Consider the following 57301-nt stretch of genomic DNA (forward strand, 5'->3'; position numbering starts at 1 on the left):
AGCGTGCCTTCATGTACCTGGCCACCATCGACGTCGCAACCATCAAAATCTGGCTCCGCGACCTCACCACCCGAGATCCAAGAGACACGGCCTAGGAGACCGGCACACCCGCACGGACCCGTTGAACAGGACCGCACCGCCCCGGCCGGAGGACCGGGGCGGTCACGGGCAGCAGGTCAACAGCGCAGCGGGTCCACAGCGCTGCCGCGCGGCAGGTCCGCAGCGCGGCAGGTCAGCGGCGGTCGGCGGGTTCGGTGGTCTGGTCGGAGGCGTCGCCGCCCGCGGCCGGCTCGTCCTCGTCGAGGTCCTCGTCCAGCTCGACGAACGCGTGCTCGTCGAGGCGGTCGACGACGCGGTCCTCGGCGCCGACGGCGAACGGTCCGGTGCCGTCGTTGTCCTCGTACGCCTCGGGGTCGAGCGGGGTGGCCACCTCGGCGACGACGACCACGCCGTCGAGGGACTCCAGCTCGGGGATGTCGAGGGCGCCGAGCGAGCCGTCGCCGGCCTGCATCAGCTCGAGGACGGCCTCGCCGACCGTCTCGACGGACGCGGTGTCGCCCTCGCCGGGGTTGGTGCGGCGGGCCGCGTCGGCGAGGCGGAGCAGGGCCGCGACGCTGGGGACGCGGTAGTCGCGGCGCTGGCGGACGGAGATGATCTGCGGGTGCGGGTCTTCGGCCTCGGTGCCGTCGACGCCGCCGATGCCGACGCCGAACTGGCGGTCCGCCTCGTCGGGGTCGATGGCCTCGACGTCCCACGGGGTGACCTCGCCGAAGGCGTCGAGCAGGAGCTCGTCGTAGCCGTTGGAGGCGTTGTTGAGCTCGACGTAGGCGCGCCACACCTCGTCGTCGTCGGCCCGCCCGTCGGCGGCCTTGACCGCGGCAAGGTGGTCGCGGGCCGCCGTGATCACGCGCTCGAGCGCGGCGTCAAGCTCCGCGTGCCGGTCGGTCATGATGGGACTCCCCCTGATATCGGTGGTGGGACGGTCGGGTAGATCAGGATTGCTGCAGGAACCTGTCGAGGACTCGCACGCCGAACTGTAGTCCCTCCACGGGAATGCGCTCGTCAATGCCGTGGAACAACGCGCCGAAGTTCAGGTCGGCGGGCAGCCGCACGGGTGAGAAGCCGAAGCAGCGGATGCCGAGCTTGTCGAACTGCTTGGCGTCCGTGCCGCCGCTGAGCATGTACGGCACGGGCAACGCGCCGGGGTCCTCCGCCTTGAGCGCAGCCGTCATCGCGTCGACGAGGGCGCCGTCGAATGTGGTCTCCAGCGCGGCCTGGCGGTGGATGTACTCCAGCTCGATGTCGGGGCCGACGAGCTCGCGCAGCTGCTGCTCGAACAGCTCCGACTGCCCGGGCAGGGTGCGGCAGTCGATGGTGGCGGACGCGCGGCCGGGGATCACGTTGTCCTTGTACCCGGCGGCGAGGCGGGTCGGGTTGGCCGTGTTGCGCAGCGTGGCACCGATGATCATCGCGATCGGCCCGATCTTCTCCACGGCCCGCTCGGGGTCGTCGAGGTCGAGCTCGATGCCGAGGATCTCCGACACCTGCTCCAGGAACGCGCGCACGGTCGGCGTCATGACCACCGGGAAGCGGTGCCGGCCGACCCGGGCGACGGCCTCGGCGACCGCGGTCACCGCGTTGTCGTCGTTGATCATCGAGCCGTGCCCGGGCCGCCCCTTGGCGTGCAACCGCAGCCAGTCGATGCCCTTCTGCGCGGTCTCGATCAGGTAGAGGCGCTGGTCGCCGCCGACGCTGACGGAGAACCCGCCGACCTCGCCGATCGCCTCGGTCACGCCGTCGAAGTAGTGGGCGTGCTTCTCGACGAGGTACTGCGCGCCATAGGTGCTGCCGGCCTCCTCGTCGGCGACGAAGGCGAGCACCACGTCCCGCGGTGGCTTGCGGCCCTCGCGGCGCATCTGCCGTACAAGAGCCAGGACCATCGCGTCGAAGTCCTTCATGTCGACGGCGCCGCGCCCCCACAGGTAGCCGTCCTTGATCTCACCGCCGAACGGGTCGACGGACCACTCGGAGGCGTCGGCGGGCACGACGTCGAGGTGGCCGTGGATCAGCAGCGCGTCACGCGTCGGGTCGCTGCCCTCGAAGCGGGCGACGACGCTGGCCCGGCCGGGCGCGCTCTCGTGGATCTGCGGATCGAGGCCGACCTCGGCGAGCTTCTCGGCGACATACTCCGCGGCGAGCCGCTCACCAACGCTCGTCTCCAGGTCGCCGGTGTTGGTGGTGTCGATACGCAGCAAGTCGCGGCAGAGCTCGATGACCTCGTCGGTGGCGTCCATGATGAAGTCATACCAGGCGGCTGTGACAATTTCGGCGGGTGGTCCGGTGGGCTACCACGAAGCGTCACCGGACCACTCGCACCTCACCAGCCGAAACCGGCTGCGTAGCTGACCGAGGCGAGCACTGCCTGGCCCGACGCGTTGGGGTGGAAATAGTCCCAAGTCGAGATCTGCGACAGCTGGAACGGGTAGCCGAAGACGGCGCCGCCGTCGTACTTGCAGTTGGTGCCGTACGCCGCGCAGGCCGACGCCAGCTGACCGTTGAAGTCGACGACCCGCTGCCGGACCCGGTCGCGCCGCGCGGTGTCGGCGGCCGCGGTCGACGTCGGGTTGGCGAGCATCGACTGGCAGATGCCGAACAGCCCCCAGGCCGTGCGCGCGCCGGAGCTGTCCTTGCCGACCTGCCAGAGCCGCTTCAGGTCGGGCACGCTGATGAGCAGCACTTTCGCGTCGGGCAGGCCGGTCTTCAGCGTGCCGAGGGCCGTGTCCAGCGACGCCCGGAACGCAGCCACGCTGGTCATCGCCGACTCCGACGAGGTGCAGGCGTCGTTGGCGCCGATGAGGATCGTGACGTAGGCGACGCGCTGGGAGACCGCGGTCTGGGCCTGACCTGGCATGTCAGCCGCTTTCGCCCCGCTTTTGCCGTCATTGTACGAGTGGCCGTCGATCGCCGGGTCCACCGCGCGGATCCGCAGGTAGTGGCTGTTGACGGAGGAGGTGCTGCCCGTACTGAACGAACGGGACGGGCAGTCGGCGAACCATCCGCACGCGTTGAACCCGCGGGTGATGGAGTCGCCCATGCTGGCGATCGATCCGGGTGGCGGCCCGGCTGCGGCATGCGCCGGGGCGGTGGCTCCCAGCAGCGCGACCAGGGTGGCGGCGAGGACGGTCGGTCCCCGCCTGGTGAGGGACATGGCGGCCCCTTTCCGTAGCAGGTGGCGGCCCGCTTCCATCGAAGTCGGTACATGGGAGCGTACTGGCGGGTAACCACCCGTTTCAAGAACTTGCGCCCCGGGTACCGACGCGGCAACGACAACAAGCGATCGAGGAGGGTGCACGTGAGCGCCGCACCGTTGCCGCCGCTACCGCCGGTGCCGGGCATCGAGGACGACGAGGTCGTCTTCGGCGGCCCGAGCATGCTCGACCTCCTCGACGAGGACCACCAGCAGCTCACCCAGCTCTGCGACCGGCTCGCGGCCCCCGACGAGCAGGAGAAGGCCAGGCCGCAGGACATCGAGGACGTACTGGTGGCGACGCTCGCGCGGCACCTGTCCGCCGAGGAGCAGTACCTCTACCCGACGGTCAAGGCCGTCCTGCCCGACGGCGACCCGATCGCCTCGCAGGAGGTCGCCGCGGACGCGGAGCTGATCCTCGCCCTCCAGCGACTGCACGCGACCCCCGCCGCGGACGCCGCGTACCACGCAGCGCTGGAAGCCGTCGCCGTCCATGTCCGCTCGCACGCGGACCGCACCGCCAAGGAGGTGTTCCCCCGTCTCCGCGAACAGTGCAGCGACGCCGAGCTCGTCCGGCTCGGCAACCGCGTCCTGATCGCCCGCGGCGCCGCACCCACCCGCCCCCACCCCAACACCCCGGCCAAGCCGCCGCTCAACAAGCTCGTCGACCCGGCCGTCGCCGTCGTCGACAAGGTCCGCGACGTCCTCACCCGCCGCACCACCTGGCCTGAGGACCTTGCCGGCTGACCAGCTGGCTGATTGCGTTTATCGATCTCTCCCCGGAGGTACAAGACCATCATGGCTACTCTTCTGTGGATCATCGCGGTGCTCATCGGCATCGCCGGCGTCGTCGCACTCCTCCGCCGGCAGATCCTGTGGGGCATCATCCTCATCGTGGTCGCCCTGCTCGTAGGCCCGGGCGGCGTGAGCATCTTCAACGTTTGACGTCGGGTGGCCGGCACCCCCCATCGGCCACCCGGGCAAAGAAGGGCCCCGGCGGTTCCCCCCTCCGCCGGGGCCCTTCTGCGTGTCGCACCCCCCGATTCGCCAAGATCCGCGCGGACCGTGTAATGTCTCCGTCGGCCGTCCGGGCGGTGAGAAAGTGACCGGGTAGGATGGTCGGAGCAGGTCGAAGTGGCGGAATGGCAGACGCGCTAGCTTGAGGTGCTAGTGCCCGCAAGGGCGTGGGGGTTCAAGTCCCCCCTTCGACACTTGTCTTGGTGAATGTTTACCAAGATCCGCGAATTCGTAGCATCCCAGCAGACCCGAGCGGGTGATAACCCGGTCGGGTTTCGCCATGTGCGGACCGCGCCCTGGCGGCGACGATGACCCGCGTGCGGCGCAGCATTCCAGCCCCGGCCGAGCAGATGATCGCGGCGCTCGTCCCCGCGCCGCTCCCCCGCGCCCCCACCGCCACAGCCGCCGCTGCCCTACCTGCCCGCACCACCCAGTGGGCCCAACCAGGTCGAGCCGCACCTGGACGTCGGCAGGCTCGACCCGTCCGGCTCCTCGCCGACCAGTTCGCATCAGGCGATGCCGGCTTACCGCGAGCGGCTCGACGCCGCCTGGACAGCCTTGGCCGAGCTCGGCGTCACCCTCGTCGACCTGCAGCGCGACGCCCGACCGGCGCTGCCGACGTTCGACGAGTACCTCCCGCAGGTGCTCGCCGCGGCCGGGCCCGGCGCGCTGCGCGCCTATCGCAGCTACTGGCAGCGGATGACCACGGCCTGGGGCAACCTCGCCATCGACACCATCACCGCCAGCGACATCCAGGCCCTGCGCCAGCACGTCGTCAACGGTGCCCGCGCCCGCCGCAACAGCCGCGGCGGTGAGCTGCTCATCGCGGCCGCCCGTGCCTTTTACAACCAGGCCATCGCCGACGCCCTCATCCAGGCCGCGGACAGCCCGGCTCACCGGGTCGGCAAACCACGGCGGCTGCCCAGCACCCGCCGGGCACTGACACCAGCCGAACTGACCGAGATCAACCTGGTCGCCCGCACCACCGGCAACGACACCATCCTCGACGCGCTCCTGTTGCGCCTGCACACCGAAACGGCCTGCCGGCGAGGTGGTGCGCTGGGGCTGCGCCTGCAGGACCTCGCCGCCGACCGCGGCCTCCGGCAGCTCCGCGAGAAGGGCGGCACGGTGCGCTGGCAGCCGATCAGCCTCGACCTTGCCGCCAGCCTCGTCCAGCACGCCGCGGTCCGCGGTGCGGTCGTGCCATCGGACGCCTTGCTGCGCTACCGCAACGGCCATGCCTTGACCAGCCGCCGCTACGACCAGCTGTGGCGCCGCATCGGCAACCACCTGCCCTGGGTCGCCGCGCACGGCATCACCGCCCACTGGCTGCGCCACACCACCCTCACCTGGGTCGAACGCCACTTCGGGTACGGCACCGCCCGCGCGTACGCCGGCCACACCGACACCACCGGACCAGCCACCACCACGTACATCCGCGCCGACCTCCAAGCTGTCGCCGCTGCCCTGGCGGCCCCGAGGTCTTCACGCTCGACGAGTTGGGGCCGCGCCGCGCTGGCCGCCAACGGCGACAAGCGCACGGTCGTCGTCGACCCGGCCGCCGGCATGTTCGGCGCGGTGCCCGGCGATGTCCTGATTGCCCCGGTGGGCGCAGTCCTCGCGGCGACCACCTACCGCGACTGGCTGGCCCGCTGGTCGCCGAGACCGGCGGCCGGTGCCTCGTCGAGGTGCTGGCCGCCGATCACTTTCAGGAGCTCCAGCTTCTCGTGGCTCTCGCTGCCGGGCTGGGCGGTGTAGACGACCAGTTGCTGCGACTGGTCCGGGTCGATCAGGCGCTGGCAGTGCAGGTCGATCGGTCCGACCTGCGGGTGTACGAGCTGGACCGGGCCGCAGTAGCGGCTCGCCACCGGATGCTCGCGCCAGAGCGCGGCGAAGTCTGGGCTTTCCTCGAGCAGCGCGCCGACCAGCGCACCCGCCCGGGAATCCTTGCCGTCGCGGATGTACGACTCGTGCAGGTCCGCGACGATGAGCGGCCCCTCCGCGGGCCGCAGAAGCCGGGTCGCCGGGTCGGTGAACCAGCGATAGTGCAGGCTGCGCGCGAGACCCTTGTGGACGCTCTCGTCGCCGATCAGGGCGACAGACAGCGGGGTCTGCAGCAATGTCTCGCCGAGCGGGCTCACCACCTGCGCCGCGGCATCTCGCAGACCGTCGAAGATGCGCACCATCCCGGGGTTGACGTGGTCGTCGGTGGAGCGGCGCGGGGTGGCGTACCCGGCGAGCCGGAAGAGATGGTCACGCTCTTCCATGGACAGGCGCAGCCCGCGGGCGAGCGCGCCGAGGATCTGCTCGGAGGGATGGGGACCGCGCGGCTGCTCGAGGCGGCTGTAGTAGTCGATCGACATGTCGGAGAGCACCGCGACCTCCTCGCGGCGCAGGCCGTGCGTGCGCCTCCGCCGCCCGCGGGGCAGGCCGACGTCCTCCGGTTGCAGGGCCTCGCGACGGGTGCGCAGGTACTCGGCCAGCCGGGTGCGGTCCACGCTCACACCGCGCTCACACGGCCGCGAACTGGAGGCCGGCGAGACGCAGCGAGACCTCCCACAGCCTGGCGGCGGCGGCCTCGTCGCGGGCCGGGCGGTAGAGGTCCAGCTCGGCCGGACCGCCGGTGAACTGGCCGAACCCGTCCGGGCCGTAGAAGCGGCCGCCCCCCGCCTCGGGGCTGGTGGCCGCGTACAGGGCCGGGAGCAGGCCCCGGTCGACGCCCTGCACCAGCACGCCCCACCTCGCCAGGCGCTTCATGACGGCCTCGATCGGCGAAGGCTTCGCCCGGCCCAGGTTGGGGCCGGCGGCATACAGACCGGTCAGGGTCGTGCCCGGGTGGGCGGCATTGCCGACGATCCCCCACCCGGCCGCTCGCGAACGCCGGTCGAGCTCGAGCGCGAACAGCAGGTTCGCGAGCTTCGACTGGTTGTACGCGCGGACCGGCGCGTACGCCCGCTCGCTCTGCAGGTCCTCCCAGTTCAACCTTGCGTGCCGCGCCGCGCTGCTGGTCATGGTCGTCACCCGGGCCTCGCCGGCGCTCAGCAGCGGCAGCAGCCGGCCGGTGAGCGCGAAGTGCCCGATGTGGTTGGTCCCGAACTGCAGCTCCAGGCCGTCGGCGGTGGTGTGCCGCGTGGCCGGCGTCATCAGCCCGGCATTGTTGATCAGGATATGGATCGGCCGCCCCTCGGCGTTCAGAGTGTCCCCCAGCGCGCCCACCGACTTCAGCGAGGCCAGGTCAAGCTCACGGAGCGACACGTCGGCACCGGGCACCTCGGCGCGGATGCGGCTCAGCGCGGCCTCGCCCCTGGCCTCGTCACGGACGGGTAGGAGGACCTCGGCACCGGCCGCAGCCAGGCGGGTCGCCAGGCCGAGCCCGATGCCGCTGCTCGCTCCGGTCACCACGGCGAGCCGTCCGGTCAGATCAATCGTGTTCCGCATGGTTACCTTCTTCATGCCTCAACGCTGACGTCGCTGCTCGTTCGCAACCATGTACTGCCAGTACAAGGCTCAGCGGCGGTGCCAGCCCCGCAGCTTCGCGGGATTCAGAACAACCCAGATGGTCGCGGCCCGTCCCTCGTCGCAGCTGACAGCGATCACGGCCACCGCGGCGCCGGCCCGTCGGATCGCCAGGCCCGCGCGCCCGTTCACGCTCTCGATCGTCAGGTCAGCTCCGGGCAGCAGGGCACAGAGCAGCCAGGCGACCTCGGCCGCTCCGTGCACGGGATAGATCGGAGCGGGCACGCGGCCGCCACTGTCGCACACGGCGACGACGTCCGGATCGAGCACGGCCCCGATCGCAACGACCTCGCCGGACTGGCAGGCAGCGGCGAGCCGGCGTACGACGTCGTCATGAACGCGGGGCATCGCCCGCCAACACCCTCGCCTCCACAGCACCCGCCCCTCGAGCGGGTGCGGATACGCGCGGGCCGGCACCGGCCAGGAACGCCGCCCGGGGGTGCTGCACCGACGTGAGGGAGACGACGTCGCGGCCGAACGGCACGGCGGTAGCCCATACCGCGAGCACCCGAAACTTTCGCTCCCCGGTCGGCACCGCCGGCACCTGGGCGTTCAGGTGCACGTGCCCGCCGCGCTTTTCCAGCGAGCGCACCACCCATTCGCCCGGCTTGTCGGTCACCTCGGGCAGGATCCGGCCGCGCACCTCGCCCCGGCGGAGCTTCTTCTCCAGTTTCCAGGCGGTGTAGAAGCCAGCGTACCCGCCGCCGACGATCAGGATCGTCCGCACCCTTCGTCCCCCGTCTCTCGCTGTCAGCAGCTATGACAGGGCAGGCGCCTAGTTTGTGACGGCGGCCACGGCCGCGAGCTTCTCAAGATTCATCATCCACAGCACCTGGTCGATACCGGACTCGGAAGCGTTGATCGTGACCATGCCGAGCAGCTCGGCCCCACGGCGCATGACCGCGCTGGTCTGCCCGTTCGTCGCGACCCACTGCACGTCCACACCCTCCCAGTACCAGGTGGAGAACGCCGCAATGTACTTCGCCACGCGGGCCGCTCCCACGACCGCCGTGCGGGAGACCTGACGCGCGCCGTTGCCATCAGAGACGCTCGCCACATCGGCGGCGAACAGCTTCTCCAGCGTCTCGAGATCGCCGGTGCGGGCGGCATCGAGGAAGGTCGCCAGCAGCTGCCGCTGGGCGGCCTCCGGCACGGGGATCTTCCGCTCGCCGGCGACGTGCTTGCGCGCCCGGCTGACCAGCTGGCGGACGGCCGGCTCGGTGGACTGCAGGATCGCGGCGATCTGCGTGTACGGGTAGTCGAACGCCTCCCGCAGCACGTACGCCGCCCGCTCGTGCGGCGTGAGCTTCTCCATCAGCAGCAGGACCGCGAGCTCCAGCGCCTCCCCGCGTTCGGCGCCCAGGAGCGGGTCCGCGCTGGTATCGACCGGCTCCGGCAGCCAGGGCCCGATGTACGTCTCGCGGCGCGCCCGGGCCGACTGCAGCTCGTTGATGGCCAGCCGGGTCGTGGTCGTCGCCAGAAACGCGCTCGGACTGTTCACCACGCTGCGGTCGGTCGTCTGCCAGCGAAGCCAGACGTCCTGCACCAGATCCTCGGCCTCACTGACGCTGCCGAGCATGCGGTACGCGATCCCGAACAAGCGCGGACGCACGCCCGTGAAGATCGACGCCGCCTCGTCGAGATCCCCCACCACTGTCCCCCCAAGGTCGTTCGCGACTCCCAGGCTAGCCGCCTGTCACAGATTGAGAACCTGCCCGGGATCGCCGATGCCACCAGCAAACCCCATTCCTGTGTGGGATCGGCGTCGAGGCAGCCCGCAACGTGCTCGACGACACGCCGCCGACCATTCTGTACGTCCACAGCGGCCATGGATTCTCGGCAACGCCGACACCATGACCGGCTGGTCTGCGGGGTTCGCAGTCGGCGTGAACGCGGCGGCCGTCTTTCGTCGAGTACGACCGGTGGCCCGAGGCGAGGCACCCGGTCGCCATCAAGCAGGTGTACGCCGCCGCACAGCCGATCACCACGGAGGGCGCGGCCGAGGGGCTCGACGCCTCCTGGCTCAGCCTGGGAGGTCCTCGGGGCGCTTCTCGGCGAGTTTGCCGTGCAGCAGGCCGGTGGACTGGCCGACCTCGATGAGGTAGCCGTCCGGATCCCGCAGGTAGCAGCGGAGCTCGGCACCGCGGTCGATCGGCGGCGTCAGGAACTGCGCGCCCTTCGCGGTCCACTCCTCGTAGCAGGTGTGGATGTCGGCGACCCGCAGGTTCAGGAAGATGGACGTGGTGTCACCGGGCTCGTAGTCGACGACCGAGATCTCCGGCTTGTCGGGGGTGGGTGGGCCGCCCGGGTTCATGATGATCCACGAGTTGGAGAGCCGGACGATGCACGGGTTCTCGTCCAGGACGACGGTGCCGCCCAGGACGCGGGAGTAGAAGTCGCGGGAGCGGGCGACCTGGCGCACGGTGATGAACAGCGTCACCAGGATGCCTTCGGTCGGTGCGGGGAGGTTGGCGGGGTCGGGCAGCGGTTGTGTCATGAGTGCTCAGTCCAAGGTCTCGTGCCGGCGGACGACCCGGTCGATGCGCGGGTCCGGGATGATCCACATGATTGCCGCAACGACGAAGCAGGCCAGGGCGATCATGACGCCGATTCGGCCGCTGCGGTCGATCGCCAGGGCGCTCAAGATTCCGGCGGTGTACAGCACGGGCGACAGCTTCCCCTTGAGGTCCCGGCCAACCGCCTGCCGCAGCGGGGACTCCGGGCCCTCCCGCCGGATGATCACCGTCTGGAGCACGAAATACGCGACGCCGGCGGCGAGCAGGTTGACGCCGTAGATATAGACCGGGGTCGGCTCGAACCGCGACTCGTCCATCCAGGCCGTCGTGAACGGCAGCAGCGATAGGCAGAACAGCAGCGCCAGGTTTGCCCACAGTACCGCGCCGCTGACCCGCCGTACCAGATGGAACAGATGATGGTGGTTGTTCCAGTAAATGCCCACGTAGACGAAGCTGACGAGGTAGGTCAGCAGCCCGACGCCGGTCGTGTGCAGCAGACCGGCGAGGCTGTGATCCTCAGGCACCTTCAGCTCCAGCACCATGATCGTGATGATGATGGCAAGCACCCCATCACTGAACGCCTCGAGTCGACTCGTCCTCACTCGCGCCACCGCCCCTGCCCTCTGATGATCCCTCTACTTCCTCAGACCGGAGAGCTGGGCCGGTTGTGACAGCGGACGCGTCACAGACCCGGAGGCTGCCCGGTCTACCCGTGCATGGAGAAGCACGACGCCTTCCTGGACCGGTTGGAGCTCAACGTCAGGACGGAGCTGACCGAGGCTTCGCGGGATTCAGCACGACCCAGAGGATCGTGACCCGGTCCTCGGCGCAGCTGACGGCGATCACGGCCGTCGCAGTACCGGCCCGGCGGATCGCCAGGCCGGCGCGCCCGTTGACAAACTCGATCGTCAGGTTGGTCCCGGACAGTAGGACACGCAGCAGCCAGGCGACCGTGCGCAGCCGCCGCGGCACCCCGACCGCTACGGCCTGTTCACGATCATCCTGCTCGGCGAAAGTGGGCTGGGCGGGAGCGGCGAGGCATCCGGGGAGGCTTGGAATGCCTGGATCGCGAGCGCGGCGAAGCGCCGGGAGGCCGCGACCTGGGCGGCCGGTGAGGTCGCGTGGATACCGCTGTTGGCCATGAGTACGAGGACCAGGTCGTCCAGGACGAAGTCGGGGCGCAGGCGGCCGGCGTCCTTGGCGCGGCGGGCCAGTTCGGCGATCGACCTGAGCGCGTACTCACGGCGCGCGTCGAAATCCATCGCGTTGGGGAAGGTCGACATGAAGGCTGCGGTGAAGCCCCGGTCGCGTGCGTGCAGTTCACACATTTTCTCGATCACGAGACAGAAGCCGTGCCACGGATCCGGGTCGGCGAGCCCCTCGTCGACGATGACGTGACACGCGTGCATCTGCTCCGTGAATGCCTCGGTGGCCAGCATCTCCTTGGTCGGAAAGCGGCGGTACAGGGTTGCGGGACCGACCCCGGCGCGCCGAGCGATCTCCCGCATCGGCACGTTCAGACCTTCGGTGGCGAACACCGCGCGGGCCGCGTCGAGGATGCGCTCGCGGTTGTCCAGGGCGTCGGAGCGCAGTGTGTGAGGCAAACGGTCGGTCACCGCTCTCAGTTTAGCTAAACGGACGGCAGCGTCCGTTAGCGTCCGCGAGCATGAGAGCGTTGCAATTCTCCGAGTACGGTCCCGCGAGCGTGCTTGAGGTCGCCGAGGTACCGCAACCGCACGCCGGACCGGGACAGATCCGGGTGGCGGTTCGGGCCTCGGGTGTCACGCCGGCCGACACGTACTTCCGCGCCGGCCGATTCCAAGACTGGATCCCGCTGCGCCTGCCGCACGTGCCCGGAGTCGACGCCGCCGGCGTGGTGGATGAGGTCGGTGACGGCGTGACCACGGTTCAGGTGGGCGATGAGGTTTTCGGGACCATCGACTACGCCCAGAATGGCGGGGCGAACGCCGAATACGCCGTCCTCGCCGCGTGGGCGCCGAAGCCGGCCGCCCTGACCTGGGAGCAGGCCGGCGGCGCGGCCGGGAACATCGAGACGGCCACCCGTGTGCTCGACCGGCTGGGCGTCAAGGACGGCACCACGCTGCTGATCGAAGGCGCGGCCGGCGGGGTCGGCACGACGACGATCCAACTCGCGGTCGCCCGCGGCGCGACCGTCATCGGCACGGCTAGCGCCCGCAACCACGAGTTCGTCGCCTCGCTCGGAGCGGTTCCGACCACCTACGGACCCGGGCTGGCCCAGCGGGTCGACACCGTGGTGCCCAGCGGTGTGGATGTCGTGCTGGACTGTGCCGGCTCTGGTTCGCTGCCCGACCTGATCGACCTGGTCGCGAGCCCGGACAGGGTGGTGAGCATCGCCGACATCAACGCCGCAGCGTACGGCGTGCACCTTTCTCGCGGCTCTGGTCCCGGTGCGGACTCGCCGGCGCTCGAAGGAATCGCCGTCGCCGGCGAACTCGCCGAGCAGGGCCGCTTCACGGTGCCGGTCGCTGCCGTGTTCCGCCTGGAGGAGGCCGCCGCCGCCCACGAGTTGAGCGAGTCCCGCCACGCGCGGGGCAAAATCGTGCTGAAACTGTAGCGGGTGGTGACGTCCACGATGGCCCGGCCCTGGTGTGCGCCAGGACCGATCGCGGCGGTGCAGCCGTGGGGCAGCTTGGCATCCGCAGATAGCGCGACGGAGTACTGGGCGATGCGGTCTTCGGCTGGGCTTCGACGTCGAGGGAGTAGCCGTTGCCGGTCTCCCATATGTCCACCGGCCAGGACCTTCACGGTGATGGTGCAGATCCGGCGGATCCGCTGCACCCACTCGGCAGCGATCGCACGCCGTTCCGGCCGGATTGTCCACCGTGCCGCGGTCGCACGTCTGCCACCGCAGCCACAGGTCCTGCACCAGGTCCTCGGCTTCGGTGGCGGAGCTGAGCATGCGGTACGCGATCCCGAACAGCCGTGGCCGCACGCTCGTGAAGACCGCCGCGGCCTCCTCGATGTCCTCGGCGCTCCCCGGCCCGGCGTCCGCCCCGGAATCCGTCACCCTCGCCCCAGTCTGGTCGGTAGCGGCTGGCATCCCTTCCCATCTGGGCCAAGGGTGCCGCGTGTACTTACTCCTGGGGCCGGCGCCGGGCCGCTGCCGGCCCCGGTCCGATGCCGAGGCTACGCCTCAGGTGCGCCGCTCCGGTGGCACGTATTCGAAGGTCAGACCGGCCGTCGTCGCGCCGTCGCCGGTGGGCGTGTTCATGAGCTTGAGCGCCTGTGCCCGTAGCTGGTACATCACGCCGACGGCGTCCTTGAGCTGTCTCGGGTTTCCGGTGAAGGCCTGTTCCAGCACGTAGAGGAGGAGGCAGTAGGTCTGGTCGAACTCCTGCTGGGCCGCCCGGATCGGGCTGCCCTCCGGATGGTCGGCGATCCGGGGATTGCGCCGCATCGGCAGCACCCCGTCGAGGTCCACCGCGATCGCCTCGCCAGTGGGACCCGACTGCGGCGTGTCGCCGGCCTGGTAGCGGCGGCCAAGCCGAAGCTCCTGGAAGCGGTAGAAATGCGCGACCTCGTCGCGCTCGGGGTGGAACACGTCGACGTCGCCGTCCCACACGTCCGTGCGCGCCGCCCCCTCCCCTTGCTCGACGATCTCGGCGAGGGCGGCCAGGGCGGACTTCAGATCGTGGACGGGGTTGACGTGGCCGCCTCCACCCCGCAGATGCATCTCGCCGATCTGCCGTCCGGGATCGCCGCAGAAGACGGTCTGTTCGCCCAGTTCGTCGCACAGAGCACGCAAGCCGGCCTCGATGGCGGCGTAGAACTGCCCGATCGTCCGGTACTGGTCGGACTGGGGCGCGTCCTCCGCCGAGGCCGGCTGCTCGATCCGCAGGAACAGATCGAGGGCTTCGGGGCCGAAGGGGACCAGATGGATGTGGACGGACCGGTCGCCGTGCGGCAGCGGATGCGGGTAGGGCGGCAGCAGCTCGGGGATGTCGAGCCGCGGCGACCCGCCCACGGCGTTGAGCAGGTTCGCCGCCAGCGCCAGATGCAGCATCTCCTCGGCGAGCACCGTCCCGACCACCTGCGCGGCCTCGGGATTGCGCTCGGGGTCCAGCGAGTACAGCGCGCACATGTACGGCGGGATGGTCGCATGCTCCAGCTCGATTGCCCACTGCAGGTGGCGCCGCAGGTCATCCACCGTGTCGATGACGTGCGCGCCCCCGATGTCCCTGTTCTCCATGGTCGTACCTCGCTTCGTCGGGTCGGTTTCCAACAGCCGAGACAAGCCCACGCCGCGATTTGTGACAGTCCTCGCTTGTGACAGCCGTCGCGCCGGGGCCGTGTCACAGGACCGGCCCCTATCCGGTCTGAGCCGGTGACCGACGTCCCGGACCAGCCGGGACCCGGAGGAGAACCAGGGAAGGCAACATCATGAAGATCGTCGTCATCGGCGGCACCGGGCTGATCGGCTCCAAGCTGGTGGCCAAACTGCGGGAGCACGGCCACGAGGCCGTCCCTGCCTCACCCGACACCGGCGTCAACACGCTGACCGGCGAAGGTCTCGCCGAGGTACTGGAGGGCGCCGACGTCGTGGTCGACGTCTCGAACTCGCCGTCGTTCGCGGACGACGCGGTGATGGACTTCTTCCACACCTCCACCACGAACCTCCTGGACGCCGAGGCGGAGGCGGGGGTGGGGCACCACGTGGCGCTGTCGGTCGTCGGCACCGAGCGGCTCGCCGCCAGCGGCTACTTCCGCGCCAAGATCGCGCAGGAGAAGCTCATCAAGGACTCTGGCCGGCCCTACTCGATCGTGCACGCGACGCAGTTCTTCGAGTTCGTGGGGAGCATCGCCCAGGAGGCCACCCACGGCGACACCGTGCGCCTGTCCGGCGCACGCATCCAGCCCATGGCGGCCGACGACGTGGCCGCCGCCGTCGGCCGCGTCACCGTCGGCGCACCGCTGAACGCCACGATCGAGGTGGCCGGACCCGAACAGTTCGGCCTGGACGAACTCATCCGCAAGGGGCTGGCCTTCCGGGGCGACTCCCGCACCGTCGTGACCGACCCGCAGGCGCGGTACTTCGGGGCCCTGCTTGACAAGGACACCCTGCTGCCCGGCGCCGACGCGCTCCTGGCCGCGACCCGATTCGAGGAGTGGCTGCCGCTGAACCCGCCGCCGGTGAAGTAGGCGAGCGGGCAAGGAGAAAGACAGCGGCCTGACGAGGACGGAATCGCAAGGAACGGAAAGGAATGAACCACGACGAACACCAGATCGCGACCTCCGTCCTCGTCATCGGCACCGGGGACGCGGGGCTGCGGGGTGTGTTGCATTGTGCGTTGCCCTGGTCAGGCAGGCTTGAACGGAAGGTGGCCGGCTCCTCGCTCGTGAGCTCGCCCGGTCGTCAGGGCTCGATGGAGCCGGTCTGGGCGACCAGCGCGGCTGGGATGGCGTCGGCGAAGCGGTGGAGGTCTGGCACGTCTTGTCGGTCGGCGTGCAGTCCGATGTGGAGCGCCGCCTCCGGCCTCCGGACAGCCCCCGGTCGAGGCCGGCCGATCAGCGTATTGCTGTCGGCGCGGGTGAGCCGTCCAGCGCCTGCCGGACCGCGGTGTCGCCGGCCGACCAGGCCCGGTACCCGCAGTCGAGGTTTCGCACGCTGACCAGTATGTTCCGCCGCGCAGTACCTCCAGGACCGCCGAATTACGTCGAACGCGGGGAAGAGACACACCGAGTTTGCGTGACGCCTCGCTGTTGGACAGCCCGTCCGCGCACGCCAGCACGATCCGCGCACGCAACGCCAAGGCCTGTGCTGTCTTCGGACGCCTGGCCAGGCCTCGCAACTCCTCCCGCTCCACAGCCGTCAACTCCAGCGTCGCCAGCTTCGGGCCACGACCATCACCCATGCCAAGCAACCCATCGACGAACCAATGACTCAGCACACTAGATCCTGGCGAGGGCTGCCGTGCACGCGTCGATCCAGGCGTCGTCCAGGATGATCGCTTCGTTGTCGTCCGTCTGCCGGCGCTGCGCCGCGATCGCTCGCTGGAGCAGCGGGATCGCGGCTTTGGCGGCGGGTCCGATCTCCCCCAGGCAGCCCACTGCGATCAGACCCCGCGGACCGCACACGGCGTCACGGATGAGCACGGGGACGACCCGGGCCGCGTCACGGGTCAGGCGCCAGTAGGCGACGGTGGCCCACAGGGCATGCCACTCGTCATCCGCGTCGAACATCGGCGGCAGGAACGGCGCCAACTCGCTGCCCGCCGGCCCGGCCTCGGCGAGCACCTCCAAGGCCTGGCGCGTGTCGAGGCCGGCGCGCAGTGCCACCAGCAGGCCGTCGAGGTCGCCGGTGATCCGCCAGATCGCGCGGGCGGCGTTGACCCGGACAACGGCATCCGGATGTTCCCGCAGCGCGGTCAGCTCGGGCAACGCTTCGCGGGCCGCGGGACCGAGGTCGCCGAAGAGCAGGCTGGTCGCGTGCGGGTGCGACGAGGCCTGACGACGAAGCACCGGCAGCAGCTTGCCGACCGGCGCGGCCACCCGCCCGGCCGCGATGATCAGCTCGCTGCGAATGTCGCCCGGCTCGACGCGCTCGATCGCGTCGACGATCACGTCGCGGGTGGCAACCGCCCAGGGTCCGAGAACGCCGATGGCCTCGAGCAGGCCGCCGACGTGCAGCAGCTCGCCGTCGCCCGGCACGGCGGACAGGCGCCGCGCGATGTGGGCGTCGGCGCGTGGGTCGTGGAGGCGGCTGAGCGCGGTCAACGGCCACATCCTGTGTTCGGCGGTTGCCCACAGCTCGTCGGCAACAGCGGCGGCGGCGCGTCCGGCCCCGTGCAGGTACGACCTGGCCCACTCGCGCACTTCGTCGCACGGATCGGACAGCGCGCGGCCCAGTTCCGGCACCAGCCGGGCGGCCGCCGGGCGCCACGTCTGCATCGGTATGACGGCCGCATGAGCGGCGAATCCGCGGACCACGTCGTCGGGGTGCCGCAACCACGCCGTGAGCAGGTCCACCTGCAGCTTCCAGTGGGCGTCCAGGCGGTTGACCACCCAGATCAGCGTTTCCTCCCGGTACCTTCCCATCGGCACCTCGGGGAATGTCTCGATGGATGCGGCGGCGTCGACCTCGATGAGCTTCACCAGGGCCTCGGCCGGCGCCTCCCGGCCGTCCGCCGGTGACGCGGCCGCAGCGACGACGACGGCCGCGACCAGCCTGGGCAAGGCCTCCGTGTCGCTCAGGCATTCCTCGACCGTTTCACCGACGGTACCGAGCGCGAAGATCGCGGTAGCACGAACGACCTCGTCGTCGTCGGATCTGGCGGCGTGCCACAGGGCCTCGGTCGTGCCGCGGTCGAGGCTCGCCGCGCCTGTCTTGTGCGCGTCACGTCCCGCGAGACCGATGATCCGGGCTGCGGCGGCGCGCGCTTTCGCGTCCGGATGGTCGGCCAGCAGCCGTGTGTAGGTGGGCAGTCCTTCGGCGACGGCCGCGTGGGCGGCGGCGACCCACGATCGCTCGGTCTCCCGTCGCGCCCGCGCCTCGGCCGTGTCCCGCTGCGAGCGTGGGACCCCGTGATGCCCGTGGCGGTCCGCGAAGGTTCCTCCGCCGGCGATCAGCGACAACAGGCGCAGAACGCCTGGGGCGTCGGCGTCGGGCGCATCCACGATCCGCACGAGAAACGGCACGGCGAACGCCGCAGCCTCGTACACGACTTCCTGGAAGTCGACGATGGTGCAGAGGAGCTCGAGCAGGGCGGGGTATTCGCCGGCGGCGAGGCCGCGCAGCAGTTCGGGAACATCGTCCGCCGAGCCATCGCGGTGGGTCAGCGCCGACCAGTCCACCGTGTCGAGATCATCGAGCATGCCCGGCACCCTACTGTCGTGTGATCCCGGCGTCGCTGCTTCGAGTTGTTTGTCGACACGTTGCTCCGAGTGAGGTTCGCCGACGCCCGCGCCGCCCGGCAGGTGCTGGAGTCGATGACCGGCCGGCAGGCGCTCCGGCTGCGCGGCGCCACCGGCATCGACCGGGACGCGTTGGCCACGCTGCTGCCCGAGGACGTGCCGGACACACCGTGACGGTCGCGGTGCCAGGCCGTCGAACGACCGTGGCACCGCGACCGGGTGAGGTCAGACAGCGCTGCCAGGAATGCTCTGCTCGGCCGACCACGGACCGCCGGTGCCGAACCAGTACTTCATGGCGGCGTTGGTACCGCGGCCGAACACGTACAGCACGTTGCCGGCGTACGCGGTGCTCACGGCACCGGTGACGTTGGCGGAGATGGGCTGCGGTGCGGACCACGGACCGCCGGTGCCGAACCAGTACGACAAGGAACCGGTGGTGTTGCGGGCGAAGACGTAGAGCGTGCCGTTGGCCGCGATGGCGCTCAGGCCGCCGCTGACCGCGGCGCCGCTGATGCTCTGCGGGCTCGACCAGGCCCCGCCGCCCACGGCGTACCAGTACTTCACCGTGCCGTCGGTGGCGATGGTGAAGACGTAGAGCACGTTGCTGGAGTACGCGGTGGCGATGGCGCCGGTGGTGTTGGTCGCGGCGATGGTCTGCGGTGCGGACCACGCCCCGCCGTTGGCGTACCAGTACCTGATCGAGCCGTCACTGCCCCGCCCGAAGACGTACAGCGTGCCGTTGGCGGCGATGGCGCTCAGCGCGCCGTTGACCCCTCCGCCACTGATGCTCTGCATGCCCGACCAGGCGCCACCGTTGGCGAACCAGTACTTGACCGAGCCGTCGGTGCCGATCCCGAAGACGTACAGGGTTCCGTTGTACACGGTCGCGACGGGTTCACTGGTCAGGTTGGCGGGGATCGTCTGCGGTGCGGACCATCCGCCGCCGGCGGCGTACCAGTACTTGACCGAGCCGTCACTGCCCCGCGCGAACTCGTGCAGCACCCCGTTGTACGCCACGGCACCGGAGGACTGCGCCGGCGCGCCGCAGTTGTTGCTGGTGCGGGTCACGGAGTAGGTGTAGTCGTCGTGCGTGATGCCGGACGGCACGCCGTTGAAATGCGACTCGATCTTGCTGCCGTCGGCCTGCTGCTCGTAGTGCAGGTGCGGCCCGCTCGAGTCGCCGGTGCTGCCGACCTTGCCCAGCTGCTGGCCGATCGTGACCTGCTGACCGACGCTGACCATCGGCGATTCGAGCATGTGCAGGTAGAGCGTCTGCCAGCCGTTGCCGTGGTCGATCTTCACGTAGTAGCCGCCGCCGTTTCCCCGCTGACCGCCCGGGTTGCCCGGCGTGATGCTGCCCAGGTCGTCGCCGGAGATGCCGGCCTTGACGACGGTGCCGCCGTACGAGGCGAGGATCGGCCGGCCCCACGCGCTGCCGGAGTTCGGGATCAGGTCGATGTCGTAGTCGTCGTGGCCGAGGTAGGTGGACAGCGTCCAGGTCTCGCCGCACGCGACGGGCAGCTGGAAGAAGGGGCGGGGGCCGGCGGCGTGGCTGACACTCGGGGCGACTACGACGGTGAGCGCCGCGAGCATGGCGCCCAGCGCGGATCCGGTGCGCCGCAACCAGGTGACTGTCATGATGACGTCCGTTTCGTTGAGGGGAAAGGGAACCCGTCACGCAGCGGGCTGCATGGGGTGCGCCGAGTCTGGCCACGCCGACTTGCCGCGCACTGGTCCGGCGCTGCCCGTACCGCAGCCGCAGTACGGTTCAAGTACGGTTCGAGTACGGGTAGCGTCCGGCAGCCGTGCGGCGAGGCACGGCGGCGACCATCGACAGGCTTCGTGCCGCGTTGCTCCCGTCGCGACGGGAGCCGACACCGCCGGACCGTTGGGGGAGAAGGGAAACCACGTGGCAGGCGCTGTCCAGTCGATCGTCCCGACTGGTGAGGGTGTCTTCGTCGTCCACGACGTGTCCGCCGTCAGCCCGGACGCACACAAGCCGGCCTGGGACCGTCGCCGGTGTCACCCGGCCGGCGCCACGGCCACGGCGCCGTCGCCGGCGAGAGCCGTCAGAGCAACGGCCAGCCTGTCGGTGGCGGCTGCCCGCACACCGAGGCGGAGCAGCACGATGCGGGACGGTCCGACCAGGCGGACGTGAACCTCTGACCTGCCCGGATGCGACCACAGGGTGTCCCGCAGCGCGTTACCAGCGAGGCGGTGCACCGATCGGCCACGAGGGTCAGTGTCACGCGCGGTGCGGTGTGCGGCCGATCTGCGGCAGGTCGTCGCGGACCCGGCGCTCGATCGGCAGACCGTGGTCCATGAGTTCCAGGAAGTCGTTGTCCTTGCCCAGGACGTCGCGGTACCGGGCGGCGGACTTGAGCGCCTCGTCGAACTGGCCAAGCCGAAGCCGGGTCTGCACCGCGCCGGACGGGCAGCCGGTGGTGGCCATGATGCCCTCGGCGTGCTCGGCGATGAGGTCGAAGTCCATCCGCGGGTACTTGCCGGCCCGGCCTTCCAGTGATGCCCGCGAGGTGAGCCGGATGAGGTTGTGCAGGCCGACGGTGTTACGTGCCCACATCGTCATGTGGGTGCAGGTGCCGCGGGCGGCGACGTCGTCGCTCTTCTGGTCGGGCCGGCCCCACCTCAGGCAGCGAATCGGCCTCCGGGACGCCGATTTCGGCGTAGATCGCCAGCGCTTGTTGCCGGTGTGTCTGTGCGCCGGGATGCCCCAGCGCAGTCAGGCACCGACTGATTCCGCTGTGAGCGTGTGCCTTCGCCACGCGGTATTCAACGGTTGCCGTGATCTCAAGCGACTGACGGTAGTGGGCAAGCGAAACCTCGTAGTCATGGATGTCGCTGTGGATCGCGCCCAGAACGTTGTGTGTCTCGGCCAGATCCACCGGATCGGCGATGTCGTGGAGGATGGCGAGTGCCTCACGCGCGTGTTTCAGCGCCTCATGAGGCTGCCCGGATCTTCGAGTCGCCTCTGCGAGCCGGTGCAGATAGTCAGCTTCAAAGCGCCGGTCCTCACCCTGTCGGGCAAGGTCTACGCTCTGGTGAAGTAGCCGGATCGCGCTGTCGTGCTCGCCCAGTCCGCTGTGGGCGGTGCCCCGTCGGCTCAGAACAGCGCTGGCCTGCCGCAGGTTGGCGAATCCGTCGAGGGGGAGCGCCGCCCGATCCGCGGCGTCGATCGCCTCACGGTGGCGTCCCAGCCTGCTCAGGGCATCCATGATCACCGTCAAGGCTGCTGCTTCACGCCACAGGTCGGCCTGGTCATGGTAGATCTCGAAACCGCGGGTGGCGTATGTGACGGCATCGGTGAACGAGCCGATCAGGTAGCTCAGGTCAGCCTTGTGAATCAGTGATCGCGCGATGCCGTCGCGATCGCCCGAATGAGCGGCATTGGCTGTGCCCTGGTTGAGGTAGTCGAGTGCGAGCCGGTATTGGCCCAGCACCTTGTGCATCATGGAGACGTCCAACAGGCAGGCGGACTTCACTACGGGCGGGGTCTCGGGCCCGCATGCGGCCAGCGCGATCCTGAACACCTCGAGGCTCGCCGAGAGCTGACCGTTCTCGTACAGGAGTGACCCCACATTGCGCGGGAGCTGCCAGCCGCCTTCGCCGGCCCGGTGCTGCGCCGCGAGCCGGGCGACGGCAAGGAGATTGGCGTATTCGGCGTTGACCCACGACCGAATCTCTGAAGTCTTCGTGAGTCGAGGGACGGCAGTTGGCCGATATCGAGGGCTTGCGCCGAGGGTGGGCCGCCCGGGTGCGTCCAGTTCGGTGGCGATCTGAGTGACATGCAGGTAGTAGTCCAGGAGTTGGTCGAGTGCGGCCGATCGTTCCGATGCGGGCTCCTCGGCTTCGACGCTGGCCCGGGCGAAGTCGCGCACCAGGTCATGCAGACGGTACCGGCCGGGGAGGTGCGGTATCAGCAGATGCATGTCGCACAGGGCGTCGAGCAGGTTCTCGGCCTCGTCCACGGTCAGGCCGGCCAGCGCCGCCGCGGCGAAGACGTCGACGTCTGAGCCCGGGTGCACACCGAGCAGGCGGAACATGCGCTGCTCAGCATCGACAAGATGTTGATATGACAGGGAAAAGGCAGCGGTGACGCCCCTGTCTTCCGACTGCAGCAACCTCGTCCTGCGATGGTCATCGGCAAGCCGCTCGACCAGATCAAACACTGTCCATTGTGGACGAGTACGCAAGCGGGCCGCGGCGATGGATATCGCGAGCGGCAAGTGGCCGCAAAGCTTGACCACTTCGACGACTGCGGCTGGTTCGGCCTCGCAGCGGTCCGGCCCGACGACCGCTCGGAACAGGGCAACGGCATCATCCGGGGGCAGAGTGTCCAGCGACAACACTTCCGCACTGTTCAGCCCGGTCAATCGGCGTCTGCTGGTGATCATGACGGCGCAGCTGGCCGAACCCGGCAACAGTGGCCCGACCTGGGCGGAATTCAACGCATTGTCGAGGACGAGCAGGACACGCCTTCCGGCGAGCTCCCCCCGCCACACAGCGGCCCTCTCATCCAGGCTCTTCGGGATTCGAGCGTCGGGAACCCCGACGGCGCGCAGCAGCACATCCAGGGCCTCCTCAGCCGTCAACGGATCACGGCCGGCGGTGTGCCCATGCAGGTCTATGAACAGTTGGCCATCAGCGAAGCGCCCCGCGAACCGGTGTGCCGCGTGCACCGCGATGGCCGTCTTGCCTACCCCCGACATCCCGTCGATAGCCTGGATCACTGTCACGCCACCACTGTCCACAATGGACATCAGCCGGTCCAGTTCGGCGAGGCGGCCGGTAAAATGCCCGATGTCTCGGGGCAGATAGTTGCGCTGGAGCGCCTCAGACCGGTGATGCAGCGCCGGATCAGCAGCGAGGATCCGATGATACTGGCTTTGCAGCTCAGGACCTGGGTCCACGCCCAAGTCCTCCGCAATCGTGTGCCGAATCCGCTGGTAGCACACCAGCGACTCCGCGGCCCTCCCAGCACGGTACAGCGCCAGCATCAGCAGGCCGGCCAGAGGCTCACACAACGGATACCGATCGAGCTCCGCGCTCAGCTCGTCGGCGACGACACCATGCGATCCCAGCTCCAGAGAGATCTCGGCCCAGGCGATGACTGCCGACAAGCGCCTTTCCTCGAGCTGTCCCGCGGCAGTCAACGCGGTCCTGCCCCCGACACCCGCGAGCGCGGGCCCGCGCCAGATCGCCAACCCTGCCCGCAACGTCTCGGCCGCGCGCGTCAGATCATGGCGGGCCCGGGCCGCATGCGCCTCGGCCAGGCATCGTTCAAATCTCCCGGCGTCCACCTGTTCGACCGGGACCCGTAACACGTACCCGGGGCCGACCGCCGCCAGCGCTGCGCCCACAGGTGTACGCCGCAACGCGGACACCGCATTCTGGACCTGCTTACGGGCCGTGACCGGAGGCTCGCCATCCCACACGGCGTCCACGAGTTGGCCCAGCGTGACTACCCGGCCGGCGTTGAGCGCCAGGGTCGCAACAACACGCCGCTGCTTCGTCCCGCCAATCGTGACCTGACCGTCGCCGTGCCGGACCTCGAGCGGGCCCAGGATGCCGAACTCCATGCCGCCTCCCACCCTCGTCACGCTCCTGGCGAGTGTACGAGGAGCAGTCCGACTGCGAGGAGACCGATCGAGGACGAAACGGTGACGGCATCGGTCACCATGGCACGTGCGAGCGAACTCCACGCCACACCCGGCATGACGTTGCGACGCGCACCGAAGCCGCAGTTAACGGGGGCTCAGTTCACCGGCGAGATCCGGCGAACTGGGCAGGTTCTCGGGGCGCGAGGCAGGATGCCGTGCGGAGCGAACTCGACGGGAATCGGGGTCGACGCTCATCTCTCCCGATGGATGCCGGCGAGCGGCTGGACGGCTTGTCCAGCCGCGCCGCCGGTCTGCATGTTGTCGAACGCGGAGTGCAACAGAACCCGGCGGCCTCCTGTCGCAAGGTGTGGGCCACGCTGGTCGGCGGCGGGAGGGCGATCAGGGTGAACCTGCCCGCCAGGTCGGGCAGGATCGTTCGCAGCGCGGCGACCGTCTGTGGCCCCACGCCGTCGTGCAGGAGCACGATCCCGCCGGGACGGGTCTTCGTCAGCACGGTGTTGACGATCGACTGGACCCCCGGGCCGCTCCAGTCCCGCGGGTCGACGGTCCACGAGATCGACGTCATGCCCAGGCCTGCCGCGATGCTCACGATGTCGGGCGACCAGTTGCCGCCGGGGGCGCGGAAGTAGCCGATCACCGCGCCGGGTGCGACCGCCCGGATCGCGTCGTTGGTGCGTTGCATGTCGGATCTGATCTGATCGGGCGTACGGGTGCGCAGCATCTCGTCGTGGCTCCACGAATGGTTGCACAGGGTGTGCCCCTCGGCGACCATCCGCCGGACCATCTCGGCGCGCGCAGCGATCTGCCGGCCGACCATGCAGAAGGTCGCCTTGACGTGGTGCTGGGCCAGCAGGTCCAGCACGGCAGGAGTGTCGTCCCACGGGCCGTCGTCGAAGGTCAGCGCGACCGCGTCCGACCCGGTCTTGCGCACCGTTCCGGCCGGGCCGTCGCCGGTCGCGATGACCGGCGACGACGCGGACGGCGAGGCCATGGGGCTCGGCACGCTCGGTTGGACCGTCGGCTCCTGGTGCTCGGCGACCACCGGTACCGGCGCGGCCGCGGGAGGCGCGGGCGGGCCGCTGTTGCCGCGGCTGCCGCCGAGCGTCAGGGCCAGCATGGTCAACCCGAGTGCGGCGATGCGGCGCAACGGCACGGAGGTACTCCAATTCGGTCCGGCCCTGTCAGGTCTCGATGATGCTACGGAACAGACGGATGCCGGAGCTCTTCGGTTGCCGAGGTTTCCGGTCGGCGCGGCCGGAAACCTCGGCCGTCGTCGCGCGCGGCCGGGGCCAGGAGGACCCCGGTGGTGACGCCGGCGCTTCCGCGCCCGCTACGGCGACGCCCGGCCGAGTGGCGCCGCCTGCACGACCCCCAGAGGCCGAGGTGCCGGCGGCTGATGCTCCGCAACAAGCGGCCCAGCTTTCTCCCGGTCGCAAAAAAAGGCCGTTCGCAGGGCGTCAGTGAGCGACCCCGGCGGGTAAGGTGCCCGGCGAGCGTGATCGACGGCAGGCGATGGGGGGGAACGCATGCTGCTGCTGGTGCTTGCTGCCTTGCGCCGCCGTCCGGCGCAGTGGCTGGCGGTTGCGGCGCTGACCGCGTTGCTCTGCGCGGTCGCCGCCGCCGGGCCGCAGTTCGCCGCCGCCGCGACCGCCCGGGCCGCCGCGGCCGACATCGCCGCAGCGCCCGCGGCGCAGCGCATCCTCACTGTGCACCGGGGCACGCCCGTCGGCCGGGACCCGCAGGGGGCGCTCGCCGAGTTCCGGGCGGACGTCGAGCGGCTCCTGGACAGCAGCACCGCGCCGGTGCTCGGATTGACCCGGCCGCTCACCAGCGTCACCGGCGGGTTCGAGCGGGTCGCGCCGGTGGCGTACCGCGACGGCGTCTGCGAGCACGTACGCGTCAGCGGCGCCTGCCCGGCCGCGGCGGGAGAGGCGATGCTGAGCCGGCGGGCGGCGGACACGCTCGGGCTGCGCGCCGGGGACCAGCTGAAACTGCGGACCCAGTCGGCGACGGAGGTGACGCTGCGGGTCACCGGCACGTACGAGCGGACCGACCCGTCCGGCGCGTACTGGGCCGAGCCGCTGTTCGGGCCCGGGCAGATCACCGCCGGCGAGGAGGCGCTCGACCCGGCGTTCGTGTCGCCGGCGACGTTCGGCGACGAGGGGTTCGACGAGCCGACCGCCGTCTACACCACATCGCTGCCGGCCAGAACAGTGAGCGGCGCCGGGCGGGACGAGCTGCGCGACACGCAGGAGGCACTGGAGAAGGCCGGGTTCACCTTCGTCCCGCCGGACCAGAGCCTCCTCGACGCGGTCGACGCGGACCGGGCGGCGGTGCGCAAGGGCATGCTGGTCGCGTGGGTGCAGGCGCTCGTGCTGTGCTGGCTGGCGCTGGCGGTCGCCGGGCGGCACACCGCGCAGGACCGGCGGCCCGACATCGCCCTGCTGAAGCTGCGCGGCAGCACCCGGCTGCGGATGCTGCGGCTCACCGCCGGTCAACATCTGCTCCCGATGCTGCCGGCGCTGCCGGTCGGGCTGCTGCTCGGGGTGTTCGGGGCACGGGAAGCCGCGGGCGCGGACGTGCCGGCGGCGCAGCTGTGGCCGGCCGCCCAGCTGACCGGGGCGGCGGTGGTCGCGGCGTTCGTGGTCGGGCTGACGGTGCTGGTCCTCGGCGAGGTGGCCACGTTCCGCGCGCCGGTCGCGACCCTGCTGCGGCGGGTGCCGTCGCAACGACGCGGCTGGCAGCGGCGCACCCTCGACGTGGTGGTCCTGGTCGCCGCGGCCGCGGCCCTGTACCAGGCGCACGCCGGCGGGACGACAACCGGCCTGGGGGTGGCGGCCCCCGCGTTGACCGCGCTCGCCGGTGCGGTGCTGGTGGCGCGGCTGCTCGCCGCCGGCAGCGACCGGTTGGGGCGCGGGGCGCTGCGCTTCGGCCAGATCAAACTCGCGCTCACCGCGCTGCGGTTCTCCCGGCAGCCGGGCGCCGACCGGATCCTGGTGCTGATGGCGCTCGCGGTGGCGCTGCTCGGGCTGGCCGCGCAGGGCTTCACCATCGGGCGCACCGCCCGCGCTGACCGGGCGAGCGTCGAGCTCGGCGCCGCGCGGGTGCTCACCGTGCAGGCGGCGAACCACACGGCGCTGCTGGCCGCGGTGCGCCGCGCCGACCCGGGCGGCCGCACGGCGATGGCGGTCGTCGCCGACCTCGGCGCGTCCCCACCGGTGCTCGCGGTCGACTCCGCAAGGCTCGCGGCGGTCGCCGACTGGCGGCCCGAGTACGGTCCGCGCAGCGCGCTGGACCCGGCCGCGGCACGGGCCGAGCCGCTGCCCCTCATCAGCGGCACGGGCCTCACCCTTGACGCCCGCAACGACTCCGCCGAGCCGGTCAGGCTGGTGCTGACGCTCCGGCACGGGGTGACCGGCGCGGACGTGTCCGTGCCGATCGGGCCGGTCCCGCCGGGCGAGCACCAGGCGTCGGCGCCGGTGCGCGGATGCGAGAGCGGCTGCCGGATCGTCGGGCTCGTCCTCGCCGGACCGTCCGATGTGGACAAGAGGCCGGTGAGCGCCCCGGCGAACTCGGCGCTGGTCGTGCGGGAGCTGCGCCAGCAGGGGCCGGACGCCGTCATCCTCAGCGGCGCGAGCCTCGGCGACCAGCGCCGGTGGCGCGGCGCCGACACCGGACCGGCGATGAGCGTCGGGGCCCGGCAGGGCGCGCTGACGCTGCGAATCCCGAAACCCGTGGTGGACAACGCGGCCGTCGGCGACAACCACGCATACGTGGTGGATGTCGTCGCGGCGGTACCGGTGATCCTGGCCGGACCGGCGCCGAAGACGTGGCTGGCCGGAGACCCCGCGTTGCCGCTGTTCGGCGGCTCGTCCGTGCCGGTGCGGGTCGCCGCGACCACGTCGGTGCTGCCGGTGCTGGGCCGGGCGGGCACCGTCATCGACCTCGACGCGGCGGTGCACGCCGCGGCCGACGCGGGCACCGCGGGTGTGCCACAGGTGTGGATCGCCGCCGGTACGCCCCAGGCCACCGTCGACGCGCTCACCGCCGAGCTGGCCGCCGCCGGGGTGAGCGTGCTCGCCGCCGACAGCGTCGAGCGCCGCATCGAACGGCTCGACCAGGACGGCTCGGCCCTCGCCACCCGCTTCCAGCTGCTGGGCGCGCTGTGCGCGCTGCTGCTCGCCGCGGTCGCCGCGACCGTGGCGGTGACCGTCCAGCAGGCGGCGCGGACCCGCGAGTGGCGGGCGCTGCGCGCGCAGGGGCTGCCGATGCGCGCCGCGGTCGGCGTCGAGACCGGCGGACAGGCTGCGCTGGTCGCGTTCGGGGTGCTGGGCGGGCTGGTCGTGGCCGGAGTCGCGGCCCGGGTCACCGACGTCCCGGCGGTGTTCCTCGACGACTGGCGGCTACTACCACCACCGGAGACGTCGCAGTTGTCGGTACTCGGCGGGACCGGGCTCCTGACGCTGACGGTGCTCGGGGCGGCATCGGGCGCGGTGATGCTCGCCTGGATCCGGAACCTGCGCGACAGCGATGGAGGCCGCCGGTGATCTCCCTGGTGCTCGCCATGCTGCGCACCCGCCGTGGCCAGGCCACGACCCTGCTCCTGCTGACCCTCGTCGTCGTCGGCGCGACCGTCGCCGTCCCCGCCTACCTGCGCGCCGTCGACCTCGCCGTGGTCCGCAGCGAGGTCGACGGCGCCGCCCCCGGCGAACGCACCGTCGCCCTCAGCGCCACCGTCGACAACAGCGACACGAGCACGATCGACTTCACCGACGTCACCAGCGCGCTGCTCACCGTGCCCGGCTTCACCCAGGTGTACTCGGCGGAGTTCCCGGCCGCCGGCATCGAGCCCGAGCCGCGCGACGCGTCCCGCCTCACCTACCGGCAGGAGGCCTGCGCCCACCTGACCATGCTCGCCGGGCGCTGCTACCTCGGCTCCGGCGAGATCGTGATCGGCGAGCGCACCGCCGAACGGCTCGAGCTCGGCGTCGGCGACCCGGTCGCCCTCGCGTTCGCCGTCAGCAAGGGCTCCCCGACCGGACCGGTCTACGCGGCGTTCACCGAGCCCACCCCGTTGACCGTCGTCGGGGTGTACCGGCCGGCCGCCCCGCAGAAGGAGTACTGGGGCTCCCACGACTACTTCGCCGTCGACGTCACCGGCCGCACCGGCGAGCCCGTGTTCGCCGGCCAGGCCACCCTCGCCCTGATGCGGCGCACCTCGACCCTCGTCGGCGTCGACGCGACCGCCGCCCCGGCGACGTTCGACGCGGCCCGCCTCGGCCGGCTGCGCGGCCAGCTCGACGAGCTGAAGGACCGCACCGCCGAGCTCAGCCAGGCGTTCAGCGTCACCACCGGCATCCCCGACCTGATCGGCCGGGTGGAGCGCAGCCGGGCGCTGGCCCGCCAGACGGTGCCGGTCGGCGCGGTGCCGTTGCTGCTGCTGGCGTACCTGGTGCTGTACCTCGCCGCCGACTACGGCGTGGAGGGCCGCCGCCCGGAGCTGGCGGTCGTCGCGCTGCACGGCGGGGCGTGGTGGCACCGGTGGCTGCTGGCGCTCGGGGAGAACATCGCCGCGATCCTCGCCGGCGCGGTCGCCGGGTGCGTCGCGGGGCAGCTCGTCGTGGGCGCGATCGCCGCCTGGCGGTTCCCGGGCATCGGGGTGCCGCTGTTCACCGCCGGCGCGCTCGGCTACGCGCCGTTCGCCGCGCTCGGCGCCCTCGTCGTCGCGCTGCTCGCGCAGCGCCGGCACCTGCTCAGCCCGGTCGGTGAGCTGCTGCGCCGGGTCCGGTCCCGGCGCACCGGGCGGCGGCTGCCGGTCGGTGAGGTGCTCGTCGGGGTCCTCGCCGCCACCGCGGTGGTGCAGCTGTTCCTCACCGGCGGCGGGCTGGCCGGCGTCGGGATGCTCGCCCCGGCGCTGTCCATGCTGGCCTTCGCCCTCGTGGGCGCCCGGCTGTTCGCGCCCCTCGCCGGGCTGCTCGGCAAGCGGGCGCTGCGCCGGGGCCGGCTCAGCGTCGCCCTGGCCGCGCTGCAGCTGGCCCGCCGGCCGGGGCCGCAGCGGCTGATGCTGCTGCTGGTCGCGTCGGTGGCGGTGCTCGGGTACGCGGTCGCCTCCGCCGACGTCGCCGCGCAGGACCGCGACCTGGCCGCGCGGATCGGCACCGGCGCGCCGCGGGTCGTGTCGGTCGCGCCGGTCACCCGCGACCACCTGCTGCACGCGGTGCGGGCCGTCGACCCGGACGGCGCCTACGCGATGGCCGCCGCGCAACTGTCCGAGGACGCGTCCGCGCTCGCCGTGGACACCACCCGGCTGGCCACGGTCGTCGACTGGCGCCCCGAGTACGGCGACCTCGACGCGGCCCGGGTCGCGTTGCTGCTGCGCCCGCCGGCCCGCGAGCCGGTCACCGTCCGCGGGCCGGACGTCGCGCTGGACGTCGACGTGTCCGACGTGAAGATGTCGGTTCCGGAAGAGCTCACCGTCGTGCTGTCGTCCCTCACCGGCCGCGGTACCGCCACCGTGCCGTTCAAGTTCGTCAACGACGGCACCTACGCGTTCCGGGAACGCACCCCGCTGTGTGTCGACGGCTGTCGACTGGTCGGGCTGCACCTGCGGGCGCAGAGCACGTCGCCGACCAGCACCCGGTTCGTGCTCACCGTGCGGAAGCTCGGCGGCGCCGACCTCACCGACGTGACCCGGTGGCGGCCTGCCGGCGGCCGGCTCGACGCGGTGCGGGACGGGCTGCGGCTCGCCGTCGACGCGCCCGGCGGGCTGCCCGACGGCGCCTGGATCCAGCCGGTCGACGCGCCGTACCCGCTGCCGGTGCTGACCGCCGGCCCGCCGCCGCGCGACGGCACTCTCGCCGGGATGGACAAGCGGCCGGCCGAGGTGCGGGTCACCGGCCGGGCCGGCGCGCTGCCCAGGCTCGGCACCGCGGGCATGCTGGTCGACCTGGAGTACGCCAACCGTGTCGCCACCGACGCCGGCAGCGCCCACCGCTCGGAGGTGTGGCTCACCGGCGCCGCGCCGCCCGACGTGCTGACCCGGCTCGCCCGGCAGGGGCTGATCGTGACCGGTGACGTGACCGCCGAGCAGACCCGCCGCCGCCTCGCCTCGCAGGGCCCGGCCCTGGCCACCTGGTTCCACCTGCTGGCCGGCGCGCTGGCGGTGCTGCTCGCCGCGGGTGGGCTCGGGCTGATCGCCGCCGTCGACCGCACCGGCCGCGCCGCGGACGAGGCGGCGCTGCGCGCGCAGGGGTTGAGCCGGGCCGCGATGCGGCGGGCGAAGCTGTGGACGTACCCGGCGCTGGTCGTCGTCGCGGGGCTGCTCGGGCTGGGCAGCGCGCTGGCGGTGTGGCGGCTCACCGGGTGGGCGCTGCCCGTCTTCGGTGAGGACCTGCCGGCGCTGCCGCTGCCGCACTGGCCCGACCCGGTCGCGGTGCCGGCGACCTGGCTGGCCTGCGTCGCGCTGCTGCTCGCCGTCGCGTTGCGCGACGGCGCCTCGAACCCGCCCGGCGCATCGCGGCGCCGCAGCCGGATCGGAGCGCCATAGCCACAGATCGCCGTCGCTCGGGGCTTCACCAGGCCGCCCAGGCCCGCGTGCAGACCCTGCGCGACCAGCTCGCCATGGCGGACGGCTTCGCCGGGCAGATCCAGGAGCAGGTCGGCCGCTTCGCCCCATGACGCCGCGAGGCGGACTCAGGGGTGGACTCAGGGGTGGGTGGAACGGCACGGCGCATGCAATGAGGCAACGGCATCGCATGCGCCGCACCGGCTCGGGGTCAGGCCGTCGGGCCCATCTTCGTCAGGCGCGAGTACAGCTCGGGCCGCCGATCCCGCAGGAACGGCCGCTTGCGCCGGGTGCGGTCGATCAGGCTCAGGTCCACCTCCGCGACCGCCAGGCCGTCGGCGCCGTCCGCCGCCTCGGCCAGCACGTCGCCGTCCGGGCCGTAGACGGCGCTGAGGCCGAAGTAGTCTTTGACGCCCTCCTTGCCGACCCGGTTCGAGCAGATCACGAACAGGCCGTTGAACACCGCGTGCGCGCGCAGTTCCAGCTGGAAGACCTCGCGCATCGGGGCGCTGGCCGAGGCGACCGGCACGCACAGCACCGAGCCGCCGCGCAGGGCCACGATCCGGCTGAGCTCCGGGAAGTGGCGCTCGTAGCAGATGATGGTGCCGACGCCGGTCTCGCCGGTGTCGACGACCTCGGGCTCCGAGCCGCCGGGCTGGAAGTAGAACTTCTCCGGGAATCCGTTGGAGAAGGGCAGGTGCGACTTGCGGTACACCGACTTGAGCTCGCCGGCCACGTAGGTGCAGGCCGTGTTGTAGTACACGCCCGGCACATCGGCGGCCTCGAAGATCGACGAGACGATGGTCATGCTGTGCTGCCGCGAGCGCTCGGCGGCCATCTGGTTCGAGGGGCCGTCGATGCGCTCGGCCAGCTCGAAGTAGTCGAGGTCCGGCTCCGGCTGGACGAACGGCACGGCGAAGAGCTCCGGCAGCAGCAGGATCCGGGCGCCCTGGCCGGCGGCGTCGTCGATCAGGTCGGCGGCGCGGCCGATCGTCTCCTTGCGGTCGTTGGAGGCCTGCAGTTGCAGCGCGGCGAGTTTCACGCGGGGACCCTCTCGTGGGAGGCCGGGGTCAGGCCGGTGATGGACACCCCGGAACGGGTCTTGTACCGCTTGTTCACCGAGATGAGCACGGCGGTCAGCGGTTCCAGCTGACGGGCCAGCCGCAGCCGGCCCGCGTCGACGCCCCGGCCGCCGGTCACGTCGGCGGCCAGGCCCATGACGAGCTCCTTGGCCTCGCGGTCGTCGCCGCACACCAGGACGTCCTCGTGGCTCAGGTCCGCGTCCGGGTCGAGCAGCAGCGGGGCCGAGAGGTGGTGGAACGCGCCCACCACGGTGGCGCCGCCGGCCAGGGACGCGGCCTCCTCGGCGGCGCTGCCCGCGGGGACGTCGAGGCCGAACGGGCCCTGCTTGTCGAAGCCCAGCGGGTTGACGCAGCTGATGACGATCTTCCCGGCCAGCTTGCCGGCGAGGGCCTCCAGCAGCTCGGTGTGGCCGTCGTAGGGCACGGCGAGCAGCACGACGGGCGCCGAGGCGGCCGCGTCGAGGTTGGATGCGCCGGTGATGTCCCCGGCCTGGTGCCGCAGCTCCACGGACGCGATCTCGAGCTCGCGGCGCAGCTCCACCGCGGCGGCCTCGGCCTTCTCGGGCGAGCGGGAGCCGAGCACGATGGAGTGTCCGGCGCGAGCCAGGCGGTAGGCCAGGCCGCGGCCCTGGGGACCGGTCCCGCCGATGACGGCGATCGTGGTGACGCTCATGCCTTGGCCGCCTGGGCGAGCCGGGTGAGGGTCTGCTCCTTGTCGCCCAGCGTCGAGATGATCGGGCTGCGGACGCCGGCCTCGTGGTACGACATCAGCTTCCCGAACGCGTCGTCCGTCGAGCCACAGGCGGTCACGTTCTGGACCAGGCTGTTGGGGACGAGCTGCATCGCGCGCTTGATGTCCTCGGGGGTCGCGGGCCAGCCGGCGATCTCCTGGAGCCGGTCGACCAGTTCGCGCTCGACGCCGCAGTGCTCGGCGATGTGGGGCTGCTGGCACAGGTACAGCGTCAGGAAGGCCTTGCAGGCGTCGATGGCCTCCTGCGGGTCGTCGTCGTTGATGCTGCACGAGACGATCTGGGTGAGGTCGATCGACGTCTTGCCGTCGGTGCGCTTGGCCAGGCCGCGCTCGATGGCGGCGTTCGCGCCGACGAGGTACGACGGCGGCAGCAGGAAGTCCATGTGCACGCCGTCGCTGATCTCACCGGCCAGCTCGAGCATCTTCGGGCCCACGGCGCCGATGTAGATCGGGATGTCGACGGGCTTGTTCTCGCGGTACATGCTGTCGAACCGCACGCCGCGCATCTGCACGAAGTCGCCCTCGAAGTCGACGAGCTCGTTGCGGAAGAACGACTGCAGGACGGTGATGTACTCGCGCATCGACGCGATCGGCTTGACGAGGGGCTGCCCGACCTTGGTCGCGAGGGGCTCCCACCAGGCGCCGATGCCCAGGATCGCGCGGCCGGGCGCGACCTCGTCGAGGGTCTTGAAGGTGACCGCCATGAGCGCGGCGTTGCGGCTCTTGTTGTTGACGACGCCGGTGCCGATCTTCACGTTGCGGGTCTTGCTCGCGATGATCGCGGCGGGCACGATGCCGTCGCGGGCGAGGCGCCCCTCGGCGACCCAGACCGACTCGAAGCCGTTCTGGTCGGCGAACTCGGCCTGCCAGTAGGTCTGCTCGAGGCTGAGCCGCTCGCCGACGTGGATGCCAAGAGGAATCTTCATAACGCTCCGTTCAGAATCCGTTCAGAAGAGGTGCGGCGCGCCGCGCTCGGCGAAGGATCCGCGGCCCGCGGCGCCGTCGAAGGAGCCGTCGGCGCCGACCAGGTGGTCGCCGCGGGACAGGACGTGGACCGGCTTGCCGGTCACCCGCATCCCGTCGTAGAGGTTGTAGTCGGTGCGCATGTGGGTGTTCTCGGTGGTGATGACGTGGTCGGCCGTCGGGTCCCACACGACCAGGTCGGCGTCGGCCCCGACGGCGACGATCCCCTTGCGGGGGAACAGGCCGAAGAGCTTGGCCGGCCGGGTCGAGACCAGGTCGACGAACCGGCAGGCGTCGAAGCGCCCGCTCGCCACGCCGCCCTCCCAGAGCACCATGAGCCGGTCCTCGATGCCGGGCACGCCGTTGGGCACCTTGGGGAAGTACCCGGGGCTGCGCAGCTTCTGCGGCGGCAGGTCGTCGGGCTGGTGCAGGCAGAAGCCCGCGTGGTCGGTCGCGACCGTCGCCATCGCGCCGGTGACGAGCGCCTTCCACAGGCCTTCCTGGTTGCTGCGCTCGCGGATCGGCGGGGAGCACAGGTAGGCCGCGGCCTTCTCGCCCAGGCCCTCGTAGTCCTCGTAGGCGACCTGCAGGTACTGCGGGCAGGTCTCCGCCCACACCCGGCGGCCGTCGGCCCGGGCCCGGCTGATCTCATCGGCCGCGGCGGCGCTGGAGACGTGCACGACGTACAGCGGCGCCCCGACGGACTCGGCGAGCACGATCGCGCGGTGCACCGCCTCGGCCTCGGAGTCGTGGCCGTGGGCGGTCGCGTGGAAGTGCTCGGCCGTGTCCCCGCGGTCGATGAGCAGCTGGGTCTCGCGGGCCACCATGTGCCCGTTCTCGGCGTGCACCATCGGCAGCACGCCGAGCTCACGGGCGAGGTCGAAGCCCTCGAGCAGCTCGCCGTCGTCGACCATCTGGGTGCCCGGGTAGGCCATGAAGAACTTCCAGCTGGCCGCCCCCTCCCCGACGAGCCGGCGCAGGTCGTCGAGCACGTCGGGCTGCTGGGCGCGGGGCGGGACGATGGCGTGCAGACCGAAGTCGATGACCGAGCGCTCCTGGGCCGCGTCGCGGCGGCGCAGGTACGTGTCGTACAGCGACCGGTCCGGCTCCTTCTTGACGAAGTCCAGGATCGTCGTGGTGCCACCGTGCGCGGCGGCGACGGTCCCGGTGTGGAAGTCGTCGGCCGTCCTGGTGGTGAACCCGTCGATCGGGTACTCCAGGTGCGTGTGCGCGTCGATCCCGCCCGGGATGACGAGCATGCCGGTCGCGTCGATCACCTCGTCGGCGATCCAGTCCGAACCGATACCGAGCGCGACGATCCGCCCGTCGCGCACCAGGACGTCGGCGCGGATCGCCGAGTCGGCGTTGACGACGGTACCGCCGCGAATCAGTGTCGATCCCATGTCACTCCCCTGTCACTGCCCTGTGTCGCGTTCAGCCCTGGTAGTGCTCGTCGGCGAGGGCGAGGACCTCGTCGAGCACGCCGAGGGCCAGGTCGATCTCGGCGGCGTTGATGACCAGCGGCGGGGTGAGGCGCAGGACGTTGAAGTTGGCGGTGAGGTACACGCCCCGCTCCATCGCGGCCTTGAGCAGCTTGCCGACCGGGGCGGCCGCGGGTCCCTTGGCGTTGAACGGGACGAGCGGCTCCTTGGTCGCGCGGTTCTTCACCAGCTCGACGCCGTAGAAGAGGCCGCGGCCGCGGATGTCGCCGATGCTCGGGTGCCGCTCGGCCAGCTGGGCCAGGCCGGCGCCGAGGCGCTCGCCCATCGCCCGCGAGTTGTCGACGACGCCCTCGTCCTGCATGATCCGCAGCGAGGCCACGCCGGACGCGCACGCGAGGGGGTGACCGGCGTAGGTCATGCCGCCCCAGAACATGTTCGTCCGCAGCCACTCGGAGATCCGCTCGTTCACCGTCATCGCGCCCAGCGGGACGTAGCCCGAGTTCAGGCCCTTGGCGGTGATGAGGATGTCGGGCGTGACGTTCCAGTGGTTGCAGGCGAACCACTCACCCGTGCGGCCGAAGCCGGCCATGACCTCGTCGAAGATCAGGATGATGCCGTACCGGTCGCAGACCTCGCGCAGCGACTGCAGGTACCCGTCCGGCGGGTAGAGCAGGCCGTTGGTCCCGGTGACCGGCTCGACGATGACGGCGGCGACGGTCTCGGGGTTCTCGTACTGCAGGATCTCCTCGAGGTGCGGCCCGCCCGAGCAGACCGGGCACGGGTCGGGGTGCCCGGCCGGGCAGCGGTACGTGTACGGGTCGAGCATCCGCACCACGCCGCTGATGCCCGGCTCCGCGGCCCACCGGCGCGGGTCGCCGGTGAGCGACATCGCGCCGGCGGTGGCGCCGTGGTAGGAGCGGTACCGCGCGACGATCTTGTGCCGGCCGGTCACGTGGCGGGCGAGCCGCACCGCGTTCTCGTTGGCCGCCGCGCCGCCGGTGGTGAAGAAGCTCATCTTCAGGTCGCCGGGGGTCAGGTTCGCGATCATCTCGGCGAGCTCGGCCCGCGAGCGCTCCGCGAAGCCGGGGCCGATGTAGCACAGCTCCTCGGCCTGGGCGCGGATCGCCTCGACGAGGCGGGGGTGCTGGTGGCCCAGGTTCAGGTTGACGAGCTGCGACTGGAAGTCCAGGTACTTGCGGCCGTCGTAGTCCCAGAACCACGAGCCCGAGCCGCCGGCGACGGGGATCGGGTCGAGCGAGCCCTGCACCGACCAGGAGTGGATGACGTACTCCTTGTCGACCGCCTTCACCCGCTCCGCGGTCCAGGCGTCGGTGCCGATCTGGTTCTCGGTGATGGTCATGCGCCGGCCTTGACCTCGGCGCCGAACGTGGCGAGGCGGGCGAGCGGGCGGCCGGCGTTGGCCGCGGCGACGATCACGAAGATCTCGCGGGGCCGCGGGACGTCGGCGACCTGCAGCGTCACCGTCTGGTGGTGCGAGCGGGTCTTCGAGTCCAGCTTGTGCTTGAGCGGGATGTCGATCGGGCTGCCGGTGAGCCCGACCTTCTCGGCCGCCGGGAGCAGCTCGGTGCCGCCGGCCGCGTTGCGGAACATGTTGCCGAACCGCAGGTTGTGAATGAGCGCCGAGCCGTGCTCGAGCTCCCCGTCGATGCCGACGAGCGCCGCCTTGCCGAAGGCCTCGACCTCGTCGCCCAGCAGCTCGACGCAGGCCGGGCCGATGAGGCTGCCGATCTCCTCGCCCAGTTCGTCGGCGAGGGTCACCAGATCCTGCACGTACTCGCTGGGGTACGGGTTCTCGATGACGACCCCGACGAACGCGACGCGGTGGCGGGGCTGCACGTCCTGACCGTTCTCGAGCCAGGTCTCCTCGAGGTGGCGAACGATCTTCCGGACCCTGATCACGATCACTCCTCTGTGGTTCATTGAACGAACCGTCGGTTCAAATACTGTAGACACTGCGGGGGGCTGTCAAGAGCCGTGAGGACTCGAAGCTCAGCTCGAGTAGAGGTCGGTCCGCCGGTCAGCCAGCGGCTGGTTGAACGGGTTCTCCCGGCGCTCCCGGCGGGTGCCGATGAGGTCGACCTCGGCCAGCACCAGCTCTTCGCGGTCGCGGCTCGCGGGCTCGGCCAGCGGCCAGCCGTCGGGGCCCACGAGCACGGACCGCCCGACGAACTCCTGCCCGCGCTCGACGCCGATCCGGCTGATGCCGGCGACGAAGAACTGGTTGCTGTGCGCGCCCGTCATGCACATCAGGTGCGCCATCGCCGGCCCGGTGTCGGGCTGCCCGGGCACGGGCACCCAGTTCGACGGCAGCACGAGAAGATCCGCACCTTGTACGGCCGCGCTGCGGAACGTCTCGGGGAACCAGGCGTCGTAACAGATGCCGACGCCGATGCGCCCCAGCGGGGTGTCGAACACCGGGAAGCCGGCCGTGTTCGGGTCGTAGACGCGTTTCTCGTCGTTCCAGAGGTGGGCCTTGCGGTACGTGCCCAGGTGGCCGTCCGGCCCGAGCACCACCGCGGAGTTGTAGACCCGCTCCCCGTCGAGCTCGGTCACGCCGCCGACGATCCAGATCCCCAGCTCCGCCGCGAGCGCGGCCCAGCCGGTGGTCGTGGGGCCGTCGGGTATCGGCTCCGCGTACTTCGCCGCCTCCGCCCGGTCCTCGAACACGTAGCCGGCCGAGGACGCCTCGGGCAGGACGACGAGCCGGGCCCCCTCGGCCGCGGCCCGCCGCATCCAGGCCGACGAGGCCGCGAGGTTGCCCTCGACGTCACCGAGCACCGGTTCCCACTGGACGCCGGCCAGGACGAAGCCGGTCACCAGTTCGCCCGGACGGCCGTGTACTTGATGTTCAGGTACTCGTCGATGCCGACCCGCCCGCCCTCGCGGCCGAGCCCGGACTGCTTCACCCCGCCGAACGGCGCCGCCGGGTTGGAGATGACGCCCTGGTTGAGCCCGACCATGCCGCTCTCCAGGCGTTCGCTGACGCGCAGGCCGCGGCCCAGGTTCTCGGTGAAGACGTAGGAGGCGAGGCCGTACTCGGAGGCGTTGGCCAGGCCGACCGCCTCGTCCTCGGCGTCGAAGACCACGATCGGGGCCACCGGGCCGAAGATCTCCTCGCGGACCGTCCGGGCATCGCCGGGCACGTCGGCCAGGACCGTCGGGGCGAAGAAGTACCCGTCGCCGTCGACGGCCGCTCCCCCGGTCACGACCCGGGCGCCGGCCGCGGTCGCGTCGGAGACCAGCTCACCGACCGACTTCACGGCGTTGCCGTCGATGAGCGGGCCCACCTCGGTCGCCGGGTCGAGCCCGTGGCCGACGCGCAGGCGGCCCAGGCGCTCGGCCAGGCCGCTGACGAACCGCTCCGCGACGGAGCGCTGGACATAGAAGCGGTTGGCGGCGGTACAGGCCTCGCCGACGTTGCGCATCTTGGCCTGGACGGCCCCCTCGATGGCGAGGTCGAGATCGGCGTCGTCGAAGACCAGGAACGGCGCGTTGCCACCGAGCTCCATGGACGTGCGCAGCACCCGCTGGGCGGCCTGGCCCAGCAGGGTCCGGCCCACCTCGGTCGAGCCGGTGAACGACACCTTGCGCAGCCGCGGGTCGTCCAGCAGCGCCGAGCTGGCCTCGCCCGAGCGGGCCGTGGTGAACACGTTGACCACGCCCCGCGGGACGCCGGCCTCCTCGAGGATCGCCACCAGCGCCAGCATCGACAGCGGGGTCTGCTTGGCCGGCTTCACCACGACCGTGCAGCCGGCCGCGAGCGCCGGACCGATCTTGCGGGTGCCCATCGCCATCGGGAAGTTCCACGGGGTGATGAGCAGGCACGGGCCGACCGGCTGGCGCATGAGCAGCACCCGGGAGCCGCCGGCCGGGGCCGGCAGGTAGCCGCCGTCGATACGGACGGCCTCCTCGGCGAACCAGCGGAAGAACTCCGCCGCGTAGGTGACCTCGGCCTGCGACTCGGCGAAGGCCTTGCCCATCTCCAGGGTCATCAGCCCGGCCAGGTCGTCGCGGCGCTCGACCATCAGCTCGAACGCCCGGCGCAGCACCTCGCCGCGCTCGCGCGGCGCCGTGGCCGCCCAGGTGTGCTGGGCCCGGTCGGCGGCGGCCAGGGCGTCGAGCGCGTCGGCGACGGATGCGTCGGCGACCTCCGCGATCACCGAGCCGGTCGCCGGGTCCTCGACCGCCAGGGCCTTGCCGCCCTGGGCCGCCCGCCACTCGCCGTCGATGTACAGGCCCTTCGGCACCCGGCCGGCCGCCGCCGTCGCCGCGGCCAGCGCCTCGTCAAATGAGGCCATTGCTTCCTCCTCCACCGGCCGGTCGTCCCCGGTCCGGTCCATCGCCGGCGTTACAGCCGGCCCAGCCCACTGGGCAGCTCGATGTCGGTATTGCTGAGCAGCTCGCTGAGTTGCCGGGCGGCCTTCATGACCGACTCCGCCACCTCGTCGATCCGGTCTCGGGTGAGCCGGTAGGTGGGGCCGCCGATCCAGACCGCGTACGGCGTGGTGCCCCTGATTCGCACCGGCGCGGCCACCGAGGCCGCGCCGACCTCGAGCTCGTCGTAGGCGAACGCGAACCCGCGGGCGCGGACCGCGGCCAGCGAGCCCATGAACGAGTCCAGGTCGCCGACCTCCGGCGGGGCGGACGTGGCGAACTCCTCGGCGAAGTCGGCCCGGACCTCTGCCGGGTCGAGCGCGGCCAGCAGCACCTTGCCGGTGGACGTGGCCCACACGGGCTGGGTCCGCGGCACGGGCTTGAGGGTCTGGCCGATGAGCGAGGGCCCCGGCACCTGGGCCACGACCATCACCTTCGGGGCGAGCAGGACGTCGAAGCCCGCCGTCTCCCTGCTCTCCCCCGCCAGGCCGCGCAGGACGTCCCGCATGTGGCCATAGGCGCCGCCACCGTCGAGCAGGCCGCCCACGATGGACAGCAGGCCGAGGGACACGCGGTACCGCCGCGTCACCGGGTCGAGGGTCAGCCAGCTCTCCCGCTCGAGCACGGTCAGCACCCGGTAGCAGGTCGCCTTCGGAATGCCCGCCTCGCGCGCGACCTCGCTGAGGCCGACGCCCTCGGGGTGGGCGGCCACCGCGCGCAGCAGCCAGATGGTGCGCCGGACCAGGCCGGCTTCACCAGATGCCATCGAGTTCCTCCCGTTATCCGCTTGCCATCGTCAGCGGCAATTCTTTCGATGCCATCCTGGCAGGCGCGGCGGGCCACCGGGATGCCGGACGAGGCCGTGACCCCGTCCGGCACCCCGCGCGGCTACTTGCCGCCCTCGGTGATCGTCGGCGTCTCGGGCTTGTAGGAGCTGCCCGCGACGTCCACGCCGGCCGCCTTGAGCTCCTCGCGGGCCTTGTCGGACAGGTCGGTGCGGAACGCGCTGCTGTCCGGCTTGTTCTTGAGCACGCCGCCCTTGATCGCGATGTCGATGGTGGAGTCCCACGACTTCTGGTCCATCGCGCCGATGCCGTTCGGCGACGGCCAGATCAGCTTGTTGACCTCGGTGAGCATCCAGGTCTGGTGACCGGTGCCCAGCGCGCTGCCGTGGTTGAGCACGATGTCGACGCAGCCCTTGAGGTCGTCGCGGCAGGCGGCCCAGCCCTGGTACGACGCCTTGAGGAACTTCACCGCGGTGTCCTGGTTGGCCTGGTCCTTGAGCCAGTCCCCGCGGGCGTAGATGCCGTCCTCGAGGCTGGTGTAGCCGGCGTCCTGCAGGCTGATCGCGGTGAAGTCCGACGGCTGGTACAGCTTGCCGGTCTTCGGGTTCTTAGTCTCCAGCAGCTGGGCGTACTCGTTGTACGTCTTCGCCTGCGCGCTGTCGACCTCGCGCTTGAGCAGCAGCGACATGTCGAACGGCTGCTGGATGATCTGGGTGTCCTTGGTCGGCTCGACGCCCGCGCCGCGCATCGCCGCGTACTGCACCAGCTCGTTGCCGTAGCCCCAGCTGCCGGTCTTCTTGCCCTTGAGGTCGGCGAGGGTCTTGATGCCCGAGTCGGCCCAGGCGACCTGCAGGTACGCGCCGCGCTGGAAGACCTGGCCGATGTTGACGAGGTCGGCGCCCTGCTCGCGGGTCGCCATCGTCTTGGTGACGTGGCTGACCGCGAACTCGGCGTTGCCGGAGGAGAGGACCTGCTGGGGGACGATGTTGACGCCGCCCTCCTGGATGGTCACGTCCAGGCACGCCGCGTCGTAGAAGCCCTTGTCCTTCGCCGCGTAGTAGCCGGCGAACTGGGCCTGGGCGACCCACTGGAGCACGACGCGGACCTTGGTCTTCGACTTGCAGTCCTTGCCGGCGTCGGACGCGGCCTGCGTGCCGCTGTCGGACATGCCGCCACAGCCGGTCGCGAGCAGCGCGGTGGCGGTGAGGGCGCTCAGACCGGCTGCCAACCGGCCCGGCCGTCTACGAAGGAACATTGGTGACTCCAAAGCAGAGAAGAGTTCGGGGGCTTTGAGGGAGGGGGTGTGGCGCCTACGGGTTCTCGTCGTGCGACGCCTACGGGTTCTCGTCGTGCAGCGAGGAGTGCCAGGGCATGAGGAGGCGCTCCAGCAGCGAGACGACGCCGAACATGGCCAGGCCGAGCACGCTCGCCACGAGGATTCCGGCCCAGGCGTAGTCGAACCGGGGCAGCGACGCCTGCGAGGCGATGTAGACGCCGAGTGCGTTGCTCGGGCCGCCGAAGTACTCGGTCACGATCACGCCGATGACGGCGAGGGTGGAGCCGAGCTTCAACGCGTTGAACAGGAAGGGCAGCGCGTTGGGCAGCCGCAGCATCAGCGCCACGTGTCGGGGCTTGGCCGCCAGCGACTGCATGAGCTCCAGGTGCAGGGGTGAGACCTGGAGCAGGCCCCGGGTCGTGTTGACCAGAACAGGGAAGAACACCATCACGGCGGCGACACCGGCCTTGGAGACCAGGCTGGTGACGCCGAACCAGTTGTTGAAGATCGGGGCCAGGGCCACGATCGGGGCGCAGTTGATGATGACGGCCACGGTGAGCACGGGCCCGGACATGCTCGGGAACCGGCTCAGCACCAGCGCCACCACGACGCCCCAGACCACGCCCATGAGCAGGCCGAGCAGGACCGCCTCGACGGTGATCCGGGAGGCCGACATGATCGTGCCGAACTGGCCGGCGAACGCGGACAGGATCGCGGTCGGCGTCGGGAGGATGAACGACGGGACGTCGAACACGATGACGGCGAGCTGCCACGCGCCGAGGATCACCAGGGCGGTGACGACGACCGGCAGGACGCGGCCGAGCTGGGCCCGCAGCCGGGACGGCTGGACGGCCTGGGCGACGGCCATCAGGCGGCCTGCTCGGCGAGCTCGCTGTGCAGGGCGGTGCGGGCCTCGGTCACCTTGGCGAAGAACGCCTCGGTGGTGCGGGTGGCCGAGGTCCTCGGGTACGGCAGGTCCACGTCGATGCTCGCGGCGATCCGGCCCGGGCGGGCCGACATGACGACGATCCGCGAGGACAGGAAGACCGCCTCGGAGATGCTGTGTGTGACGAACACGACCGTGGTCCGGGTGTCGGCCCAGATCCGCAGCAGCTCGCCCTGCAGCCGCTCCCGGTTCATCTCGTCCAGCGCGCCCAGCGGCTCGTCCATGAACAGGATCGCCGGATCGGCGGAGAGCGCGCGGGCGATCGCCACCCGCTGCTGCATGCCGCCGGAGAGCTGCCACGGGAAGTGCTTGGCGAACTCGGAGAGCCGGACGAGCTCCAGCATCTCCTGCGCCTTCGCCCGGCGGGCCTGCTTGTCGGCCCCGGCGACCTGCAGCGGCAGCTCCACGTTGCGCTGGACGCTGCGCCAGTCGAACAGGCCGGCCTGCTGGAAGACCATCCCGTAGTCGCGGTCGGTCCGGGCGGCGCGGGGCGTCTTGCCGTTGAGCGTCACCGTGCCGCTGGTCGGCTCGGTCAGGTCGGCCAGCACGCGCAGCAGGGTGCTCTTGCCGCAGCCGCTCGGGCCGAGCAGCGACACGAACTCGCCGCGCTCGATCGTCAGGTCGATGTCCTGCAACGCGGTCACCGAGCGCTTGCCGCCGCTGTTGAACTCTTTGTTGACTCCGCGGACGGAGATGATGGCGGGCTCAGTCATCTGCTACTCCAGGCACATGTCGAAGGTTCGGTGCGGTCTTGCCACCGCGGACGCCGGGATTCCTGGCGGGAGCCTCGGTCCTCTCGGCTTTTCCGGACTGCTCACGCATGGCGGTGCCGGAGCGCGAACCGCTCGATCAGGCCCAGCAGCTGCACGAAGACGATGCCGGCGACCGCGGACACGAAGACGGCCGCGTAGAGCTTCTCCGGGCCGTTCGAGTAGTAGTAGGCGAAGGTGAGGATCGACCGGCCGATGCCGCGACCAGTACCGGCCGACAGCTCGCCGACGATCGCGCCGACGACGCTCGCCGTCGCGGCCAGCCGGAGCCCGGCGAACACGAACGGCAGTGAGGCCGGCACTCGCAGCCACCACAGCACCTGGCGGCGCTTGGCACCGACGCTGTGCATGAGCTCCAGGTGCACTTTCTGCGGCGACTTCAGGCCGCGCAGGGTGTTGATCGTGACCGGGAAGAACGCCAGGTAGGCGGCGATGCCGGTCACGGCGATCCACGGCGGGGCGCCGGCCTTGCCGCCCCAGATCACGATCATCGGGGCGATCGCCACCAGCGGCACCGTCTGCGAGGCCACCAGCCACGGCATCAGGCCCTTGCTGATCGGGACCACGTTGAGGAACACGATCGCGAGCAGCAGGCCGAGCACGGAGCCGGCGACGAGGCCGTAGAGGGCCTCGCGCAGGGTCACCGTGGTCTCGCCGATCAGGTACGCACCCAGGGACATCGAGTCGCCGCGCCGGGCCGGCTCGATCAGCGAGCGCAGGATCGTCGAGAGGTGGGGCATCGACAGGTCGTCGGTGGCCACCGGGAAGCCGATCCTGGTTCCGGGGATGACGTCGCCGACCGCCTGGCCCAGCGCCTTGTACCCCTCCCAGAGCCCGGCGAGCAGCGCGACGACGCCGATCGAGCCGACGGTGTTGATGACGTGTTTCTTCACGTTAGGTCCGCGAAGGGACCGGCCCTGCGCCAGCTGCTGCCGTCCGCCCTGGGCGCGCCCCGTCTCGGCCGACGTCGGCGGCGGAACGATCTTTGTCGCGGTCATGTGCAGGCACTCTCCGAAACCTCTCGGGAGCCGTCGTCCGGCGGTCGTGTTTCACTCAGTGAACCGTTGGATCGGATCACTCAGTGAACTGGTGGTTCACGATAGAGCCGTGACTCACGCCACGTCAATGCATCCGGCAACGCGGATCTCAAGCATTCCGGCGGACCTTTCTACCGCTGGTGACCTGCGAGTTTCCGCCTGTTGCGGGCATGTTTCGCGTCGGCCGTTCGGCTGGGCCGGGGATCGGCCGAGGGGGTGCCATTCTTCGCCCGGGGTACCTGTGTGCCGTTGAGGCCGGCGTGACGGCACCGCGGGCGGGCCGACGGTGCGCCGCGGGGCGGCCTGGCCGGCAGGGCGGCGGCACGGGCCGGCGGCGCGCGGCTGCCGGTCCTGCCGAAGAGCGAGCGGTCCTAGCGATCGGTGTGCGCTCTTCTCGCGGCCCAGGTGCTGATCGGCGCCGCTGCCAGGGTGAAGACCAAAGCCAGTACGGCCACGCCGAGCAGCGCGCCGCGCAGGTCGCTGCTCTCGGCCAGCAGACCTACGTAGGCCGGGCCGAGCAGGAAGCCCAGGTAGGCGGTGGCGGCGACGGTGGAGGTGGCCCGGCCGTGCCGAGCGGGGTCGGCGCCTCGCAGGCTGCGGCCGAGCAAGGTGGGGAACAACGTCGCGGTGCCCAGGGCGGCCAGCACCAGCCCGGCCAGGGCAAGGGCGACCGAAGGGGCGGTGGCCAGCACCGCGCTGCCCGCGGTGGCCAACGCGCCTCCACCGAGCAACATCGCGGTGGGGTGGCTGCGTGACAGCGGCGCCAGGCTCAGGCGCGCCAGCGCGGCGGTGGCGGCGAAAGTCGCCGGGGCCGCGGCCGCCAGCTGGGGTGAGGCGCTGAAGACGTCGGTGAGCATCACCGCTCCCCAGCTCTGGTGGGCGTTCTCGATGGCGTAGGCCAGGGCAGCCACCAGTCCCACGACGAACAGGGGTGAGGCCGGGCTGATCCGGCGCAGCAGGCCCGTGAGCCTGCGTGCGCCACGGGGCGCGGCCGCGCCGGAGCCTGCCGGTGCCCCGCGCTCCTGACGGGTACTGGCATCGCCCTGGTGAGCCGGAATCCGCAGCGACGTGCCGGTCAGCTGGGCAGCCGCTGCCAGAGCGCACATCACCGCCGCGACCACGGCGAAGGCCACCAGCAGTGACAGCCCCGCACCCAGCAGCGCTCCGGTGGACAGGCTGGCGATGACCACGCCCACGGAGAACAGTCCGTGGGATCGGGTGAGCAGAGGCTTGGCGGTGGCGTGCTCTGCGCGGCCAGCCAGGGTGTTGATGGCCACGTCCGCGGCACCGGACGCGGCGCCGACCACGGGCATTCCGATGATCAGCAGCACCACCCCGTCGGCGCCGGCAGAGATGAGGAGGCCAGCACCGGCCAGTGCCGCCAGCAGCCATGACGCCACGCGGAGCCCGTAGCGGTCCACCGCACGTCCGGTGAGGGCCATCGCCGGCAGCGCCCCCAGGCCGATGAAGAGCAAGGCGGTGCCCAGCTGACCCTCGCTGACCCCGGCCTGGGTGCGCAGTGCGGGAAGGGCAGCTCCCCAGGCGCCCCAGAAGATCCCGAACGCGGCGAACGCCGCGTAGGGCGCGTAGGCGGCACGGGCCCGGAGGGCGAGTGGACGGGGCGAGGAGACGGCCGTGTCTTGACCCATGCTTCGTAACGTTACACAAGACTTCGTAACGTTACACAAACAGATATGATGTCGTTGTGCCCACACCTGCGCGTCGACGTCCCACCGTCAAAGACGTCGCCAAGCAGGCGGGGGTCGCGCCGATGACGGTCTCCTACACCTTCAACCACCCCGCGCGGGTCGCCGAGGCCACTCGGACCCGGGTGCTGGAGGCCGCGGCCCGGCTGGGCTACCGCCCCGACAGCACCGCCCGGGCCCTGCGCTCAGGGCGCGCCAAGCAGCTGGGGGTGGTGGTCGGGGAGCACCTGTCCTACCTCTTCGACAACCCGCAGGCGGCGCAGTTCCTGGCCGGGATCACCGACGTCTGCGTCAGCGAGGACCTGGGAGTGGTGCTGATTCCCACCCGAGGGGATGCCTCCGACGTCGACCGGGTGCTGACAGCGGCGGTGGACGGCTACGTGCTGTGGACCACCGTCGCCGATGACCCGGTGCTGGCCGCCGTCGCGAGCAGCGGGCGACCCGCTGCTATCCAAGGCGGTCCTGCCCACCCGGGGCTGGTGTGCATCGGGCCCGATGACCGCGCGGCGGCGGCAGCGGTCGCGGCGGCCACGCCGCTGGCTGAAGCGACCCCCGTCATCATCAGCTTCCCCCTGGACCGGCGCCGCGCCGGCGGCGTCCTACGCGGCCACGACCTGCCCCCCGACCTGATGGACCTGCGGGCGGTCCCCTTTCCCGTCACCGGGGCCCGTCTGGCCGGCTACCGCGATGCACTGACCGAGGCCGGTCACGACTGGGGCGACGTGCGGATCGCCGTGGTGGAGCGCAATCAGCGCGAACTGGGTGAGGCCGCCGCCGCAGCGCTGCTCGAGACGCTGGAGGGCTCCGGCCCCGTGGTGATACTGGCGATGAGCGATGAACTGGCGCTGGGGGCCCGCTCGACGGTGGGCCGCACGCAGCGGGAGGTGACGCTCACCGGGTGGGACGGCTCGCGAGAGGCCACCACCTCGGGAGTTTGGTCGGTGGCGGCCTCGTTGCGCGAGCAGGGCCGTACGTGTGCACGAGCGGCCCTGTCGGGCGAGCTCGATCGACACCAGGTGCCATGGACCGTGGTCGCGCCCGACGGACGGCCGGTCACCGACCGGTACGTGCTGTGAAGCTGTCTCGCGATCGCCTACTGGTCCATCGCCGCCTCGACTGGGGCGATCTGGGGGCCGACGCGGACCGCGTACGCGGCGACACCGGCCACCAGCAGCGTCGCGGCGGTGACCGTGGCGATGCGGTTGCCCGGTTCCTGCACCATCCACAGCGCCGCGTGCCGCCACCGCGGCCCGCCGGGGGCGACCATGAACGCGGCGAGGGCCGCCCACGCCACCGGTACCTGCCAGGCGGCGCGGGCGCCGGCGACGGCGGCGCCGAGGCCGATCACACCGATCAGGCCCGCCGTGTTGCGCAGCACGACCCACACCGGGCCGAAGTCGGCGCCGAACGGGCGGGCGGCGAGCAGCAGGGCGGCGACCACGATGCAGCAGGCGACGAGGTGCGCCGCCCGGCGCGGTGGCCACGGCAGCGCGGCGGTCCGGTCCAGTGCCGGGTCTGGGCCGGCGAGGGTCGGGCAGAACGGCGCCGCCGCCATCGCGGTGGTGAGCACCGCGAGGCCGGCGGGCACGCCGGCGCGGTCCATCATGCTGGACCAGGCGGCCGCGACCAGCGCCACGGCGCCCGCCGAGCCGGCGACGGCGACCGGGACCCGGCGCGAACGCAGGTACAGCCGCAGCCCGCGGGTCACGGTGCGGCCTGACCGGTGAGGTACGGCATCAGGTCCTGCTCGCAGCGCGCGGCCGCGTCGCGCAGCGCGGTCACCCGGCGCAGCTGCTCGGCCCCGGGCAGCGCCCGCAACGCCTGCACGCCGGCCCGCACCTCGGACTGGTACTTGTCCGCGTAGTCGAAGCCGGACCACGAGTCCCACAGCCGGACGGTGTCGGTGTCCAGCAGCCACGCGGCGGCGACGGCCTGGGCCACGTCGTCGCTGCCGTGGCCGCACCCGGACCAGCGGGTGCCGCCGCCCATGACGATGCTCTCCGCGACGTCGGGGTCGCGGCCGGTGCCGGGGTCTACCTCCAGCTGGAACTGCACGGTGCCAGGCCGCGGTTTCGGCCGGAACCACTGGTCGCTGTCGTTCTCGCCGATGGTGTCCAGCCGCAGCTCGACCGCGCGGGTCGGTGCGCCGGGCAGCTTCGCGAGGGCGCGCAGGGCGCGGCGGGCGTCGGCGGAGACGCCGGGCAGCAGGTGGGCGTGCACGGCGGTGACGCAGACCTGCGGGGTGCCGTCGGCGCAGACGTACCGGTACGCGCCGGCGTCCAGCTGCCAGATCCCGGCCGGGCCGGGGCTCGCGACGAGGACCAGACCGGCGACGCCGGCGGCGAGGCCGGCGAACGCGCCCGCGCGCCACAGACCCGACGCGCCCGCGGCGAGCAGGACGCCGGTCAGCAGCAGCCCGGCGCCGAGGGCGAGGTGGCTCAGCAGCAGGCGGGTGGACGTCGTCTCCCACACGGTGTCCGGCGGCCAGGAGATCATCAGGGAGAGGTTGCCGAGCCGGTCGTCGCCGTGAGCGATCTCCGCCGCGCCGACCTGCACGACCAGCACGGCGGCGGCCAGCACCGGCGGCACCAGCGGCGCGGACCAGCGGCGGCCGGCGGCCATGCCCGTCCAGGCCGCGCCGACCAGCACCAGCGCGTCGACCAGCGCCGCGACGGCACCACGCAGCCCCAGGTACGTGCCGGCGAGCAGGGCCGCGCCGGCGGCGAGGACGAGCAGGTGCGCGGCCGCGACGGCGATGCCGAGCGCGCCCATCGCCGGCAGCGCGCGCTGCCAGCGGGGCCGCCCGGTGCTCAGCAGCAGGTCCTCGGCGCGGGTGCGGCGGTCCCGGCGGCCGAGCACCGCGCCGCCGGCCAGTGCGAGCGGCATCAGGATGAACATGCCGGTGGTGTGCACGTAGCCGAAGCGCAGCCACTGGCCCTGCCAGAAGGTGTACATGCTGGCGGCGGACAGCCCGCCGACCACGACCAGCAGCACGGCCACGGCCGGGGCGTTGGATCGGCGCAGCTCGGTGCGCAGCGGCCGGATCACGCCGCGTCCCGGTGCCGGTGCAGCAGGACCGAATAGCCGCGCTCGGCCGGGCTGTCACCGACGCCGCCGGTCTCACCGTGCCGGATCAGGTCGGCGGGCACGCCCTGGAAGACCAGGCTGCCGTCGTCCATCAGCACGACGTCGGTACAGGCGGCGACCACGTCCTCCACGAGGTGGGTGGAGACCAGCACGCAACTGTCGGCGCCGAGGTCGCGGATGAGCTCACGGAACTCCACGCGCTGCTCCGGGTCCAGCCCGACGGTCGGCTCGTCCAGCAGCAGCAGGTCCGGCTCGTTGACGATCGCCTGCGCGATCCCGGCTCGGCGCAGCATGCCGCCGGACAGGGACTTGAGCCTGGCGTCGGCGCGGTCGGTGAGCCGCACCCGGTCGATGGCCTGTTGCGCGGCGGCCGGCACCGCCGAGGACGGCATCTCCCGCAGCCAGGCCATGTACTCCACGGCGTCGCGGACGGTGAAGCGGGGGTAGAAGCCGAACTGCTGCGGCAGGTACCCGAGCCGGGCCCGCACGGGCCGCAGCGCCCGGCCCGCGGTGGCGTCGGTGCCGAGCAGCCGCAGCGTGCCGCGGTGCGGGCGAACGACCGTGGCCAGGGCCCGCATCAGCGTGCTCTTGCCGGCGCCGTTGGGGCCGAGCAGCCCGTGCACGCCGGTGCCGAGGCGAAGGTCGAGGCCGTCGACGGCGAGGTGCCGGCCGGCTTTCACGGACAGTCCGGCCGCCTCGATGGGCCAGGCATGCCGGGTCGGTGCCACCTCGTCGGCGCTCACTGCGCGTACCAATGTTGTCTCCTTTGTAAAAGGTCAGCGCCAGGTGGCGGGGTTTCGCAGGTGGTCGGCGCGCAGTGCGGTCAGCAGCGCCAGTACGACGGCGGCAGCGGCCCACGCGGGCATGGTCTCGGCCCGTATCAGGGCCTCCGCCGGCGCCGTGGCGAACGCGGCCGCGCCGCCGTGACCGAACGTCGCCGCGCCGGCCGCCGCGAGCCAGCCCCCGCCGAGCAGGGCGGCCGCGAGCGGTACGCCGACGCGGCTGCCGAGCAGCAGCGTCGCGGCGGTGAACGTCAGGCACGGCAGCAGCCACAGCGCCGGGTTGCGGCCCAGGGCCAGCCCGGCCAGCGTCAGCGGCGGCAGGACCAGGGCGAGGACGGCGAGGGTACGGCGCAGCAACAGTTCCAGCCCGGCCCGGGCGGTCCCGGCGATCGTCTCCCACGCCGGGTCGGCCCGGTGGGACCACGTGACCGCCAGTCCCGCGAGGGGTGCGACCGGCGCCAGCAGCAGCACCGCCGAGGGCCGGTCGGGGTAGTTCCAGTCGAGCAGGACGGCCGCGAGGATCGCGCTGCACGTCATGGCGGCCCAGCCGAGCACGGACCAGCCGGTCCACCGCAGCCGCCACCGTCGCAGCCTCCGTAGCAGCCGCTGCGGCACCGGCGGCGGTCCGCTGCGCGCCTGGGCGAGGATCGTCGTGCGGGTGTCGTCCAGCAGCGCCCGCAACGGCGGGGCCGCCAGCTCGGCAAGCTGCGCCCGGCACTGCGCGCACCGCTCCAGGTGCCCCTCGAGCGTCCAGGTGGTGGCGGGGTCGGGGCCGAGGGTGCCGGCGGCGTACGCGGCGAGGGCCGCCGGTGCGACGTGCGCGGTCATGTCAGCGCCTCCCGTAGCGCGGTGCGGGCGCGCCGCGCCCGGCTCTTCACGGTGCCCTCCGGCAACCCCAGCAGGATCGAGGTCTCGCGCACGGTGAGCCCGTCCAGGACCATCGCGGCCAGGACCGCCTGCAGCTCCGGCGCGAGGCTGTCCAGCGCCGCGCCGAGCTCCAGGCCGATCGACCCGGCGAGGGCCTCGTCCTCGGCGGCCGGCGCGCTGCGCTCGGGCAGCAGTTCCGTCGGCACCTCCCGCAGGCGGGACCGCCGGCGCAGCGCGTCGACGAGGCGGCGTGCCGCGATCGTCCAGATCCAGCCGACGGCCGTGCCGCCCGGCGCGTCCGCCCCGCCGGACTGCCGCAGCCCGGTGAACGAGCCGGCCGCCCGCCACACCGTCAGGTAGGTGTCCTGCAGCACCTCGGCGATGATGCCGTCGTCGCCGCAGCGGCGGCGCAGCCGGATCGCCAGCCAGGGCGAGGTCCGCCGGTACAGCTCGTCGAACGCGTCCAGATCGGCGCGCGCGACCCGCCGCAGCAGCCGCTCCTCGTCCTGATCACTTCCTCCCACGTCTAGATGGTCGACCGCGAGGCACCCGGCGGATCACCAAACGAGGTGACCTGGGTCACAAGTTGCCGCGAGCCCGCAGGACTGGCCTTGCGTATGGTGCGGCACGGTGACCGGCTCGCGTGACGACGACCGGACTGCAACGCATCGGCCGCAGCCGCAACTTTCGGAAGATCCTTAGAAGACCTCGTCCAGGAAGGCCGTCAGCTCGCGCCAGCTGCGGGCGTCGGCCGCCGGGTGGTACGCGCCGCCCGGCAGGGTGAATCCGTGCTCGGCGCCGGAGTACGTGATGACCTGCCAGTCCAGGTCGGGGCGGGTGCGCAGCTCGTCCTGGAAGGCCGCCACCGCCTCGTCGGGCACCACCGGGTCGGCGCCGCCGGTGCAGATCAGCACCGCGCCGGTGATCGCGGCGACGTCGGCCGGCTCGTGGGCCACGAGGCGGGCGTGGAACGCGACCGTGCCGGCCAGCGGCGCCCCGGTGCGGGCGAACTCCAGCGCCGCCGAGCCGCCGAAGCAGTACCCGATGACGACGATCCGGCTCGCGTCGACCGCCGGGTCGTTCGCCACGACGTCGTAGGCGGCGCGGACCCGGGCGCGCATCAGCGCGAGGTCGCCGTAGTACTTCCCGGCCTCCGCCGCCGCGCTCTGGTGGTCCTCGAAGCGCCGCCCGGTGCCGTAGAGGTCGGCGGCGAAGGCGTAGTAGCCGAGGCGGGCGAGCATCTGGGCCCGGGCCTTGGGGTACTCCCGCAGCCCCGTCCAGTCGTGCACGATGATCACGGCCGGCTTCGGCCCGGCGACCGCGGCGTCGTGGGCACGGTAGCCCTCCATGGGCTGCCCGTCGTGGTCGTAGGCCACCGCCGCCTCGGCGATCTGCGCGCCCGGGCGCTCGGCGACGGCGTCGATGAGCCGCCGGTGCTCGGCGGAGAAGTCGGTCATGACCCCGACTCTACGAGGCAGACCAGCCCGTCCACCGCGCGACGTCGATCGCGATCATCAGGCCCCGGATTCGGTACTGCGGGTAGCGCGCCACCAGCCGCCCGAGCGCCCGGCGCCCCTCCTCCCCCGCCGGGTCCACCTCGCGCGCGATGCCGTCGGCGCGGACCCACCACAGTGCGGACCAGTCCTCGTCGTAATGGTCGGCGAGCACCGCGGCGCGCGGCTCGGCGGCCAGGTTGGCCAGCCGCTGCAGGGCGGTGTGCCGCTTCGGCTTGGCGTCCACGCCGTGGTAGACGGTGTCGCCCTCCAGCGCGAACACGATCGGCACGGCATGGGGTGAGCCATCCGGGGCGACGGTGGCCAGCCGGGCCACGCGCGCCGCCCCGAAACGCTGCCGGCACTCGTCCGGCGTCACGCGCCTTCGCCGGCGAAGTCGGCGATGGCCCGTTCCCACTGTTCGAGGCCGCGCTCGACGATCGAGCGCGGGCCGGAGGGGATCCACCGGCTGGCGCGCTGAACACCGGCCTCGAAGAGGCGCTGCAGTACCGCGGGATCGGCCGGCGCCGAGAGCACCTGCACGTCGATCCGGCGATCGGCCCGGGCCCGCAGCTCGCCGATGCGCTCGACGACACCCTCGCCGTAGTTGGGGAACCAGGCGTCGCCGAACGCCAGCACGCGGTCCAGCACGCCCGGGCCCATGCCACCGACGAGGACCGGCGGGTGGGGGCGCTGGACCGGCTTCGGGAAGGACCAGATCCGTTCGAAGTCGACGTACTTGCCGTGGTACGACGCCTCCGTCCCGGCCCAGATCGCCTTCATCGCCTCGACCCGCTCGCGCAGCACGGCCATGCGCACCCGCGGGTCGGTGCCGTGGTTGCGCATCTCCTCGCGGTTCCACCCGGCGCCGACGCCGAACTCGAAGCGGCCACCGGAGAGCTGGTCGAGCGAGGCGACCTCCTTGGCGGTGATGATCGGGTCACGCTCGATGACGAGGCAGATGCCGCTGCCGATGCGCAGCCGGCTGGTGGCCGCCGCGGCCGCGGTCAGCGCGACGAAGAGGTCGTAGGTGTGCCAGTACTTCTGCGGCAGCTCCTGCCCGTCCTCGTACGGCGTGTCCCGGCTGGCCGGGATGTGGGTGTGCTCGGCGAAGAACACGGCGGACTGGCCGCGCTCCTCGGCCAGCCGCGCCAGGTCGCCTGGGGCCATGGCATTGTGGGTGGGGAAGTATCCGACTCCGAAGTCCATGGCCCCGTCTCTACCCAACCGGCGACGCTTCGACCGGCACGGTGTACTCGCGCTCAGATCCGCGCCCGGCATCGGCTTGGCGGGCGCGGTGGCGCCCTGTGCTGAAGCTCAGGAGGGCCGGGGTGCCCGCCGGTCGCGACGCTGTTCGAGCTCCTCATCACTGACCAGCGTCTGCATCGGCTGACCCGGCACCATGATCATGGTGGCCAGGAAGCGCAGCCAGGTGTCCGGCCGGGGGTTGGCGGTTTGGTAGTGGATGACGTCGCCGCCCGGTTCGAAGACCGCCTCGCCGGCCCGGACCACTCGCTCCGGCTGGCCCTCCAGTTCGAAGATCATCTCGCCTTCGAGGACGTAGGCGGAGAGTGGGCCGGAGTGCCGGTGCGGCGGGATACTCTCGCCCGGCGGCACTTCGAGCAGCACCGTCATGAGCTCGGGCGAATCGGGGATGAACGGCGGTGACTCGTCGATCAGCGTCGTCCGTGTGACGAGGTCCTTGGGCATCGCAGTCCTCCAACGTGTCCCGAGGTGTCCGTAGCGGCCGGCTACGGACCCCATGGTTGCCCGGCGGTGCCCGATCACCCCCATCCCGGCGAGGTGACCGGGGGGTACCGGACCTCGAGGCGCCGTGGATGGCTCGCCGGAGCTCAGGCACCGCCGCGAACGGCGCGCCAGCGTTCTCATGCCGCGGACGGTCAACACAGGCGTTTCCGTGCGACAACGGGTTTCGCCAGGGCCAGCAGTACGAGCAGCAGCGACTCGGCGGCGAGCGGCTGACCCGGTCTACCCGCAGTCGACCGGGTTTGTGCTCGACCCGACCGGGTACGTGGCCGTCAGCGTCGGCACTGCCGAGCCATCGGACAACTCGTACCGGACGACGTCGTTGGACTGGTCCGCGACTCGCGCCACGACCCCTCCCGATCAGCGTGGTAGGGCACCGAGGTCTGGTGCCACTGACACTGGCGATCCGAAGTGCCGTTCAGGCGAGGACTGGTAAACGGGAGGTGCCGCATGAAGGCGGTTGTGGTGACCGACCGGGCCGCAGGAACGGCCGGGATGACGCTGGTGGAGCGGCCCGAGCCGGAACCGGCGATCAACGACGTCATTGTTCAGGTTCATGCGTCGGGATTCGTCCCGACTGAGTTGGCGTGGCCCTCGACCTGGACCGATCGCCTCGACCGCGACCGAACACCGTCGATCCCTGGACACGAACTGGCCGGGGTGGTCACCGCTCTCGGCTTTGGCACGACGGGGCTGTCGGTGGGACAGCGGGTGTTCGGCCTCGCGGACTGGCATCGCGACGGCACCCTGGCGGAGTACGTGGCCATCGAGGCACGCAACCTCGCGCCGCTGCCCGGCGACGTCGACTTCACGGTGGGCGCGAGCCTGCCGATCTCGGGCCTGACCGCGTGGCAGGGGCTGTTCCAGCACGGCCGTCTTCAGGCGGGGCAGAGCGTCCTCGTGCACGGCGCGGCCGGCGCAGTCGGGACGATGGCGACGCAACTCGCACGTGAGGCCGGCGCGTATGTCATCGGTACGGGGCGCGCCGCCGACCGTCAGAAGGCGCTCGACTTCGGCGCGCAGGACTTCGTCGACCTCGACAACGACGTCCTGGAAGACGTCGGCGGCGTCGACCTGGTATTCGACGTCATCGGCGGAGGCATCCAGAGGCGGTCCGCAGTCCTCATCCGGGCCGGAGGAACACTGGTGAGCGTCGTAGGGCCGCCCGAGGCGCGGCCCGCCGACGGCCTGGCGATCGACTTCGTTGTCGAGTTCGATCGCGCCCAGTCGGGTGAGATCGTCCAGCGCGTGCGTGACCTACGGCTGCGGACGAACATCGGCGACGTCGCGGCCCTCGACGATGCCGTCGCCGCCCTCAACCCGACTGAGCGACGCACGGGGAAGACGATCATCCGCGTTCGCCCGTGAGGACTCGGGACGCGATCGCCGGCTTCCCGCGAAGATCCGTCGCACCGTCGGCGCGGTCACCGGATCCACGTCATACCGCTGCAAACGCCGACCCAGTTGGACAGACCCGTCCCCGCTCGAACGTCTTCACGCGTCGCGTGCTCGGCGGGCGGCCCGGCCGTCAGTCCGTACGTCGGCGAGGTCCTCGTCGAGGAACTCCTCGACCAGCGGGACCAGCAGCCCGGCCCGGTGCGGCAGGGAGGCGTGGGTGGTGCCGGGCAGGATCGCGAGGCGGCAGCGCGGCATCGCGCAGATGTCGCCGGGGACACCGCCGCCGAGCAGGCGGAACATCCGCACGGCATGTTCCGGCCGGATGATGTCCGCGTCGCCGATCACGACCAGTGCGGGGGCCCGCAGGGCGCGGATCTGCGCCGCCGTCCACCGCGGCGGATGCGCGTCCAGGACCGCCATCTTCGTGACGAGGCGGTCCCAGCCCGCCGGGTCGGGCGCGGTCCGCAGGTACTCCTCGTGCAGCTCGGAGCCGTGCAGGTGCTCGGGCCGCAGGTGCGCGGCGCCGTCGAGCAGCCCGGGGTGCAGGCCACCGCGGTCGAAGGCGGGCGAGGCGAGCACGAGCCGGCCGGCCCGCGCCGGGTGATGGGTGCCGATCCGCAGGGCGACCGCGGCGCCCAGGCCCCAGCCCAGCAGGTCCGCTCGCGCAAGGCCGAGACGGTCCAGCAGCCGCACCACCTGCGCCGCGAAGCCCTCGACGGTGTACGGCCCGTCGCAGTCGGGGCTGCGCCCGTGCCCCGGCAGCTCGACGGCGACGACCCGCCGCGTGCGGGCCAGCAACGGCAGCAGCGTGCCGAACGACGTATGGATGCCCGACAGCGCGGCCGGCACGAGGATCAGCGGCCGTCCCGGGCCGTCACCGTGCTCCTCGAAGTACATCTCCATGCGGCGCAGTGTGCGGGCCTGCGCTTACGGTCGGCTTACCGCCGTACGATGATCCGTCGTGCGCTTCGGGATCCTCGGTCCGCTCGCCGTCACCACCGCCGACGGCGAGCCGGTGGTCGTACCCGGCGCCAAGGTGCGCATGCTGCTGGCCGATCTGCTGGCGCACCGCAACACGGTGGTCTCCGCCGACCGGCTCATCGAGGACCTATGGGGCGACGACGCACCCGCGAACCCCGCCGGCGCGCTGCAGGTACGGGTGTCACAGCTGCGGAAGGCGCTCAACGACGCCGAACCGGGCGCGCGTGACCTGATCGAGTCGCGGCCGCCGGGCTACCGGCTGCGGGCCGACGACGTCGACGCCGACCGGTTCGCCGCGCTCGCCGACGCCGCCGACGTCGACCGGCTCGGCGCGGCGCTCGCGCTGTGGCGCGGCCAGGCGTACGCCGACGTGGCCGACCA

General features: G+C 71.7%; 51 protein-coding genes, 1 tRNA gene and 3 pseudogenes (1 of these 55 cut by a window edge). 12 read left to right on the forward strand and 43 right to left on the reverse strand.

Annotated features, from left to right (window positions below):
- Positions 1-232: 232 nt before the first annotated feature.
- The 3 genes from ACFY3L_RS37560 to ACFY3L_RS37570 form a co-directional block, all read right to left on the reverse strand.
- On the reverse strand, positions 233-949 hold the full coding sequence (locus ACFY3L_RS37560; RefSeq protein WP_389335494.1) for a hypothetical protein: 717 nt from the start codon (positions 947-949) through the stop codon (positions 233-235).
- A gap of 43 nt (positions 950-992) precedes the next feature.
- Positions 993-2294, reverse strand: a complete 1302-nt coding sequence (locus tag ACFY3L_RS37565) for a M20/M25/M40 family metallo-hydrolase (protein WP_389335497.1) — start codon at positions 2292-2294, stop codon at positions 993-995.
- 83 nt (positions 2295-2377) lie between these two features.
- Positions 2378-3208 carry an SGNH/GDSL hydrolase family protein gene (locus ACFY3L_RS37570; protein ID WP_389335500.1) on the reverse strand — a complete coding sequence of 277 codons (831 nt, stop codon included), beginning with the start codon at positions 3206-3208 and terminating at the stop codon, positions 2378-2380.
- 144 nt (positions 3209-3352) lie between these two features.
- Between ACFY3L_RS37570 and ACFY3L_RS37575 the strand changes: the two genes are divergently transcribed.
- From ACFY3L_RS37575 to ACFY3L_RS37590, 4 genes and pseudogenes are all read left to right on the forward strand, one after another.
- A complete protein-coding gene (locus tag ACFY3L_RS37575) occupies positions 3353-3994 on the forward strand; it encodes a hemerythrin domain-containing protein (RefSeq protein ID WP_389335503.1) in 642 nt (213 codons plus the stop codon).
- 51 nt (positions 3995-4045) lie between these two features.
- Complete coding sequence (locus tag ACFY3L_RS37580; RefSeq protein WP_360559810.1) at positions 4046-4192, forward strand: GPGG-motif small membrane protein; 147 nt, start codon at positions 4046-4048, stop codon at positions 4190-4192.
- A 183-nt stretch (positions 4193-4375) separates the two neighbouring features.
- A tRNA-Leu gene (locus ACFY3L_RS37585) sits at positions 4376-4458 on the forward strand.
- 505 nt (positions 4459-4963) lie between these two features.
- A pseudogene (locus ACFY3L_RS37590) lies at positions 4964-5665 on the forward strand (tyrosine-type recombinase/integrase); the annotation flags it as partial.
- 230 nt (positions 5666-5895) lie between these two features.
- Here ACFY3L_RS37590 and ACFY3L_RS37595 read toward each other — a convergent pair.
- The 8 genes from ACFY3L_RS37595 to ACFY3L_RS37630 all read right to left on the reverse strand — a co-directional run bounded on the left by ACFY3L_RS37595 (position 5896) and on the right by ACFY3L_RS37630 (position 11912).
- Positions 5896-6762: a helix-turn-helix transcriptional regulator gene (locus ACFY3L_RS37595; protein WP_389335506.1), complete on the reverse strand. Its 867-nt coding sequence runs from the start codon at positions 6760-6762 to the stop codon at positions 5896-5898.
- 13 nt (positions 6763-6775) lie between these two features.
- Positions 6776-7702, reverse strand: a complete 927-nt coding sequence (locus ACFY3L_RS37600; protein WP_389335509.1) for an SDR family oxidoreductase — start codon at positions 7700-7702, stop codon at positions 6776-6778.
- A 69-nt stretch (positions 7703-7771) separates the two neighbouring features.
- Entirely contained in the window at positions 7772-8050 is a 279-nt protein-coding gene (locus ACFY3L_RS37605; protein ID WP_389335512.1) for a siderophore-interacting protein, read from the reverse strand.
- Between the two features lie 61 nt (positions 8051-8111).
- Positions 8112-8507 (reverse strand): hypothetical protein, encoded by a 396-nt coding sequence (locus tag ACFY3L_RS37610; protein WP_389335515.1) that lies wholly within the window; start codon positions 8505-8507, stop codon positions 8112-8114.
- Between the two features lie 48 nt (positions 8508-8555).
- Positions 8556-9434: an RNA polymerase sigma-70 factor gene (locus tag ACFY3L_RS37615; RefSeq protein ID WP_389335518.1), complete on the reverse strand. Its 879-nt coding sequence runs from the start codon at positions 9432-9434 to the stop codon at positions 8556-8558.
- A gap of 369 nt (positions 9435-9803) precedes the next feature.
- Entirely contained in the window at positions 9804-10277 is a 474-nt protein-coding gene (locus ACFY3L_RS37620; protein ID WP_389335521.1) for a VOC family protein, read from the reverse strand.
- A gap of 6 nt (positions 10278-10283) precedes the next feature.
- A complete protein-coding gene (locus tag ACFY3L_RS37625) occupies positions 10284-10907 on the reverse strand; it encodes a TMEM175 family protein (protein WP_389335524.1) in 624 nt (207 codons plus the stop codon).
- 369 nt (positions 10908-11276) lie between these two features.
- Positions 11277-11912: a TetR/AcrR family transcriptional regulator gene (locus tag ACFY3L_RS37630; protein ID WP_389335527.1), complete on the reverse strand. Its 636-nt coding sequence runs from the start codon at positions 11910-11912 to the stop codon at positions 11277-11279.
- A gap of 50 nt (positions 11913-11962) precedes the next feature.
- On the opposite strand from ACFY3L_RS37630, the gene ACFY3L_RS37635 reads away from it, so the two are divergent.
- Complete coding sequence (locus ACFY3L_RS37635; RefSeq protein WP_389335530.1) at positions 11963-12892, forward strand: NADP-dependent oxidoreductase; 930 nt, start codon at positions 11963-11965, stop codon at positions 12890-12892.
- Between the two features lie 333 nt (positions 12893-13225).
- Here the strand turns inward: ACFY3L_RS37635 and ACFY3L_RS37640 are convergent.
- Together ACFY3L_RS37640 and ACFY3L_RS37645 are read right to left on the reverse strand one after the other, a co-directional pair.
- Positions 13226-13378 (reverse strand): annotated as a pseudogene (locus ACFY3L_RS37640) (hypothetical protein); the annotation flags it as partial.
- Positions 13379-13471: 93 nt separating this feature from the next.
- A complete protein-coding gene (locus tag ACFY3L_RS37645; protein ID WP_389335533.1) occupies positions 13472-14527 on the reverse strand; it encodes a ferritin-like protein in 1056 nt (351 codons plus the stop codon).
- A gap of 191 nt (positions 14528-14718) precedes the next feature.
- Between ACFY3L_RS37645 and ACFY3L_RS37650 the strand changes: the two genes are divergently transcribed.
- The gene (locus ACFY3L_RS37650) at positions 14719-15477 is read left to right on the forward strand and encodes an SDR family oxidoreductase (protein WP_389335536.1); all 759 of its coding nucleotides are present in this window, start codon (positions 14719-14721) and stop codon (positions 15475-15477) included.
- Between the two features lie 158 nt (positions 15478-15635).
- On the opposite strand, the gene ACFY3L_RS37655 is transcribed toward ACFY3L_RS37650, so the two are convergent.
- Positions 15636-16190 carry a helix-turn-helix domain-containing protein gene (locus ACFY3L_RS37655; RefSeq protein WP_389336009.1) on the reverse strand — a complete coding sequence of 185 codons (555 nt, stop codon included), beginning with the start codon at positions 16188-16190 and terminating at the stop codon, positions 15636-15638.
- 37 nt (positions 16191-16227) lie between these two features.
- Positions 16228-18150, reverse strand: coding sequence for a hypothetical protein (locus tag ACFY3L_RS37660; protein WP_389335538.1), 1923 nt, complete (start codon positions 18148-18150; stop codon positions 16228-16230).
- A 69-nt stretch (positions 18151-18219) separates the two neighbouring features.
- On the opposite strand from ACFY3L_RS37660, the gene ACFY3L_RS37665 reads away from it, so the two are divergent.
- Entirely contained in the window at positions 18220-18363 is a 144-nt protein-coding gene (locus ACFY3L_RS37665) for a hypothetical protein (protein ID WP_389335541.1), read from the forward strand.
- A 51-nt stretch (positions 18364-18414) separates the two neighbouring features.
- On the opposite strand, the gene ACFY3L_RS37670 is transcribed toward ACFY3L_RS37665, so the two are convergent.
- The 4 genes and pseudogenes from ACFY3L_RS37670 to ACFY3L_RS37685 form a co-directional block, all read right to left on the reverse strand.
- The gene (locus ACFY3L_RS37670; protein WP_389335544.1) at positions 18415-19827 is read right to left on the reverse strand and encodes a peptidoglycan DD-metalloendopeptidase family protein; all 1413 of its coding nucleotides are present in this window, start codon (positions 19825-19827) and stop codon (positions 18415-18417) included.
- A 631-nt stretch (positions 19828-20458) separates the two neighbouring features.
- Positions 20459-20839, reverse strand: a pseudogene (locus ACFY3L_RS37675) (PHP domain-containing protein); the annotation flags it as partial.
- Positions 20757-23786, reverse strand: a complete 3030-nt coding sequence (locus tag ACFY3L_RS37680) for a BTAD domain-containing putative transcriptional regulator (RefSeq protein WP_389335547.1) — start codon at positions 23784-23786, stop codon at positions 20757-20759. The gene ACFY3L_RS37680 and the pseudogene ACFY3L_RS37675, both read right to left, overlap by 83 nt.
- Positions 23787-23967: 181 nt before the next feature.
- Positions 23968-24981, reverse strand: a complete 1014-nt coding sequence (locus ACFY3L_RS37685) for a polysaccharide deacetylase family protein (protein WP_389335549.1) — start codon at positions 24979-24981, stop codon at positions 23968-23970.
- A 385-nt stretch (positions 24982-25366) separates the two neighbouring features.
- On the opposite strand from ACFY3L_RS37685, the gene ACFY3L_RS37690 reads away from it, so the two are divergent.
- Both ACFY3L_RS37690 and ACFY3L_RS37695 read left to right on the forward strand, forming a co-directional pair.
- Positions 25367-28375, forward strand: coding sequence for an FtsX-like permease family protein (locus ACFY3L_RS37690; protein ID WP_389335552.1), 3009 nt, complete (start codon positions 25367-25369; stop codon positions 28373-28375).
- Positions 28372-31374 carry a hypothetical protein gene (locus tag ACFY3L_RS37695; RefSeq protein WP_389335555.1) on the forward strand — a complete coding sequence of 1001 codons (3003 nt, stop codon included), beginning with the start codon at positions 28372-28374 and terminating at the stop codon, positions 31372-31374. Before ACFY3L_RS37690 ends, ACFY3L_RS37695 begins: the two co-directional genes overlap by 4 nt.
- Before the next feature lie 229 nt (positions 31375-31603).
- Here ACFY3L_RS37695 and ACFY3L_RS37700 read toward each other — a convergent pair whose 3' ends face one another.
- The 14 genes from ACFY3L_RS37700 to ACFY3L_RS37765 form a co-directional block, all read right to left on the reverse strand.
- Positions 31604-32434, reverse strand: coding sequence for a carbon-nitrogen hydrolase family protein (locus tag ACFY3L_RS37700; protein ID WP_389335558.1), 831 nt, complete (start codon positions 32432-32434; stop codon positions 31604-31606).
- Positions 32431-33147, reverse strand: a complete 717-nt coding sequence (gene npdG / locus ACFY3L_RS37705; RefSeq protein WP_389335561.1) for an NADPH-dependent F420 reductase — start codon at positions 33145-33147, stop codon at positions 32431-32433. The genes ACFY3L_RS37700 and npdG overlap by 4 nt, the downstream gene beginning before the upstream one ends.
- Positions 33144-34151, reverse strand: coding sequence for an LLM class flavin-dependent oxidoreductase (locus tag ACFY3L_RS37710; RefSeq protein WP_389335564.1), 1008 nt, complete (start codon positions 34149-34151; stop codon positions 33144-33146). Before ACFY3L_RS37710 ends, npdG begins: the two co-directional genes overlap by 4 nt.
- Positions 34152-34172: 21 nt before the next feature.
- On the reverse strand, positions 34173-35591 hold the full coding sequence (hydA, locus tag ACFY3L_RS37715) for a dihydropyrimidinase (protein ID WP_389335567.1): 1419 nt from the start codon (positions 35589-35591) through the stop codon (positions 34173-34175).
- A 31-nt stretch (positions 35592-35622) separates the two neighbouring features.
- Positions 35623-36990, reverse strand: a complete 1368-nt coding sequence (locus tag ACFY3L_RS37720; protein ID WP_389335570.1) for an aminotransferase class III-fold pyridoxal phosphate-dependent enzyme — start codon at positions 36988-36990, stop codon at positions 35623-35625.
- On the reverse strand, positions 36987-37550 hold the full coding sequence (locus ACFY3L_RS37725) for an amino acid synthesis family protein (RefSeq protein ID WP_344513343.1): 564 nt from the start codon (positions 37548-37550) through the stop codon (positions 36987-36989). The genes ACFY3L_RS37720 and ACFY3L_RS37725 overlap by 4 nt, the downstream gene beginning before the upstream one ends.
- 90 nt (positions 37551-37640) lie before the next feature.
- Positions 37641-38468, reverse strand: coding sequence for a nitrilase family protein (locus ACFY3L_RS37730; protein WP_389335574.1), 828 nt, complete (start codon positions 38466-38468; stop codon positions 37641-37643).
- Positions 38465-39949: an NAD-dependent succinate-semialdehyde dehydrogenase gene (locus ACFY3L_RS37735; protein ID WP_389335577.1), complete on the reverse strand. Its 1485-nt coding sequence runs from the start codon at positions 39947-39949 to the stop codon at positions 38465-38467. Before ACFY3L_RS37735 ends, ACFY3L_RS37730 begins: the two co-directional genes overlap by 4 nt.
- A 50-nt stretch (positions 39950-39999) precedes the next feature.
- Entirely contained in the window at positions 40000-40791 is a 792-nt protein-coding gene (locus ACFY3L_RS37740) for an IclR family transcriptional regulator (protein WP_389335580.1), read from the reverse strand.
- A 122-nt stretch (positions 40792-40913) separates the two neighbouring features.
- Positions 40914-42065 (reverse strand): ABC transporter substrate-binding protein, encoded by a 1152-nt coding sequence (locus tag ACFY3L_RS37745; RefSeq protein ID WP_389335583.1) that lies wholly within the window; start codon positions 42063-42065, stop codon positions 40914-40916.
- A 79-nt stretch (positions 42066-42144) separates the two neighbouring features.
- Positions 42145-42954 carry an ABC transporter permease gene (locus ACFY3L_RS37750; RefSeq protein ID WP_389335585.1) on the reverse strand — a complete coding sequence of 270 codons (810 nt, stop codon included), beginning with the start codon at positions 42952-42954 and terminating at the stop codon, positions 42145-42147.
- Positions 42954-43745 carry an ABC transporter ATP-binding protein gene (locus ACFY3L_RS37755; protein ID WP_389335588.1) on the reverse strand — a complete coding sequence of 264 codons (792 nt, stop codon included), beginning with the start codon at positions 43743-43745 and terminating at the stop codon, positions 42954-42956. The genes ACFY3L_RS37750 and ACFY3L_RS37755 overlap by 1 nt, the downstream gene beginning before the upstream one ends.
- A gap of 101 nt (positions 43746-43846) precedes the next feature.
- The gene (locus ACFY3L_RS37760) at positions 43847-44695 is read right to left on the reverse strand and encodes an ABC transporter permease (RefSeq protein ID WP_389335591.1); all 849 of its coding nucleotides are present in this window, start codon (positions 44693-44695) and stop codon (positions 43847-43849) included.
- Positions 44696-45210: 515 nt separating this feature from the next.
- Positions 45211-46488, reverse strand: coding sequence for an MFS transporter (locus tag ACFY3L_RS37765; RefSeq protein WP_389335594.1), 1278 nt, complete (start codon positions 46486-46488; stop codon positions 45211-45213).
- A 56-nt stretch (positions 46489-46544) separates the two neighbouring features.
- On the opposite strand from ACFY3L_RS37765, the gene ACFY3L_RS37770 reads away from it, so the two are divergent.
- Positions 46545-47621, forward strand: a complete 1077-nt coding sequence (locus ACFY3L_RS37770; RefSeq protein WP_389335597.1) for a LacI family DNA-binding transcriptional regulator — start codon at positions 46545-46547, stop codon at positions 47619-47621.
- 17 nt (positions 47622-47638) lie between these two features.
- Here ACFY3L_RS37770 and ACFY3L_RS37775 read toward each other — a convergent pair whose 3' ends face one another.
- The 9 genes from ACFY3L_RS37775 to ACFY3L_RS37815 form a co-directional block, all read right to left on the reverse strand.
- On the reverse strand, positions 47639-48253 hold the full coding sequence (locus ACFY3L_RS37775) for a hypothetical protein (protein WP_389335600.1): 615 nt from the start codon (positions 48251-48253) through the stop codon (positions 47639-47641).
- The gene (locus ACFY3L_RS37780) at positions 48250-49593 is read right to left on the reverse strand and encodes a hypothetical protein (protein WP_389335603.1); all 1344 of its coding nucleotides are present in this window, start codon (positions 49591-49593) and stop codon (positions 48250-48252) included. Before ACFY3L_RS37780 ends, ACFY3L_RS37775 begins: the two co-directional genes overlap by 4 nt.
- The gene (locus tag ACFY3L_RS37785) at positions 49590-50387 is read right to left on the reverse strand and encodes an ABC transporter ATP-binding protein (protein WP_389335606.1); all 798 of its coding nucleotides are present in this window, start codon (positions 50385-50387) and stop codon (positions 49590-49592) included. The genes ACFY3L_RS37780 and ACFY3L_RS37785 overlap by 4 nt, the downstream gene beginning before the upstream one ends.
- A gap of 21 nt (positions 50388-50408) precedes the next feature.
- The gene (locus ACFY3L_RS37790; RefSeq protein ID WP_389335609.1) at positions 50409-51242 is read right to left on the reverse strand and encodes a zf-HC2 domain-containing protein; all 834 of its coding nucleotides are present in this window, start codon (positions 51240-51242) and stop codon (positions 50409-50411) included.
- Positions 51239-51805 (reverse strand): RNA polymerase sigma factor, encoded by a 567-nt coding sequence (locus ACFY3L_RS37795; RefSeq protein WP_389335612.1) that lies wholly within the window; start codon positions 51803-51805, stop codon positions 51239-51241. Before ACFY3L_RS37795 ends, ACFY3L_RS37790 begins: the two co-directional genes overlap by 4 nt.
- Positions 51806-51979: 174 nt before the next feature.
- Positions 51980-52738, reverse strand: a complete 759-nt coding sequence (locus ACFY3L_RS37800) for a dienelactone hydrolase family protein (protein WP_389335615.1) — start codon at positions 52736-52738, stop codon at positions 51980-51982.
- A gap of 10 nt (positions 52739-52748) precedes the next feature.
- Positions 52749-53240: a TIGR03668 family PPOX class F420-dependent oxidoreductase gene (locus ACFY3L_RS37805; protein ID WP_389335618.1), complete on the reverse strand. Its 492-nt coding sequence runs from the start codon at positions 53238-53240 to the stop codon at positions 52749-52751.
- A complete protein-coding gene (locus tag ACFY3L_RS37810) occupies positions 53150-53983 on the reverse strand; it encodes an LLM class F420-dependent oxidoreductase (RefSeq protein ID WP_389335621.1) in 834 nt (277 codons plus the stop codon). The genes ACFY3L_RS37805 and ACFY3L_RS37810 overlap by 91 nt, the downstream gene beginning before the upstream one ends.
- A gap of 108 nt (positions 53984-54091) precedes the next feature.
- Positions 54092-54484, reverse strand: coding sequence for a cupin domain-containing protein (locus tag ACFY3L_RS37815; RefSeq protein WP_389335625.1), 393 nt, complete (start codon positions 54482-54484; stop codon positions 54092-54094).
- 507 nt (positions 54485-54991) lie between these two features.
- Here ACFY3L_RS37815 and ACFY3L_RS37820 point away from each other — a divergent pair.
- The gene (locus tag ACFY3L_RS37820; protein ID WP_389335628.1) at positions 54992-55909 is read left to right on the forward strand and encodes an NADP-dependent oxidoreductase; all 918 of its coding nucleotides are present in this window, start codon (positions 54992-54994) and stop codon (positions 55907-55909) included.
- A gap of 126 nt (positions 55910-56035) precedes the next feature.
- Here ACFY3L_RS37820 and ACFY3L_RS37825 read toward each other — a convergent pair whose 3' ends face one another.
- Complete coding sequence (locus ACFY3L_RS37825) at positions 56036-56842, reverse strand: alpha/beta fold hydrolase (RefSeq protein ID WP_389335631.1); 807 nt, start codon at positions 56840-56842, stop codon at positions 56036-56038.
- 58 nt (positions 56843-56900) lie between these two features.
- On the opposite strand from ACFY3L_RS37825, the gene ACFY3L_RS37830 reads away from it, so the two are divergent.
- Positions 56901-57301 carry the 5' end (the start) of a BTAD domain-containing putative transcriptional regulator gene (locus ACFY3L_RS37830; RefSeq protein WP_389335634.1) on the forward strand. The gene runs 2617 nt beyond the window's last position, so 401 of the gene's 3018 nt are visible here — the first part of the coding sequence; the start codon lies at positions 56901-56903; its stop codon lies beyond the right edge, outside the window.

It is taken from the genome of Dactylosporangium sp. NPDC000521 (assembly GCF_042898305.1).
In the GTDB taxonomy this organism is placed as follows: Bacteria; Actinomycetota; Actinomycetes; order Mycobacteriales; family Micromonosporaceae; genus Dactylosporangium.

Coding starts and splice junctions, on each gene's coding strand:
- ACFY3L_RS37560 (WP_389335494.1), bottom strand. CDS start 949: ATGACCGACCGGCACGCGGAGCTTGACGCCGCGCTCGAGCGCGTGATC.
- ACFY3L_RS37565 (WP_389335497.1), bottom strand. CDS start 2,294: ATGGACGCCACCGACGAGGTCATCGAGCTCTGCCGCGACTTGCTGCGT.
- ACFY3L_RS37570 (WP_389335500.1), bottom strand. CDS start 3,208: ATGTCCCTCACCAGGCGGGGACCGACCGTCCTCGCCGCCACCCTGGTC.
- ACFY3L_RS37580 (WP_360559810.1), top strand. CDS start 4,046: ATGGCTACTCTTCTGTGGATCATCGCGGTGCTCATCGGCATCGCCGGC.
- ACFY3L_RS37600 (WP_389335509.1), bottom strand. CDS start 7,702: ATGCGGAACACGATTGATCTGACCGGACGGCTCGCCGTGGTGACCGGA.
- ACFY3L_RS37620 (WP_389335521.1), bottom strand. CDS start 10,277: ATGACACAACCGCTGCCCGACCCCGCCAACCTCCCCGCACCGACCGAA.
- ACFY3L_RS37635 (WP_389335530.1), top strand. CDS start 11,963: ATGAGAGCGTTGCAATTCTCCGAGTACGGTCCCGCGAGCGTGCTTGAG.
- ACFY3L_RS37645 (WP_389335533.1), bottom strand. CDS start 14,527: ATGGAGAACAGGGACATCGGGGGCGCGCACGTCATCGACACGGTGGAT.
- ACFY3L_RS37650 (WP_389335536.1), top strand. CDS start 14,719: ATGAAGATCGTCGTCATCGGCGGCACCGGGCTGATCGGCTCCAAGCTG.
- ACFY3L_RS37655 (WP_389336009.1), bottom strand. CDS start 16,190: ATGGGTGATGGTCGTGGCCCGAAGCTGGCGACGCTGGAGTTGACGGCT.
- ACFY3L_RS37660 (WP_389335538.1), bottom strand. CDS start 18,150: ATGCTCGATGATCTCGACACGGTGGACTGGTCGGCGCTGACCCACCGC.
- ACFY3L_RS37670 (WP_389335544.1), bottom strand. CDS start 19,827: ATGACAGTCACCTGGTTGCGGCGCACCGGATCCGCGCTGGGCGCCATG.
- ACFY3L_RS37680 (WP_389335547.1), bottom strand. CDS start 23,786: ATGGAGTTCGGCATCCTGGGCCCGCTCGAGGTCCGGCACGGCGACGGT.
- npdG (WP_389335561.1), bottom strand. CDS start 33,147: ATGAGCGTCACCACGATCGCCGTCATCGGCGGGACCGGTCCCCAGGGC.
- ACFY3L_RS37710 (WP_389335564.1), bottom strand. CDS start 34,151: ATGAAGATTCCTCTTGGCATCCACGTCGGCGAGCGGCTCAGCCTCGAG.
- hydA (WP_389335567.1), bottom strand. CDS start 35,591: ATGGGATCGACACTGATTCGCGGCGGTACCGTCGTCAACGCCGACTCG.
- ACFY3L_RS37720 (WP_389335570.1), bottom strand. CDS start 36,990: ATGACCATCACCGAGAACCAGATCGGCACCGACGCCTGGACCGCGGAG.
- ACFY3L_RS37735 (WP_389335577.1), bottom strand. CDS start 39,949: ATGGCCTCATTTGACGAGGCGCTGGCCGCGGCGACGGCGGCGGCCGGC.
- ACFY3L_RS37740 (WP_389335580.1), bottom strand. CDS start 40,791: ATGGCATCTGGTGAAGCCGGCCTGGTCCGGCGCACCATCTGGCTGCTG.
- ACFY3L_RS37745 (WP_389335583.1), bottom strand. CDS start 42,065: ATGTTCCTTCGTAGACGGCCGGGCCGGTTGGCAGCCGGTCTGAGCGCC.
- ACFY3L_RS37750 (WP_389335585.1), bottom strand. CDS start 42,954: ATGGCCGTCGCCCAGGCCGTCCAGCCGTCCCGGCTGCGGGCCCAGCTC.
- ACFY3L_RS37755 (WP_389335588.1), bottom strand. CDS start 43,745: ATGACTGAGCCCGCCATCATCTCCGTCCGCGGAGTCAACAAAGAGTTC.
- ACFY3L_RS37765 (WP_389335594.1), bottom strand. CDS start 46,488: ATGGGTCAAGACACGGCCGTCTCCTCGCCCCGTCCACTCGCCCTCCGG.
- ACFY3L_RS37790 (WP_389335609.1), bottom strand. CDS start 51,242: ATGACCGCGCACGTCGCACCGGCGGCCCTCGCCGCGTACGCCGCCGGC.
- ACFY3L_RS37800 (WP_389335615.1), bottom strand. CDS start 52,738: ATGACCGACTTCTCCGCCGAGCACCGGCGGCTCATCGACGCCGTCGCC.
- ACFY3L_RS37810 (WP_389335621.1), bottom strand. CDS start 53,983: ATGGACTTCGGAGTCGGATACTTCCCCACCCACAATGCCATGGCCCCA.
- ACFY3L_RS37815 (WP_389335625.1), bottom strand. CDS start 54,484: ATGCCCAAGGACCTCGTCACACGGACGACGCTGATCGACGAGTCACCG.
- ACFY3L_RS37820 (WP_389335628.1), top strand. CDS start 54,992: ATGAAGGCGGTTGTGGTGACCGACCGGGCCGCAGGAACGGCCGGGATG.
- ACFY3L_RS37825 (WP_389335631.1), bottom strand. CDS start 56,842: ATGGAGATGTACTTCGAGGAGCACGGTGACGGCCCGGGACGGCCGCTG.